Raw genomic sequence first — 55,919 nt, 5'->3', positions numbered from 1 at the left:
CGGCTACACCCGGCTCACCCGGCATCTGCATCCCGACGAGCTGTCCACGCTGCTGGAGGCGTTCGAATCCACCACCAACGACGCCATCGCCGAGAACGGCGGCTGGGTCATCAAGAACGTAGGCGACGAAGTGATGTTCGCGGCCGAATCGCCGCTGGCCGCGGCCCGGATCGCACTGGCCCTCCAGGAATCCACCATGACGGTGGGTACCACGCCGGAGCTGCGGATCGCGCTGGCCTACGGGCCGGTGCTGCAGCGTTTCGGTGACCTGTACGGCTCGGTGGTGAACATCGCCGCCCGGCTCACCGGTGTCGCCCGGCCGGGCACGATCCTGGTGGACGACGGGGCCGCGGCGGCACTGGGCGACGAGCCCGAGTTGAGCATCAAGCATTTGCGCAGTGTGCGCGTGCGAGGGTTCAACCGGCTGCGCCCGCACCTGCTCCGCCGTAACGGCCGGGTCGGATCCTGACCACCCACCCCAGCGGCATTCTCCTTTTCAGCATATGGGATTTCCGACAACGTAAATGGCGCTATGGGTAGGGTCGTCGAGGGAGCCGGTGGCGGCTCACGCGTGAAAAGGAGACCAGGATGGCCAAGGGCTACGTCATCGTGACCGAGCTGATCAAGGACCCGGCGGGGATGGCCGAATACGGTAAGGCGGCCGGTAAGGCGATGGCCGCCGGTGTGAAGGTCCTGGCGGTCGACACCAAGTTCGAGGTCCTCGAAGGGGAATGGCCCGCCACGCAGACCGTGGTGCTGGAATTCGAATCTCCCGAAGCGGCCCGTGCCTGGTACGAGTCCGCGGAATACCAGGCGGCGATTCCGCTGCGACAGGCGGCCGCGGACTGCAACGCGGTGATCGTCAACGGGCTGTAACCGCCCCGGGGGGGCTCGCGTGCGGCCGGCGTAAGGCCCTCGGCCGGGCCGGTTGCCGCCGCTGTGGCCGGGCGCGCGACCCGAGCCGCGCGTTCGGAGCCGCGGCCGGGCCGGGTATCTAGGCTGGCGAGGTGACCATCTCCGAGCGCATCACACCGACCGGCCGCTCGATCGTGCTGGAGCTCTCCGGCGTGCGCGCCGAGATCGGCACCGTGGCCGCCGTCCTGCGTGGGCTGACCGTCGGTGGTATCGCGGTCACCGAACCGGTTCCGGCCGGGGCGACGCCGCCGATGGGCGCCGGAATCGTTCTGGCGCCCTGGCCCAACCGGGTCCGCGACGGTATCTGGATTCTGGACGGACTACCCCAGCAGCTCGATATCACCGAACCGGCGCGTTCGAACGCTATCCACGGGTTGCTCCGCAACACCGGCTACGAGGTGCGGGAACTGTCCGCCGCCGCCGTGATCCTGGGCGCGCTGATACCACCCCAGCACGGCTGGCCGTTCCTGCTGGACACCTGGGTGCGCTACGAACTGCGCTCCGATGGGCTCGCCGTGACCCACGGTGTGGTGAACCACGGAGATCGGCCGGCGCCGTACGCGGTGGGCGCGCACCCGTACCTCCGGGTGGGGGAGACCCCGGTCGAGGACCTGGTGCTGACCGTCTCCGCCGCAACCTATTTCGAAGTCGACGCCCGTATGAATCCGGTGGCCGAGCACCCGGTCGAGGGCACCCGCTACGACCTGCGGGCCGGTATGCCGCTGTCACAGCTGGACCTGGACACCCCGTTCGGCGGGGTGACGCCCGCGGCGGCGGCCCGGCTCACCGCACCCGACGGCGCGACGGTCGAACTCGTGCAGGACACCGGCTGGGAGTACCTGCAGGTCTTCACCCCGCGGGAGTTCCCGCAGCCGCCGGGGCGGGGTCTCGCGGTCGCGCTGGAACCGATGACCGCCCCGCCGAACGCGCTGAACTCGGGTGCCGGATTGCGTCATCTCGCACCCGGTGAACGGTGGGAAGGCGGATGGCGTATCCGGTACACGCCCGGGGCGGACCGGGATCGTTGAAGCGCGGTGCGTGCCGGACGGCCCAGGGGCAGCGCATACCCCGCGGGCTGCCACGGGATCCCGAGCGGGGGATATCCGGTTACGCTGAGGCACATGGCAGCTCGTGATCGTCGTATCGACGCGGGTGCCCACCCTGCGGGCGTCGGGCGGGGACTGTGATGGGTTCGGCGATCGTGGTGACGGGCGCTACGGATCCGGTCGGGCGGCAGGTCGTCGCGGGGCTGAGGGCCGGTGGCGCCGGAGTGCGCGCGGTCACCCGGCAACCGGACGCGTCGCCCCCCGTCGAGGGCGTCGAATTCGTCTCGGCGCGAGCCCCGTTCGCGGACCTGCTGGACGGTGTGCGGGCCGCCCTGGTCGATGTCACCGCGCTGGGTGCCGGCGATCCCACGGGCGACCCCGGGGCCCGGCGACCTGTCCGGACACGAGGACACTCAGCCGCGTGGGGCGACCTCGGTCACCGCCGCGCGCAACCGCTCCGAGCGCGGCGACTGCGCGGTCGTTTCGTTCCAGACCAAGGCGAAGGTGCAGGGCGGCAGGTCGGTGACCGGGACATACGCGAGGTCGGGCCGGGGGTACAGCCGGGCCGCCGCCGCGGGTACGAAGGCGACCGCCCGGGCGAGCGCGACCGTGTTCAACAGGGATTCGAAAGTGCTGCCGTGGCTTTCGGCCGGCCGGGCGCGGGCGCCGTCCGGCCGGGGATTCGCGGTCCAGAACTCGCGGCCCTCGGGGAAGGTGGACGGTGACATCTCCGCGACCGGGTGTTCCGCGAGGTCCGCGAGGCAGAGGGTGTCGCGGGCGGCGAGCGGGTCGGTGGCCGAAAGGCAGGCCAGGCGGGGCTCCACCAGGAGCGGCTGGGCGCGCAGGCCCGGGGGAACCGGTAGATGGACGAAGGCGGCATCGATTTCGCCGCGTTCGAGGGCGGTCAGCTGCGCGGTGAAGGTCTCCAGTACCCGCACCTGCGGTTGCGGGCTCGCGAACGCGTCCAGCACAGCGCGGATCTCCGGTATCGAGCCGAAGCTCTCGCACACCCCGATCCGCAGTGTGTCGTCGCCGACGGCCAGATGATATGCGGCGCGGCGCAGGTCGTCGGCAGCGGTCACCACGCGCCGGGCGTGCGGTAGCAGTTCCCGTCCGGCCTCCGTGAGTTCGACGTGCCGGCTCGTGCGCTGGAACACCCGCACTCGTAACCGGTCCTCCAGGGCACGGATCTGCTGGCTCAGCGCCGGCTGGGTGAGATAGAGGCGGCGCGCGGCGCGGCCGAAATGCAATTCCTCGGCCAGGATCAGCAGCAATCGGAGCTGGTGCGGGGTGGGATCGTCCCCATTGGTCACCGTTGTGTTCGACGAATCGATAACGGACATATTATCAATCTACGCGGATGCGAATTGCCAGGTCGTTGCCGTCGCGCCGATGCGGCGGGCAAGCTGGGAGGCGGATCCACACCGCGCCGAAACCGATCGGCGCGGTGTTCAGCTGAGCAACTCCCTTCCCACTGCAGTCGTTTCCGCGCGTGCGGAAGCGCAAGAACGGATCGATGGGTCGCGTGCAGCCGAATCTGTTTTCCCTCATGCTCTGTGTCTTCGGAATCACCACCGGTGAATTCGTGGTCGCCGGAATCCTGCCCGATATCGCGGACGATCTGGCGGTGTCCGTACCCGCCGCCGGGTTGCTCGTCACCGCCTACGCCGTCGGCATGATCGCCGGCGGCCCGCTGCTCACCGCGCTCACGGCGCGGTTCCGGAGAAAACCGCTGTTGCCGGCGCTACTCGGGGTGGCCGTCGCGGGAAACGTGGCGTCGGCGCTGGCGCCGGTGTACGGACTGCTTTTCGCCGCGCGGGTGGTCACCGCTTTCGTGACCGCCACCTTCTTCGCCACCGCGATCGTGGCCGCGACCTCGGCGCAGCCACCGGAGAAACAGGGCTCGACGGTCGCGAAATTGGTTCTCGGCATGAACCTGGCGATGGTGCTGGGCGCACCGCTGGGTACCGTCGTGGGCACCGCCTACGGCTGGCGGGCGACCTTCGCCGCGATAGCCGCCGTCTGCTTCGCCGGCCTGCTGCTGGTGGCGCGCTGGGTCGCCGATGTGCCCGGTGCACAGGCCCCGGTCGCGACCGAGCTGCGGGTGTTCACCGATCGCAGGGTACAACTGGCCATCGCCGTCACCGCGGTGGGCAACACGGGTGCGCTCATGGTGTTCACCTACTTCGCTCCGCTGCTCACCGAGATCGCCGGGTTCGCGGCGGGAGCCGTACCCGTGTTGCTACTGGTCTACGGGGTCGGCGCCATCGCCGGGAACCTACTCGGCGGCCGGATCGCCGATCGCGCGCTGTTGTCCTCGCAGCCGGGCATGCTCGTGTTGTCGGTGGTGACACTGCTTCTCACCTGGGCGGCCGGCGGGCTCACCGGCGCCGTCGCGGTACTGGTGTTCGTACTGGGTGCCGTGGCCTTCGCCGTGGTGCCCGGTATGCAAGCGCGCATCGTGCAGACCGCCACCGTCGCACCCACGCTCGCGATCGCGGTGAACGCCTCGGCCTACCAGCTCGCGGCGGCCGCGGCGGGTTGGCTCGGCGGCCGCACCATAGACGCCGCCGGGCTGCGGAACATCTATCCGGTCGCCGCGGCGGTGACGGCCGCCGGGGCGGTGCTGAGCGGGCTGATCTGGTATCGAGAGCGCGAGGTGCGTGCCACGCACGGCGAAGTTGGCGTTCGCGGGTGAGATGGTCTGCCCGGACTCGACATCAGCACCCGGCTGCGGCGGGTCCGCCCGCTACCGCCGCGCCCGCCGGAGTGTGTCGGTGACGACGTCGAGAGCGCGGCTGTGGTGACGGCGCGGTGGGCTCACCGGTCGGCCAGTACCAGCGCGAATCGTCCGGCGGGGTCGGTCCAGGCGTGACGCATGCGGAAACCTGCGGTGGCCAGTTCGGCGCGGAACCCGGGCAGCCGGAACTGCGCCGAGATCTCGGTGCGTAACTGCTCTCCGGCGGCGAAATCGACCACGAGATCCAGATCGGGGATCGTCACCCGCATCGCCTCGGCGGCCGCCAGGCGCATTTCGATCCATTCGAGGTCCGGGTCCCACACCGCGAGATGGTCGAATGCGAGCGGATCGAAATCGGCGCCGAGCCGGTCGTTCAGTACGTGCAACATATTGCGGTTGAACTCGGCGGTCACCCCCGCGGCGTCGTCGTAGGCGGAAATCATCACACCGGGGTCGGTGACCAGGCCCACTCCGACGAGCAGCTGTTCGCCCGGGGTGAGCACCTGGTGCAATTCGCCCAGAAAAGCGGTGCGTTCGAACGGTGGCAGATTGCCCAGGGTGCCGCCGAGCAACGCGATCAGACGGCGGCCGCCGTGCGGAAGCGCCGCGAGCATGGTGGTGAAATCGCTGACGATGCCGTGAATGGACAGATGCGGGAATTCGCCGCTGGTCCAATCGGCCGCGGCCCGTAACGCGGTTTCGGAGACATCCTGCGGTATGTAGGAGCACAGCGAGCCGTGCGCGGTGAGCGAGTTCAGCAACAGCCGGGTCTTCTCGGAGGAACCCGAACCCAGCTCGACCAGTTCGGTCGCGCCCGAGGCGTGGCGGGCGATCTCGTCGGCCGCGGTACGCAGCAGTGCGCGTTCGGTGCGGGCGGGGTAGTACTCCGGCAGCCCGGTGATGAGGTCGAACAGTGCGTTTCCGCGGGCGTCGTAGAACCATTTCGGGGGAAGCCATTTCCGGGGACCGGACAAACCCCAGAGCACATCGGTGCGCAGCTGCTCGCGCAGATCGGCCTCCGTGAGCTGAATATCGAAGGTTGGTGCGATAGCCATTGGATCCCTCTCTGTTCCGCGGCCGTCGCCGTGAAAGTTAGGGCAACCGCGGCGGCGGGACATCCGCCATTTCGAGCGGAACATCCGCACTTGTGCGCGGTCGACGGGGCAGCGCCTGTCCGCATCCGCGCGTTCCGGCGGGAACTGCCGGTATCGCGGACCGGGATGTCACCGGTATCTGCTTCCTGATCGATCTCCGCAAAGTGACATGGCATACCTCTGGCAAATCTAAGTTCGTCATTGTTTCGGCCCTTGGCGCAGAGGCTTGTCGTATGCATACACCCATTAAAACGGCCACTTCTGCGATCCGTGGCCGTTCCGAAGCCTCGCCTCCGCTTGACACCCGTGCGCGAGAAAGTGATATTGGCTACTGTTCGGATAATGATTGGATACCGCGCCGCGGACTGCACGCACCGCTCCTGGACAGGAGAGAGGGATGCCGCTTTTCTCGCCGGGATCATCAGGTCTTCGCCGCGATACATCGGCCGGGGCGACATGCCGACGTGCGGCTCACCGCGCCCGAGGGCCGTTACGCCGACCGCGGTCACGCACCGGCCGCTCCCGCCGACGGCGAATCCTCCGGGCCGACCCGCACCGAGCGCCGGGCGGTGAAGTGTCGCGCGTCTTCCCCGGCGGGCGTCTGTCTCGCGATCCGGACCAGTGGTACCACCGCGGTGAACTGGACCTCATCGGCGGCTCGGAGGCCCGGGTGGACTTCGTGTGCACCCGGCGCGCGCCCGCCGACTGCCCGCGACCGGCAGGTCGGCTCACCCGGGCCGACCTGCCGGTCCACCACCGCTCCCGACGTCCACCACCGCTCCCGACGTCCACCACCGCTCCCGACGTCCACCACCGCTCCCGACGTCCACCACCGCTCCCGACGTCCGGAGTCGCCTGCTGAGTCCCTCGGCCCCCATCGGATGCGCCGAGCACACTGCGAGACTGCCGGTGACCGCCGAATATTCCGCGACCACGGTGTATACCGAGTGTTTCGGACCGTGCGGAGGATGAACCGCGCCGATGCCGGGTCCCGGTGGACGCCGCGTAGATGAAACGGGCGGCTGCTCACCTGCGGAATCTCCGGTTAGCCTGGTCGTGTGCAGGTGAGTTCGTCGGACAGCGATCCGGGCGTCGAGTGGGAGATCGGTCCGCCGTCGCGTGTCGTGCCGGGGCGCCGTGCGGCGATGATCGGCTTCCGTGACCACAGCCCGTCCGGCCTGGATCTGCGGGTCGCCGATATCCCGGCGGTCACCGTGGTTGTCGAATTCGGGGGCAGTGGGCTGACCGTCGAGGGGCCGGGCGGCCGGCGGGAACTCACCGCCTTCGTCGCGGGCTGTGCCAGCGGGACCATGCGGATCAGTGGTGACCGGCCCGCGTGTGTCGAGGCGCGGCTGTCTCCGGTACAGGCGTATTCGCTGCTGGGTGTCGCGCCCGCCGAGCTGAGCGGCGCCGTCGTCGACCTCACCGATCTGTGGGGACCGCGGGCGGCGCTGTTACGGGAACGGCTGGCCGCCGCCGCGACCTGGGAACAGCGGTTCGCGCTCACGGAGGACTTCCTGGCCGGACGTGCTGATCCGGCCCGCGCGGTGGACCCCGAGGTGGCCGTCGGCTGGCATCGCATCGTCACCGGTCGCGGGCAGGTCCGGATCGGTGAGCTCGCCGATGCGTGCGGGTGGAGTCGTAAGCGGTTGTGGGCGAGATTCGATGCCCAGATCGGGCTGACCCCCAAACGGGCCGCGATGCTGGTCCGGTTCCGGCACGCGGTCGACGGTCTGGTGGCGGGCGGGTCTGCCGCCGATATCGCCGCGTCCTGCGGTTATACCGATCAATCCCATCTCGGCCGGGATATGTCGAGTTTCGTCGGTGTCACGCCCGCGACGCTGACGCGCAAGGTGCTGAACCCGTTCTCCAAGCGTCGCCACCAGGCCTGGGGAACATTCGTGCTAGACCGCCCCGAGCCGGCCATTCGATAGTGGGCCCGCGTCGGCGGGTCTTCCGGCGCGATGCCACGAATACGCCGGGAGGAAGAGTCGATGGCGGCCGAGATCGTGTTGTGGGCGGCGAATGCCGCGGGCCTGATCGCGCTGGTGGTGCCGTGGCGCGGAGAACTGCGCCGCCTGCGGCATATTGCCGTCCTCGCGCCGCTCGCGGCCGGCGCCCAGCTGCTCGCCGACGGTCACCGCTGGCCGATGGTTCCGGCCTACGCCCTGTCGGTGACCCTGGCGGCGGTATGGGCGCTGGGGACCGCCCGCACCGGCAGTCCTTCCAGATGGTTGCGCGCCCTCGGAATAGGTCTCGGCACAGTCGTTTTCGCTGTCTCGGTGGCTACACCGATCGCGGTTCCGGTGTTCGGATTGCCGCGACCCGGCGGTCCGTACGCGATCGGCACCGTGACCTACCACTGGCGCGACGACGCTCGACGGGAGATCTTCGACCCCGACCCCGCTGCCCGCCGCGAGCTGATGGCGCAGGTCTGGTATCCGGCCGCGGCCGGAACCGATGCCCCCACCGCGCCCTATGTCGCGGACGCGAGAGAACTCTCGGCCGCCGCGGGCCCGCTGCTGGGCGCCCCGGGTTTCGTGTTCGACTTCTGGGACGAGGTCCCCACGCACGCCATCCGGCGCCCGCCGGTGTCGGCGGCCCGCCCCCGCTACCCGGTTCTGGTCTTCGCCTCCGGTCTCAACGCATTCCGGCAGTCCAATATGTTCCAGGTGGAGCGACTGGTCTCGCACGGATTCGTCGTGGTGGGCCTCGACCAGCCCTACACCTCCGCCGCCACCGTGTTCCCCGACGGTCGCACGATCGCCGGGTGGACGAAGGACCGGGTGTATCCGGCGGTCCAGCAGAGCCTCACCCCGGCCACTCCCGCTCCCGCGCTCGGCTTTGCCGAACTACCCGGCGGCCTCATCCCGTACTTGGCGCAGGATGTCGGGTTTGCGCTCGATCGGCTGACCTGGTTGAACGCCGCCGATCCGGAGGGGCTGCTCACCGGCCGTCTCGACCTGGAACGGGCCGGTGCCTTCGGGGTCTCACTCGGCGCGATGACGGTCGGCCAGGCCTGCCACGCCGACCCGCGGCTGCGCGCCTGCTCGATGATGGACGCCGCGATGCCCGCCGATGTCGTCCGCGACGGGCCGCGGCAGCCGAGTATGTGGCTGACCCGGGACGCCCAATCCATGCTGCTCGAACGCGAACGCAGCGGCGGCTGGCCCGACCGTGAGATCACCGAAACGATCACCACCCAGCGCGAGGTGTTCGCCGCGAGTCCGCCGGGGCAGGGCTACCACGTGGAGATCCCGGGAATGTTCCATGTGAACTTCACCGATGCCCCCGCGTGGACGCCGCTGGCAGGGAGACTCGGTCTCTCGGGACCGATCGGGGGCGCCCGCGGCCACGAGATCGTGGCCGGGTACACGCTGGCGTTCTTCGAGCGGTTCCTGTCCGGAGGCGACGCCACGCTGCTGGACGGTCCGGCACCGTAGAACGAGGTCCGCGTCGAGCGCCGATGACCCGCCGGCCGGATCGCCGGTGGGTGCGCCGCCGGACGCCGCCGAGGTGGGCATCGGTACCCTCGGTTGTGCCGTCCTCGATTCGCATCGGCTACGGCGAATACGCGGAGGCCAGGCCTCACGGACCGTAGAATTCACAGGGTGCGCAGGGCTTTCGGGGCGTGCACGGGAATCGGCGATGCGGCACCGTAGTTCACGGCCTAGACTCGTACCCAGAACTTCTCGTGGTTAAACCAGCCTTCCGGCTGGACCGGGCCCGCGGGCAGGTAGGAGAGCGTCAGTGGACCAAGAAGCGCGCCGCTTCGCGGCGGGGGTGTGGGGTAGGGCGGATCTGTCACGCACCGAGCGTTTGTCAGCCGTCAAAGCGGACGCGCACGCCCGCGGTAAGGAGCCGTTCGATCTGGGCCGGCTCGAAGCACTGTGCGACACGAGCCATGAGGGTCGCATGGACCCGACATCCTGGCGGCAGCGCCGGTTCGAACTGATCTATTACAGCCACCCCGAGATGATGTGCATCGAGGATCTCGCCGCCTACGTCACGATGACCCAGGGTTGCAGTCCGGCGATCCGCCCGGTCGATTAGGTCCGGCCGCCGCCGGCGATCATTCACCCGCCACCCGGTCGGAGACCGCCCAGAAGTCGGCATAGCGACCGCCCCGGCGCAGCAGTTCCTCATGGGTTCCCTCCTCCACGATTCGCCCCTTGTCCAGGAATACGATCCGGTCCGCCCGCCGGACCGTGTTCAGCCGATGCGCCACCATCACGACTGTCCGTCCCGCCACGAGCCGCTCGATACCCGCGTGCACGGCTGCCTCGTTCACCGGATCCAACGCGGAGGTCACCTCGTCGAGCAGGACGATCGGCGCGTCCTTCAGCAGGGCTCGCGCGATCGACACCCGCTGCCGTTCGCCACCGGAGAGCAGGCCGCCCCCTTCACCCACAGCGGCCGACCATCCACCGGGTAGCCGTTCGATCACCTCGTCCAACCGGGCCGCCTCGGCAGCCGCCCGGACCTCGGCCGCGGTGGCGTCGGGCCGGCCGAGCCGGACATTGTCCTCGATCGTGCCGTCGAAGAGGTGGACATCCTGGAAGACGATGGCGAACTGCGCCATGGCGACAGCGGTGTCGAGGTCCCGCACGTCGACACCGCCGACCCGCACCGCTCCGGCGTCCACATCGTGGAATCGCGCGATGAGCTGCAATACCGTGGTCTTACCCGCGCCCGAGGGGCCGACGACGGCGAGCCGCTGACCCTCCGGCACCGACAGCGACAGCTCGTCGAGCACGGTCCGCTGCCCGTGCCCGAAAACCACGGACTCGAACTCCAGGCCGTGACCGGCCGGCGGGATCGGTTCGGCGGCTTCCGGCAGTGGTTCGGTGCGCAGTAGCTCGTCGAGTCCCGTCAGCACCGAACGCGCACTGCGCAACTGGCCGCCGATCTCCGAGAGCGAGAGCAGGGGGTCGGCGCAGCGCGCGGTCAGCACGAGGATCGTGAGCAGCTCCGCCGCACCGATATCGCCGCCGAGGGCGAGGTAGGCGCCGAGTGCTAGCAGGGCGGTGAACATCGCCTGGACGGTCAGCGCGGTGCCCACCGCGCCGGACAGGGCCGCCAGGGTGGAACGACGGCTCGCGCGCTCGATATCGCGCAGCGCGTCGTCGAGCAGCCCGAAGCGTTCCCCGCTCCGCCCGCCGGCCCGCAGCACCGGCTGGACCTGCAGATACTCGACGACCCGGGCGGTGGCCTCCTGGTCCCGGCTGTGGCGTTCCTCGTCGGTGGCCGCCGCGGCACGTCCCGCCCGCAGCTGGACCGCCGCCACGACCGGCGCGGCCGCGAGTGCGGCGAGGCCCATCCGCCAGTCGAAGGCGAGCATCACCGCCACGATCGTCAGCGGGGTCACCCAGGCGGAGACGAACGGCGCGAGCAGATGCGCGATCACTCCCATCGCGTCCAGTACACCGCGCCCGGCCAGCATCGAGACCTGCCCGACCCGGCCCGGGCCGTACCAGCCGAGCGGTAACCGGGCCAGATGGTCACCGAGCCGGTGGTACAGGCCCAGCAGCAGGACGGAGCCGACCCGGAAACCGCGGAGATCGCTGAGATAGCGCAGTACACCGTAGAACACGACGGCGACGGCGAACGCGATCAGCCAGGGCCGCGCATCCGCGGGTGTGCTTCCGAACAGGGCGCGGAGCACGGGGACCAGCAGGGCGTAGGACAAACCCTCGGCGACCGCGGTCACCGTCATCAGGGCCACGGTGCGGCGCACCGGCCGGGCGTATTCGGGTCCCAGCACTCGTAACAGCATCCGGATCATCGGGGTCGATCTCCTCGCGGCAGGTCACCGACGGTGACGCTCTCGTCGGACAGGGTGTGCCGGGACCGCTGGTACGCGGCGAACTTCCCGCCCCGGGCCAGTAGTTCGGCGGGACTGCCGTACTCCACGATCGACCCGTTCTCCACAAGGACGACGGTGTCGGCGTCGGCGAGGGTCTCCGGGCGATGAGCGATGACCAGGACCGTACGCTCGCCGGGCCGGGACGCCAGCGCGGCGCGCACGGCCTGTTCGGTTCGCGGGTCGGCGAAGGCGGTCGCCTCGTCGAGCACGAGGACCGGGGTATCCGCGAGCAGCGCACGGGCCAGCGCGATCCGCTGCGCCTCACCGCCGGACAGCCCGGCCTCGGCGCCGAGGATCGTCTCGTATCCGTGCGGCAGTTCGAGAATGCGATCGTGAATGTTCGCCCACTGCGCGGCGCGGACCACGGCGTCGAGGTCGGCGTGCGGCACCGCGAGCGCGATATTGTCCGCGACCGACGCGCGCAGCAGGCGGACATCCTGGAAGACGAACGAGATCGCCCGATAGAGGTCCGCGGCGGCCAGCTCACGCAGGTCGACCCCGCCCAGCGTGATCGTGCCGTGGGTCGGGTCGAAGAAGCGCGGTAGCAGCTGTACCAGTGTGGATTTCCCGCTGCCCGACGGCCCGGCCAGCGCGGTGACCGTACCCGGTTCCAGCACCAGGTCGATGCCGCGCAGAACTTCCCGGCCGGGCTCGTAACCGAAACGGACCCCGCGCAGCTCCACCCGGTGCCCCGCCGGTGGACGCGGCCGCGCGGGCTGCGGCAGCGCCGGCTGTGCGAGCACCTCCTGGATCCGGGTGACCGCGCGCCGGGCCGCCTGCAGATCGTCGAAACCGTGCCCCAGGGCCGCGACCGGGGCGGTCAACCCCAGCCCCAGCAGCAGGAACGGCAGCAGGTCCGCCGGTGCCAGGCCGCCGGAGGTGATCAGCGCGGCGCCGCCGGTCAGGACGACCGCCAGCACGAACGGCGGGGACAGCGCCAGCTGCATCCCCGCCGCGAGCACCGACATCCCGCGCACCCAGCGCAGGAAGACCGCGACGAACGCCTCTGCCGCCGCCAGGAATTCGCGGTGCGCGCGTCCGGTCCCGCCGAACGCCTTCACCACCGCGATACCCTGGACGAATTCGATCACGGAGTCGGAGATCCGGCCCATGGCCGCGTCGAACTCCTCCTGTTCGCGCAGCCGCGGCGGGGTCATCATGAGCGGGACCACCGCCACCGCCAGCAGCACCGGGATCAGGGTGATCAGCGTGAGTCGCCAATCGACGGTGCACAGATAGACCAGCGATACCAGCGGCACCACGAACGCGGTGACGAGTTCACCGGGCGTATGGGCGATGAACGGATGGACGGCGGCCACATCCTCGCCCACCACCTTCGCGAGTTCGCCGGTGCGGCGGCGGGAGAACCAGCCGATCGGCACCCGGCCCAGCCGTAAAGCCAGCTGCCGCCGCAGGGTCAGCTGTACCCGGCCGTCCAGCAGATGCCCGATCCCGGCGGCTGCCGCCGAGCAGAGCAGCCGCACGAGCAGGCCGCCCGCGCCCGCGATCACCACGAACCGCACGTGCTCGTGATCGACCGGGCCGGGCGACAACAGGGCCCGGCCCAGTTCCACGACCGCCAGCAGCGGCGCCAGACCGGCTACCGCGCCCACGATGTGGAGCACCACCACGGTCACAAAACTGCGCAGATAGGGGCGGAGCAGCGGCACCGTGGCGCGCTCCGGGGCCGACACGGGTGCCGGTGCGTGGTCTTCGCCGACCGCCGCGACCGCTGTGGTGGTCATCGTCGCGTACCGATCGGCCGCACCGGCACCGTGCGCGGATGGCAACCGTGCCGGGATCCGGTGCCCGCCGGGCGGACCGCCCTGCTCCGCGGTGGACGAACGCTGCCGCTGACGTCGTACATGGCTCTCCTGCTTGTGCAGTCGGGTGGCGATGGTCGCCACTCGTCCGGTGATCCGGGAACGGGTCGTTTCCGGATACGGATGCCAGCATCGCCGCGGCGGGCGGGGATGTATTGGACGAATGTTCCGGCCGGGCGGGGCCGGATACCACAACGCGGCGGGCCCTCCCTCCGGGAAGGCCCGCCTGTGTTACTCGTTGTGCTCGTGCCGAATGCTCAGACGACGCTCGCGTGCCGGACGATGATGTCGCCGTAGGAATTGTGTGCGTACACCTGCACGATGTCCCCGTGACTGTCGGCCGGGTCGACCGGTTCCATCCGGTTCTGCACCGTGCCGTGCCGGGCGCCCGCCTCCAGCCGGGCCGCGCTGCCCGGGCTGATACCGACCTCGAGTTCGCCCATGGATGTCTCCAACCGCAGTTCCCCACGTACTGCCTCGCCGATGCGGATATCGCCCTGGGCGGTTTTCGCGGTCACCGAATCGGTCGGGCGCTCGACGACGATATCGCCGGCGGCCACCTCCAGATCGCAACGGCCGAGTTCGCCGGTGCCCACCAGCCGGCCCACCGCGGCGGTCCCCTTCCACCGGGAGCCGGTGGGCACCTCGATGGTCACCCTGATCGATGGGTTGCCGCCGAACGGGGTATAGGTTCGCCAATCCCGCGGGGTGATCACGCTCAGGGCGCCGGCTGTGAAATCGACCCGGGTCTGTTCGGCGGCGCGGATATCGCCTTTCTTGGACTCGTCGGCCGGCCGAACCGTGACCACGGTGTCGCTGCGGTCGCTGGCGGCGACCGTGACTTGGCCGGAAAGTACTTCGACGGTGACGGCGATCGGTTCCGGCGTCTGGAAGGTGGGCATGGCTGTGCTCCTCTGTGTGCGAGAGAGATAGGGGTCTGCCGATCGCGCGATCGGCGGGTGGTCTACCGGGCCGTTCAGGACCAGGTGACCGGCAGTTCGTGGACGCCGTAGATGTTCATATCGGTCCGCAGCGGTACTTCCCCGGCCGGCACGGCGAGCCGCAGGGCCGGGAAGCGGCGCAACAGTCCGGCGAAACCGGCGCGCATCTCCACCCGGGCCAACTGCTGGCCCAGGCACTGGTGCACGCCGTGCCCGAAGGACACGTGCCCGCGGGCCTTGCGGTGGATATCGAGGGTGTCCGGGTTGTCGAAACGCCGGGGATCGTGATTGGCGGCCAGCAGCGAGACCACCACGGTGGATCCCGCGGGGATGGTCTCCCCGCCGAGTTCCAGATCCTCGGTGGCGTAGCGGTAGAAGATATCGGCGACCGACAGGTAGCGCATGAGTTCCTCGACCGCGTCCGGCGTCAGGTCCGGGTCCGCGCGCAGCTCGGCCAGCTGCTCCGGGTTCTCCAGCAGCGCGAAGGTGCCCAGCGCCAGCATGTTCGCGGTGGTCTCGTGGCCGGCGAGCAACAGCAGGAAGGAGATGCCGGTGAGTTCCTCGATGGAGAGGTCTTCGTCGCGGGCGAGGTCGGACAGGATGTCCTCGCCGGGCTCGGCGCGTTTGGCCGTGACCAGTTCGGCCAGGTAGCCCATCATCGCGCCGTAGGCGCCCATCTTCTCCTCCAGTGGCTGGTCCCGGAGCAGGAACTTGGCGGAGTTGGTCTGGAAGGTCTCCCGGTCGGCGTAGGGGACGCCGAGCAGTTCGCAGATCACCAGCGAGGGCACCGGCAGCGCGAAGGCCCGTACCAGATCGACCGGCGGGGTCAGGTTCGACATCTCGTCGAGTTGCCGCTCGACGACCTCGGCGATGTGCTCTTCGAGCTGTTTCATGCGCCGGACGGTGAAAGCGCCGATGAGCTTGCGCCGCAGCCGGGTGTGGTCCGGCGGGTCCATGGCGACGAACAGGCCCGGGATCTGCGGGGACGGTTCGGTCTGGGCGGGCATATCGGGAGTCGCGTCCAGTGCGTGCACAATGCCGATGTCCAGGCGGGAGCTGAAGCGGGTATCGGCCAGGAGTGCGCGGGCCTCGTCGTATCCGGTGACCAGCCAGCCGGCGTGTCCGTCGGGGAAGAGCAGCGGGCTCACCGGGCGCACCGCACGCAGCCGGGTGATCTCGCGCGGCGGGTCGAAGGGGCCGGCATCGCGTTCGGTAGGGAGGCCGTGCGGGACGGAAGCGGTGTCGCTCATCGTATTTCCTGTCGTTTCGAGGTCCCGGGCGGTCGGGACACGGGGTGATCGGTGGTGCTTCGGGGCGGGGCGGGGCGGGTCGGGGCTCGGGTGATACGTGACCTCCCGTCTCCGGTCAGTCGCCGCTCCGGCGGTCCGGTTCCGGTGCGGGCGCTCGGCCGAGAAGGGTGATCGCCGCCGCGGGGCAGTTGTGGGCGGCCTCGCGGGCCGCCGGATGGTGCGCGGCCGCGGTCGCGGTGGCCAGCAGCAGCACCCGGCCGTCCGCCTCGTCCTGGTCGAACAACTCCGGAGCCAGCAGTGCACACATACCGGCACCGATGCAGCGTTCCCGGTCGACCACGAGTTCCATGGGTGCTCCCTCCCGCCGGGTGACCGGGCTGTCCGGGCCGGTGGTCGCTCTTGCCGATCTGGTCATGGGAGAACTGTCGCCGGGTCCGCTGACACCGGCCTGATACCGCACTGACACGGCCCCTGACGCGGTGTTCGTGCCGGTAGGAGGCGTGATACTCACTCGCGGAAAGGTCGCGCGGCCCGCTGCGGCAGAATGGTCCGGTGCAGATCGCGTTGCTTGGACCGCTCGACATCCGAGCAGACGACGGGGGATCCATCGAGGTACCGGGCGTCCGGCTACGGGCGCTGCTGATCGCCCTCGCACTGGAACCCGGTCGCGCGGTCCCGCGGTCCACGCTGGTCGACTGGATCTGGGGCGAGCAGCCACCCGCCGACGCCGCGAACGCCCTGCAGGCGCTGGCCTCCCGGCTGCGCCGGCTGCTGCCGGACGGATCACTCGAGGGACAGGCGGGCGGATACCGGCTCACCGTGCGACCCGGCGCGGTCGACGCGGTGCGTTTCGAACAGCTCCTCGAAGCGGCCCGCGGCGGTGACGACGCGCAGCGGACCCGGCTGCTGCGTGAGGCCCTCGACCTGTGGCGCGGTGCGCCGATGCGGGATATCGATGTGCGCGACAGCGAGGCCGTGGACGCGGTGATCACCCGGTTCGAGGGGCTGCGCCTGGCCGCCACCGAGGACCTGTACGAATCGGAGATCCGCCTCGGCCGGGCCGCGGCGCAGGTGAGCGAGCTGACCGAGTTGGTGGCCCGGTATCCGGTGCGGGAACGGCTCGTCGCCGCGCTGATGCGGGCGCTCGGTGCCGCGGGCCGTGGTTCCGAGGCGCTGGTGGTGTACCAGGACGCGCGGGAGGCGCTCGCCGACACGCTGGGCGTGGATCCCTCCCCGGAACTGTCCGCCCTGCACGTCGCGCTGTTGCGCGGCGAAGTGGGTGCGGAGAATGCCGAGCGCCGGACGAACCTGCGGGCCGAACTCACCGGTTATATCGGCAAATACGCCGATATCGCCGCTGTGCGCGATCTCCTCACGAATCATCGGCTCACCACCCTGACCGGGCCCGGGGGTTCGGGGAAGACCAGGCTGGCGCTGGAAACCGCGCAGACCCTGCTCGACGACCTACCCGACGGTGCCTGGCTGGTCGAACTGGCGTCCGTCGACGCGAACGGGGATGTGGCGCAATCGGCGATCGCCGCGCTCGGTCTGCGCGACGCGCTGCTCGGCGGAGCGCCGAACGCCGAACCGATCGAGCGGTTCGTGGCAGCGATCCGCGACCGCGAAACACTGGTGATCCTGGACAACTGCGAGCACCTCATCGACGCGGTGGCGGTGTTCGCCCACCGGGTCCTCGGCGAGTGCCGGCGGCTGCGGATCCTGGCCACCAGCCGGGAACCGCTCGGCATCACCGGCGAGGCGCTGTGGCAGGTCGAGCCGCTGGCGTTACCCGCCGAGCACGCGGACCCCGGCGAGATCGAAGCGTCTCCGGCGGTGCAACTGCTGCGGGACCGTGCCGGCGCGGTGCGCAAGGATCTCGCCGCCGACGCTCGCGCGCTGGCGACCATGGGGCGTGTCTGCCGTGCGCTCGACGGGATACCGCTGGCGATCGAATTGGCCGCGGCCAGGCTGCGCACCATGTCCCTCGAACAGCTCGCCGACCGGCTCGACGACCGGTTCCGCCTGCTCACCGGCGGCAGCCGCACCGCGATCCCACAGCACCGGACGTTGCGCGCGGTGGTCGACTGGAGCTGGGAGTTGCTCACCGACGCGGAACGGACGGTGTTGCGCAGGATCGCGGTATTCGCCGGCGGCGCGAGTCTGGCGGCGGCGGAACAGGTGTGCGTGGATACCGGGGACGGCCGGACCGCGGGGGTCGAGCAGTGGGAGGTGCTCGAACTACTGACCGCGCTGACCGAGAAATCGCTGCTGCTCACCGTGGCGGAGACCGAACCGCGCTATCGGATGCTCGATACGATCCGGCAGTACGCCCGCGACCGGCTGGAGGAGTCGGGGGAGGTGGACGCGGCGCGCCGCGCGCATCTCGCGTATTTCACCGGACTCGCCGCCACCGCGGAACCGCACCTGCGCCGCGGCGAACAACTGGAGTGGCTGGCCGTGCTGGGGGCCGAGCACGACAATATCGCGGTCGCGATGCGCGGCGCGCTCGCGGCCGGTGACGCCGCGGGGGCACTGCGGCTCGCCGCGGCCGCCGGGTGGTACTGGTGGCTCGGCGGGTACAAGGCCGAGGGCCTGGAATTCGTCTCCGCGGTCGCGGACGCGCCCGCCGAGGTGGACGACGGGACCCGGGCCCTGGTGTACGCGCTGGTCGTGCATTTCCTGAGTTCCGGACGCAATGACGCGAATCAGCTGGGGGAATGGATCCGTAAGGCCTACGCGGTGAGCCGGAATATCCGTGCCGGTCATCCTGCCTTGGCGTTCATTCCCGCGCTGGAACGGATGCTGCACGGCCCGGAGGGACTGCCCACCGCCTTCGAACCCCTGCTCACCGATGACGATCCCTGGGTGCGCGCCCTGGCCCGGCTGCAGATGGGCAAGATGCGGATTGTGCTCGGGCAGGACGGGCCGGAAGCCGACGCATACCTCGCGGGGGCGCTGACCGAGTTCCGCGCCTTGGGCGAGCGCTGGGGGATGTCGTTCGCGCTGACCGAGCGGGCCAATCGATTCGCCACCCGCGGTGAGTTCACCGCCGCCTGCGAGCTCTTCGACCAGGCGGTCGCGGTGGTGACCGAGATCGGCGCGACCGAGGACATCGTCGGCCTGCTGTCGCGGCAGGCCCAGTTGTACTGGCTCGCGGGTGATACCGAGGCGAGCGCGGCCGCGATGGCCGCGGCTCAGCGGTGCGCGGATCGGGTCGCCTGGCCGGTGGCGTTGGCCGAACTGGCCCTGGCGAAAGCGGAGCTGGCCCGGTGGGCCGGCGATACCGGGCAGGCGCTCGAGCAGATACGCTCTGCCACAACGGTATTGGGTAGTGAAGCGGAGATGCCCCAGCTCGCTGCCGTGATCCACACTCTGCTCGGCTACCTCACCACCGATCTCGACGAGGCCCGGGCGCATCACGCCGCGGCTTTCCGGGCCGCCACCGAGGCGGGGCACGCGATCCTGGTCGCCCAGGTGATCGTCGGGATCGCGGATCTGGCATTGCGCGCGGACCGCGATGTCGAGGCCGCGCGGCTGCTCGCCGTGAGCACCGCGGTCCACGGCGTGCCCGATCGTTCGCAGCCGGACACGGCCCGGATCGAGCGGACGATACGGGATCGCCTCGGCGAAGCGGACTTCACCGAGGCGATGCGCGAGGGCGCGGAAGCGGACTGGCGGGAACTCGCCGCTGTCACGCTCGCTTGGTGAACGTGGTCCGGGACCACACGTACCCGAGGACGGCGAACCCGGCGCACCAGGCGAGTGCCGCGGCCGTGTAGCCGCCGGACGGGTTACCGGCCAGGAATCCGCGCAGGGATTCGATGATCGGCGTGAACGGCTGATACTGGGCGAACTGCCGGACCCCCTGCCCCATCTTCTCGGCCGGCACGATCGCGGTGCTCACGAAGGGCAGCATGATCAGCGGCACCACACCCATCCCGGCGGACTCCGGCGTCTTCGCCGCCATACCCAGCGCCACCGTGAGCCAGGACGCGGCGAACGAGGTCGCCGCCAGGATGCCGAGTGCGCCGAGCCAGTCGAGCCCGGTGGCCGGCGGCCGGAATCCCAGGGCGAACGCCACCGCGAGGATCGCCACGACGGCCACCGCGTTGGTCAGGATGGTGGCCACGACATGGCCGGTCAGTACGGCGCCGCGGGATACATCCATGACCTTGAACCGGTTGATGATGCCCTTCGACATATCCGAGCTCACCGCCACCGCGGTGCCCGACAACCCGTAACTGATGGCCAGCAGCAACATGCCCGGCGTCGCGTAGTCGATGTAGTCGCCGCCGACGTCGAAGGCGCTGCCGAATACGTACACGAAGATCAACATCATCACGACCGGCATGAAGGCCGCGTTGAAGATGGTGACCGGGTTCCGGGTGGAATGTTTGAAATTACGGCGCAGCATGATCGACGAATCGGTCAGCGGTGCGGTGATTGTGCTCATGGTGCGGTGACCTCCGTGGTCGCGTGGCCGGTGAGGGAAAGGAATACATCGTCGAGATCGGGAGTGTGGACCGAGACCTCGGCGGCCTCGAGCGCGGACTCGTCGAGCCGGTCCAGCACGTGCCGCAGTGATTTCGAGCCGCCGTCGCCCGGCACCCGTAGCGTCAGCACTTCGTCGTCCCGGGTGGCGCCCGGCAGTACCCGCGCCGCCGCGTCCAACTCGCTCAGCTGGGTGAACCGCAGCCGGATATAACTGCCGGGAACCTGACGTTTGAGTTCGCCGGGTGTGCCCTCCGCGACGATCCGGCCCTGATCGAGCACCGCGATCCGATCGGCCAGCTGATCGGCTTCCTCCAGATACTGGGTGGTGAGGAAGATCGTGACGCCCTGATCCGTCAGACCCCGCACGATCTCCCACATGGTCCGCCGGCTCCGCGGATCCAGTCCCGTGGTCGGCTCGTCCAGGAATACGATCTCCGGCCTGGTGACCAGCGTCATAGCCAGATCCAGCTTCCGCCGCATACCCCCGGAATAGGTCGCCGCCCGTTTCCGCGCCGACTCCGTCAGCTCGAACCGCTCCAGCAGTTCGGTCACCACCCGCTTCCGCTCGTCGCCGCGGAGCCGATGGATATCCGCCATCAGCTCCAGGTTCTCCGCCCCGGTCAGCAGATCGTCCACCGCCGCGAACTGCCCGGTGACCCCGATCGCCGCCCGCACCGCCTTCGTCTCGGCCGCGATATCGTGCCCGGCGACCCGGGCGGTGCCACCGTCGGCCTTCAACAACGTGGTCAGCACGTTCACCGTGGTCGTCTTGCCGGCGCCGTTGGGGCCGAGCAGGGAGAAGATCGTGCCGCCACCGATATTCAGATCGATGCCGTCGAGGACGGTCCTGTCCCCGTACGCCTTCCGCAGCCCCGAGGCCGCGATTGCCGAATTGCTCATGGGAAGTACTGTCGGCGGGGCAGCTGATATGGCCCTGACGCGAGGCTGACACGGGCACTGACATGGTGTTCGGCCGTCGCACGAGTCGGGTCGATGCCGCTCGGCTGCTGGGCGCTTCGTCCGGCCCTCGTGCACTCGAACGGCACGAACGAGTCGCGGTGATCTGCGATGCTCTGAAGATGACGCGACGGGTTCCCCGACCGCGGACAAGGGGAATCCGATGACCGGTCTCTGCCCGTTCTGCACGATAATCGCCAGCGGCGATCCCGGCGCCCGCGAGATCTACCGCGACGACCACACCGTCGCCTTCTTTCCCCGCGAGCCCGCCACCCACGGGCACACCCTGATCGTGCCGACGAGGCATGTGCCGGACATCTGGGGGTTGCTGGAGTCGGAACTGATGCCGTTGGCGCAGACAACGCTGAAAGTCGCCCGCGCTCTCCGCGCCGCGCTGAAACCCGAGGGGCTCAACATCGTCCAGTCGAATGGACGAGCCGCTACCCAAACAGTGGACCATCTGCACATTCACCTCGTGCCGCGCCGGCACAACGACCGGATGCCGCGGATCTGGCCCGCCGGCACCGAGGAGACCGGCCGGACTCAGGACCGGGCTGCCGCGGCGATCGCGGCAATATTGCTCTCAGCCGACTGAAGGTCTTCCGGAAGCCGCCGCAGGCACCTGGTCGTCACCCGAGCAGAATCACCAGGAAGGCGCACGGCACCCCGGCACGCCGGTGACTCGGCCAGGGGCGAAGGCCGACACGGAAAGTGCCCGCAGGCGAGCGAGGCTTGGGCAGCTCGGCCGTTACCGGCAACTCGCGGGGCACGGCGCGTCGGCGGGATGACCGCGCCGAGCAGCGGGGTCGTTCAGCGCGCCGCCGCGATAACGGCGGCGAGGCCGTTCGGACTCATGAGGGCGGCCGCGTCGGTGACCCGCTCGCCGTTCACGGTCACGGTCGGCGTGGAGTTCACCCCGCTGTTCAGCACCTCGTCGGTCTTCGTGCGCAGATAGGTGTCGTATGTGCGGTCGGTGATGCACTGGGCCACCGCGGGATCGGTGTACCCGGCGGACTCCGCGATATCGATCAACGCGCTGTCGGGCAGGCCGGCACCGCCCTCGGCGGGCTGTTCGGTGAACATATCGGCGAGCCATGCCTGGTAGTCGTCCACGCCGGAATTCGCGACACAGAACGCCGCATTGCCCGCGCGGGAGGAGTATTCGGTCGTACTGGCACGGTCCAGGAAGGTGATGACGCTGTACTCGACCGCCGCGGTGCCGTCGCGTACGGCATCCTCGAGCACCTTGCCGTTGGCCTCCTCGAATGCCTTGCAGGCGGGACACTGCAGGTCCATGACGACGCGGACGGTCACCTTCGCGTCGGATCCGCCGACCCGCACCGCGCCGTCGGCCAGCGCGTTCGCGGGAGCCGAGTCGCCGGCCGCCGCTGTCGCTGTGCCGGGAACCTCCTCCGCCGCCGCACTCCGGACCAGCAGCCCGATACCGATCGCGGCAGCGGCAACCAGCAACACCACGAAGGGGGCCAGTACGACGAGAAGCCGGCGGTTCGATCCCTGATTCTGCGGGGGCGGCCAACCGCCGGAGTAGGTGCTCAATTCGTGTGCTCCCGATCGCCGGACATTGCTCCGTCAGCCTAGTCGGCGGCGCCGGGGGCAGGTGAGATGCTTCGGGTGGGCGGCTCGGTTCCCGAGTGGATCCGGGGCGAATCTGTTGGCCACCGAGAAGGAGGTACGGATGACGAATCGGATACTGGTCACCGGCGGTACCGGCCGGCTCGGGCGCGTATTCGTGCCCCAGCTGCTCGCCGCGGGCCATGAGGTGCGGGTTCTGACCCGTTCCGAACGCGCACCGGAGGCCCATCGGTGGGCGGTCGGGGACCTGAGCACCGGAGCCGGACTGGGCGAGGCGCTCACCGGTATCGAGGTGATAGTCCACCTGGCCACGACCAACGGCCGCGGCGATATCACCGCGACCCGGGCGCTGGTCGAGGCCGCACCGGGATCCGGCCGTCCGCATCTGGTGTATCTGTCGATCGTCGGTATCGACCACCACGCACTCGGCTACTACCGCGCGAAAGTGGCGTGCGAGGCCCTGATCGAGCGGTCCGAGCTGCCGTGGACCATTCTGCGGGCCACCCAGTTCCACGACCTGATCGCCGAGATATGTGACGCCCAGCGCCTGCTGCCGTTCCTCGCGATGCCGTCGAAGGTGAGTTTCCAGCCGGTCGATGTCACCGAGGTGGCCGGTCGCCTCGTCGCGCTCGCGGCGGGTCCCGCGAGCCGGCGGGTACCCGACCTGGGCGGTCCGCAGATTCGCGCCGCCACCGACCTGGCCCGTGCCTATCTGCGTGCCGTCGGACGTCGCCGCCCGGTGCTGGCGGTTCCGTTGCGGGGCAGGACTATGCGCGACTTCCGCGCCGGGCTCCAGCTCGCTCCGGACCACAAGGACGGACGGATCACCTTCGAAGAGTTCCTCGCCGCGCGTGACGAACGGGATCGGGGCCGCTGATGTCCGGGTGGCTTCGCGCAGGTCGGTGCTTTCCTGACCGCGACACAACTCGTGGTCGGAGTGTGGGCGCTGTTCTTCCCGGCCGCATCACTGCTCGTTCTGCTCGGTCTCGCGGTTGTCCTGGCGGCGGGATTGTTCCTGCTCACCCTGTGAACGGCGTCGACGTCGCGAGCCGGACCGCAGTGCGTCACGTTCCGCAACGGTCGTGTCGGTTTCGTCCAAGACAACGGCGGTGGCTGTTCCTAGTCTGACCGCGGGCCGAATCAGAGGCCCATGATCAGGAGGAACTCATGACACGCGAACTCGTCTACACGGGCTTCATGTCGCTGGACGGCGTCGTGGACTCGCCGGGCGGCACGGTCGAGGGGCACCGCGGCGGCGGCTGGGTGATGGACACCGAGTTCGTGCCCGAGGCATTCGCGCTCAAAGGCGAGGAACTCGCCGATACGACCGCGCTGATGTTCGGCCGTCGCAGCTACGAGGCCTTCGCTCCGACCTGGCGCGATTCCGACGATCACGCCGCATACAAGGATCTGCCCAAGTACGTCGTCTCGTCCGGCCTGCGCGAGGACACCCTGATCGACGGGTGGGGCCCGATCACGGTCCTGCGTACGGCCGACGACGTCGCGAAGCTGAAGCAGACCGACGGCGGCGCGATCTACCTCCACGGCAGCGCCGAACTGGCCCGGACCTTGTCGGACGCCGATCTGATCGACCGGTACAACCTGCTGGTGTTCCCGGTGCTGCTGGGTGCGGGCAAAAGCCTGTTCAGCCGCGCCGACCGCGATAAGCGGGCCCTCCGGGTGCGGGACTCGGCCACCTACTCCAACGGCGTGACCAAGCTCGTCTACGACGTCGTGCGCTGACCGGGATCGAGCGCGATCGCGCCGCCGTCTCCCGCGCGCAGCTGCTGCGCCGTCCGCCCGACATACCGGCGCAGTGCCCGGGCGAGGTGGGGTTCGTCGTAGTACCCGAGCTTGTCGACGATATCCCCGGGCGTCCCACCCGAGGTCAGCAGCAGCGCGGCAGTACGGGCGCGCCCGATCTGCCGGACAGCGCCCTGGGTGAGCCCGGTCGCCGCCCGGAAACGCCGCTCGAGCGTCCGCTCGGTCACCTCCGGCGGCGACCCACGCAGCGTCGCCGCGACCAGCGGATCGCGGACCACGACTCCCTCACGCACGAGCCGATCGACGAGCGCCTCGGCATCGTCGGATCGTGGTGTCTCCCGCTGGGCACCATCGAGCCAGAAGGTCCGGCCGGTCACATCGGGCAGGGCGATACCGCCGTCCACCAGCACCGATGTCGCCGTCGAGCCCAACGACGTCCCGACCGCGAACTGGATACCGACGAACCCCGCCCCTTCGGGCACCGGCGCGGTCCCGGTGCGGCTCTCCGGGCCGGTGATCGCCGCATACGGCCGCCCCTGCTGCTCCCAGAACACCAGCCCCCAGGTCTCGGACGCGACCGAGGTCATCTCCGAGACATCCTCGCTGCGGCAGGTCCATACGGACTCGACCCACGGCGAATCCGACGCCCGCGTCCCGAACAGCAGTCCCACGGTCGGATACTAGGCCGGACCGAGCGGCTGGAGCACGGTGCTCGCGACATCGGGCTTCGCCATAGCGCTCCTTTGGCGAGTTGCGCATCGAAGGTGACCGGGGGTGCGCTGTGCAGCGCGGGAGCCGGCTCGAGCATTGCCACCCGCGTCGCCGCCGGAGGACACTGGGGGAATGGTTGACAGGGAGCAACGCACACCCTTCTACGGGATAGTGCTGATACTCGCTGCGCTCGGTGCGTCGTTGGCGGTGAGTTACTACGGGCCGATGTGGTTCCGCGTCACCGTCTATATCCTCACGGTGCTGCTCGTCTTGGTCGGTGGTGTCATGACGTTCCGGGACTACCCGTACTGACGTAGCGAATGCGCGAGCACGTCTCCCCGTTCGTCCGGGGCGGCGAGCAAATACTTGTCGATACGGCCGGCCAGACGGACTGTCTCGAACCACGGATCCACGGAGTCGAGGTCGTGGGTTCGTCCGGCTGACAGCCGATCGCACCGATGGGGCGAATTCGGTGACGCTCGGTCCGTGCGTACACGCTGTTCACCTGCGCAGACGAACTCGCCGATCGGTGCGCCTTCATTCGTCGCGCAAGATCGGTCTGCATTCGCGTAACCAGGCCGCCGCAACGTGTTCGTCGAGCACGCCGTTCTTCAGCACGTCGGCGACGAACATCGTCGGACCGGGTGGGCGGGAAGCTCGTGTCACCGTAGACGTCGCCGATGCAGAACGCGTCGATCTCGCCGTCCGGTTCCGGGAAGTACAGGGAATAGACCAGTACCTGGGCACGGATCGCCGCGGCCCCCAGGAGGAAAACGTCGCGCCGCGCGTCGTAACTCAGGCGTTCGAGGTCGAGAGCGGAAGCATCGCACGGTTCGGGTGACCGGCCGGGTGCGGCGAGATAGAGCCGGCCCGCGTCGCCGGCCACCTGCGCCAGCCCTCGGCGTCGAACCGTGACAGTGCGCTCTCGCCGCGACCGCCCCCGGCCGCCCAGATCACGCCGTCGCGGCCGGCGAGCGCCGGCGGCACCGGCAGGTTCCCGAGCAGCGGGTGCCCATCCCTCGAGAACGCATCCACGAACGATCAACCTACCGGCACTCGAATTCGTCCGGCCCACAGAAGAAGCCGTCGCTGCGCCTCATCCGGGCGCGCAGTGGGCGCAGGTCTGCCGAGTCGTCCGGCACAGCGGGCCGGTAGCGCACCGGTACGACCTGGTGGATTACCTGGAGGTGAGCAACCAGCGGGGAAAGTGCGTACTTGTCGGCCGGCGCGCCGCGCGCCGACACTCGGAGCACCCCGGCGATCGCTGGATCGCCGCGCAGTGATCGGAGCCGCAGATGAACTCAGCGAAACGGACGTCGGTGACCGTACTCGGCGCCGGGTCCATGGGCAGCGCGCTCGCCCGCGCCTTCCTCGCCGCCGGATACCGGACGCACGTGTGGAACCGCAGCCCGGGGCGGGCCACCACCCTGGCCGCCGCGGGCGCCGTCGCACACCGCGATATCACCGATGCCGTGGAGGCGAGTCCGGTGATCATCGCGTGCCTGAGCACCTTCGCCGCCACTCGTGCGAGTCTGTCGCGGGCCCCCGAGATCGTTGCGGGCCGCGATATCGTCACCCTCAACAGCGGAACACCGGCACAGGCCAGGGAATTCGGGCAGTGGGTGCGCTGCGCCGGTGCCCGTTTCCTCGGCGGCGCGATCAAGAATGTGCCTGCGGCCGTCGGTAACCGGGATACGCTGCTGTACTTCGGCGGCGACCGGGCGGTCTTCGACGCGCATACCGACACCTTGCGCGTCCTCGGTGGCGATCTCGATTTCCTCGGCGTGGAGACGGACCTCGCCGCACTCTACGAATCCGCGGTCGGCGCGACGCTGCTACCCGCGCTGCTCGGCTTCCTGGAGGGCGCCGCGGTGCTGGCCTCCCGCGGGCTGCCCGCGCACACGATGGTCCAGTATTCGACGAAGTGGCTGCGGATGATCGAGTCTCTACTACCGGTGCTGGCCGAGGAGATCGACACCGAGAACTACACCCTCCTCGGCTCCAGTGTCGGCCTGTTCCACACCGCACTTGTCGACGACGAGCAACTTGCCGCCGAATCGGGCGTCGACCTGTCCTGGCACGCTCCCATGCACGACCTGCTTCGCCGCGCCGTCGCCGAGGGCCGTGGCGAGCAGAGCATCACCGCTCTGATCGAACTACTCACCGCGCGAGAGTGATCCGCTGCCGCGTATCCGGGCCGGGCCGGAAATCCAGCTCCGGCGGCAACCGGAGTGGTGCGAACCGCGAAACACCGGATACCAGATGCGCGCGAGCTTTCGCGTCCGTGCCCAGGAGCGGACATCCGGCGCCGTGGAGCGGGTCGTAGCCGTGGAGTCCGTCAGCACGGCGGCGGTGCAGGTGCCGGCCCTGGCGTCGGGTGCGATCGGAACAGTGTGGTGAACGCCGAGCGATACGACATGAACAACCTCCGTCGATCTTCCAGATCCACGTATTTCGGGCCGCTCGGACGTGCCCTCATCCGACATGATGTGAGGGCGCGTCGGCTTCGGTCTCCTCGCCGTAAACGGATCCGAACCGTTCGCGGATCCTGCGAGATCGGAGAACTGTGCAGCAGCGTAGGACGGCAGCCGGGGTGCCCGGGCAGACCGAGTTCACCCTGGAATACGTCCCCGACCCGGTCTACGGGCCGGGCGTCGAGTGGCTCATAGCGGGTCTGGAGGAGTCCATTCGGGAAGGTAGTCGTTTCCCGGTCGGCGAGACCGTCGGTATCGGCTGGTTGGACTGCTATGTAACCGACCGCGGAGATGGCACCCTGGGGTTGTGCGAACCCGATTTCGCGCAGGTCCCTCCCGCCTTCGTAGCGGGTACGGCGCTGGCCCTGGAGCAACTGTGGTTTCAGATCGAAGTCGCAAAAAGCGTCGGACTGGACCCGGAACTGGACTTTCCGAACCATCCACAGCGCGCCGTGACCTGCGACGCGTTCACTGCCGCCGGTTCCGTTCTGATGCAACGCCACCCCCACGGTGACTCCGAATCGGGCTGGTTCATCGGCTGCCCCGGCGACATCCATCAGCACACCGGCGACGTACTGCGCTCGGCGCCCCTCTACGAGCTCGCGATAGTGAAACCCGCGATAGTCGGCTATCTCGCGCTGCCACCCGGCTGCTCGATCGTCCTCGCCGACGGCGCTCCCGAAATCACGCGCGGCAATGAACGCCTGGTTCCGCAGCCGGGCTCACTTCTCGCGGAGATGTTTCCCTGACAGTCGAGGCCGTTCAGAGGGATTCGATCCCGCATTTCGAACAGCAGCGCGTGCGCAGCCACTCCGTGGGGAAGCTGGTGCTCGCACTCGGCCGACACTGCGTCCGGTCTCGCCGAGTCCGAGACTCTGTCGGGCCCGCTCGCCGGCTGAATGGGTCGGAACCACACGATCGTCAGAACGAGAAGTGCGACTATCAGCAGCGCCATGACGAGATCGGCCCCGCTCACAGTTCGACCACCGGCCACCGGTACCCGCGCGGATAGTGACACATCGGGGTGACCAACGCGGCCAGGTCGGTGACGATATGACGGACCGAATCGGCGTGCTCGAACGTCGGTACGACGACCGCGCTCACATTGTGCTCGGTGATTGCCGAGGCGACGATGAGCCCGGAAGCCAACGGCGCGGTATCGAGCCGTACCGTCCACACCACCCGATACCCGTGTCGCTCGGCGAGCCGATGCAGATCGACCCCACCGCCGTAGGTGTCTCGCCGGACCAATCCCAGCGCCCTGTCCACACGCACCCCTTCCCGTCCCTTGGTATGCACTCGCGGTCGGGGTGGTTTCACCCGACGGCAAGACGTGCCAGCAACTTTCGTGCGCGGCGGGACCGCAGAGGGACAGGCAGGGGACAGGAGACAGCTCGGAGAAATCGATCTACCCTCGCTGCATGGAGGGCCATATCGGGAAGAGCGTTGCCGTCGAGCGCAAGCTCGCCGGATTGAGCCAGGTGGGTTTGGCAAACCGGGCCGGATATTCGCTGTCGATGGTGAAGGCGGTCGAACAGGGCAGGGAGCCGGCGTCGGCCGGTTTCGTGGCGGCGGTCGCGAAGGCGATGAGTATTGATCCGGACCGGTTGCAGGGCACTCCGTACTTCGAGACTCTGGCCGAAGACGGTCCGCTGACCGGCCTTGAAGAGCTACGCTCGTTGTTCGCCGAGGGCAGCCATATCCGCCCTGCGCAACCGCCGAATCGGCAGGCACTGGCCGCCGGGCTCGCCGAGGTCGAGAAAGCCATGCGCACCGACCGCACACGTCACGCGCTGTCCCTCTTGCCTTCACTGATCAGGCAGCTGCACGGCGCAATCGAACTCTCCGGTGGGGAACAGGACAGGGCAGAGGCGTACTCCCTGCTCTGCTCGGCTTACGTCGCGGCAGAAGGCGCCTGTGTCCGTCTGGGTTATGCCACCCTGACCGCCCTCGTCCTCGACCGGCTCGACCAGGCAGCCCAGCGCACCGATAACCCGGCATTCACCGTGCGCGCTTTGATGAAACGATCACGGCTGCTGATGTCGTACGACTCGACCGATGCCGCGATAGGACTTGTCGGGCGTGGGCTCGACCTCGTGCCGGGTGATACGGAATCCGAACGAGTTCTGCGTGGATACAGCCATCTGCGTGGTGCGATCGTGGCGGCGCGCGGCCGTCGGCTGGGCGTCGCGCGTGAGCACATCGAACAGGCGAGGGCCATAGCCGCACCGATGCGCCATGAGAGCCACCTGTACACAGCCGACTTCGGACCGGGAAACGTCGCCGTGCACGCGTGTGCGATCGAACTCGAGGCAGGCGATCCGGGCAAGGCAGCTCACGACGGCGCCGCTCTCCACCTGCCTCCGGATATGGCCGCGCCCCGAGCGGGGCATCACTGGCAGGACAATGCCCGGGCCTGGTTGATGGCCGGGAAACCGGACAGGGCGCTGGCCGCCCTGAACAAGGCCCGGGCAGTCGCACCGCAGCAGACGAGACTGCACCCGGCGGTACGGGAGACGGTCCACGGGATAGCCGCTGCCCAGCGTCGCCAGAGTGAGAGCCTTGTCGGATTCGCTTCATGGCTGGGTGCCTCACTCTGAAGAAACAGAACAGGGACAGCATCTCCAGTCCTCTACCCTCGGTTCTTATGCTCGAGTGCCTTCGCGGTGCGGGAATCGGCGGGCAGGAACGTTTCCAGCCGCAGCTCGGAGATCGTGACGTGCACGGCGGTGGCGAAAGTGGTGATCGCGGTGATCAGGCTCAGCTCGCCGAGGCTGGATCGGAGCCGTAGCGGGACGGCGAAACCGAAATGATCCGTACCGACCGGAGGCGGGTGCGGTAGATAACCCTCCAGTTCGGCCAGCATCGCCATGTGCCGCTCGTGCGGTGCGCGGGCATTGTCCTGCCTCGGCCGTTCGAGCACATGCTGCGCCCAGTCGTCGAAGTTCAGGATTCGCGGCGCCATACCGCGCGGATGTAACGCCAGGCGTAGCACGTTCACCGGTGGCTCCAGCAGTTCCGGCGCGACGCCCTCGGTCAGTATGTCGAGTCCGTCGTTGGCCGCCACCAGCTCGCCGAACCGGTTCACCACGATGGCCGGGTACGGACTGTGCCCGTCGAGCAGCCGCCGCAGGCTGTCCATCACCGGTTGCAGCGCCGGATCGTCCAGGTCGGTTTCGGGGTAGCTCGGTGCGTAGCCGGCCGACAGCAGCAGTGCGTTCCGTTCCCGCAGCGGCAGTTGCAGCGATTCCGCCACCCGCACCACCATGCCCCGCCCCGGCATGGACCGGCCGCTTTCCATGAAGCTCACGTGCCGTTGCGTGGTGCCGGCCCGCAGCGCCAGTTCGAGCTGCGACAGCCGCCGCCGCTTCCGCCAGTCCTTCAGTGCCGTACCGAAACCGCTCATGAGGCCAGCGAAGCATATTCCCTCCAGGGAATTGAGTGCATACCCTCGTTCGGCGACGGTTGACCACATGAAATATGGACTTCTCCTTCCGGCGGGTCAGGCCCAGCTCGCCGCGGGCGGCTCGGCGCAGAGCCTGGTCGAGATCGCTGTGGAAGCCGAGCGGCTCGGATTCGACTCCGTCTGGGCCGGCGACTCCCTCGTCCGCGCCAGGATCGAGCCGCTCACCCTGCTGGCCGCCGTCGCGCGGGCGACCGAACGCGTCACGCTCGGTACGGCGGTGCTGATGCCCGCCTACCGGCATCCGGTGCACGCCGCGGTGACGATCGGCTCGCTCGATCTGCTGTCGGAAGGTCGACTCGTGGTCGGCGTCGGGGCCGGTTTCCCCGGCTTCAGCGAAAAGGAACTGGAGCTGGTCGGGGTGGATTTCCGTACGCGCTTCTCCCGGCTCGACGACACGGTCGCGCTGTGGCGTGAGCTGTGGACCGGCAACCCGCAGTCGTTCCATGGCAAGGTCCTGCACTACGACTGGTTGCCCGAGGTGCCCGCGCCCGCACGTCCGGGCGGCCCGCCGATCTGGCTCGGTGGAATCACCCCGGCCGCGCTGGGCCGCACCGCGCGACTGTACGACGGTTGGCTGCCCTACCCGCCCGACCCGGCGGTCTACGCGACCGCGCTGGGCACGATCCGTGACACCGCGACGCGGCCGGTCACCCCGGCCCTGTTCGCGACCGTGTTCGTGGACGACGACGCGCAGCGAGGCGCGAAGGCGCTGGACGATTACTGTCAGGCCACCTATCGCATGCCGTTGGAGTCCGTCGCGCAGATCCAGGTGATGATGACCGGTCCGGATATCGCCGCCCAGCTCGGACGGTTCGTCGAGGCCGGTGCGCGGCACATTCTGTTACGCATCGCTGCGGTCGACTCCGCTACGTTCACCGAGCAGTTGGCCAGGGTCGCGGAAATTCTCTCGGCGCTCCCACGGGGGTCGATCCTCGAAGCAGTTGCGGATTGAACCAAGCAAGATGGCACAGCAAATTTCGCCACTAATTCGATCGCCCACGGTGTCGAGCAACTGCATCGGCTGAGCGCGTGCGGTGGTGTGATTGTTGACCGTGGGCAAGGCTGGGCGCCGGTTCGTATGCGGTTTCGTCCGGTGCTGATCGAAAAGTTGCTCAGTCGCGGATTTCGTTGAGTATGTTCTCGACTTCGTGCACCCGATGTTCGAGCCGTGCCGACCCAAGGTCAGCGGCGTCGGTGCGCACATCGTCCAAAGTCTCCCGTGCGGCGGCGACCTGCCCATTCCGCGCGTACGCTTCGGCCAACCACGACCGGTAAAGTGCAGCCTCTCGCTGCCGCTCGGCCGGAAACCGCGCCATGACAGGCGACAACAGAGCCTCGGCGGTGGCCGCGTCCCCCAGTTCGACCGCACTGCGGGCTCGCATCACGTCGATCTCGTCGCGGTTCAGCCAGTACGTCCAGTCGGGTTCGTCGTCGCCCGATCGGCGGCTGTCGTAATCGTCATCCACCAGATCTAGCGCACGCCGCGCTGCTTCACCGTCGCCGGCCTTCGCCGCAGCCCATGCGACCCGCTCACCCAGTAGCGCACGAACAACAGGTGGCGCATCGGTGGCTGCGCCGCGCAGCGCAGTCCGCGCCAGCAGCGCGGCGTTCCGTGGGTCTCCGACATTGGCGAGCTGGTAGCTCAGAGTCGACAGCAACTGCCCGGCGAGCGGTCTGTCGCCGGCCTCGGTCGCGGCCGTCACACCGTCCAGGTAGACCCGCTGCGCCTGCCGGTAGCGTCCGGCATCGGCGTAGACCCATCCGCCGAGCTGCGAGAGTTCGCCAACTACCCGGAGCAGTCGCCGCCGGACTTGCGGCGAATGCGAGCCGTCACGCACCACCGCTCGCGCCGCATCCAGATCACACCGGACGACCGGGTGCAGTGTGCGCCCTCCCACTGAATCGTCCAGGCGACGCAGTTCCACCACCCGTCGCTCCATTTCCTCTGCCAGGCTCGACCCGACGCGCCGCCCCACCGCCATGTGCTCAACCGGGTGCGGATCGGACAACAGCCACTCGTGTGCGATGCGCAGTGGGTCACCGATCGGCGTTGTCGGCACGTCCAGGTCGGTACCCAGCGCCTCCGCATACGCCTGGCGGATCTCATTGTTGACCGGTCGCTGTCCGCGCTCCACCTGAGAGAGATAAGCCGCGCTCCAATGGGTTCTCCGGGCGAACTCACGCAGCCCGATTCCCGCTTCGACGCGCGCTGCGCGCAGCGCCGATCCCGTGGTCTTCTCCGACAAGGCGGCACCCCTTCCGCACTGGCGATTACGCACTGCAAACGCTGTCTGCTACCTGCAACCACCGTAAGCGTTCCGATGCCGAAACCGCACGCATAGCGTCGTTTTCAGCCCCGCCGCCGGGTAGATCGCCGACACCCGCAGTCCCCGGCGGCGGGCGCACTCCACTTCGGGACACAACGGCAGGGGGATCGAGATGTTTCAGCAGAGCCGGCCGATCGCGCTCGGATGGGTCGACGACGACATGAGTCCTGCGCCCGAATGGGACCGGGCGCAGGTGTCGAGGTTTGCGCGGTATCTCGGCTATCGGATCATCTGGCCCGACGAGCGTTCGATGCTTTCAATCGCGGAACAGACGCGCAACTCTGGGGCAGAGGTGGTAATCCTGCCATCCCCGCAGCACCTCGGCCCGGTGGAGTTGAACAGGGTCATGGACGTTGCCGATGTGGAAACGGTGTTACCTCGGTTGTCCTTCGCCCGATGGTCAGCCGCAGGGACTGGTCGTTGATCACGCTCGGATGGACGGCAGTGGTCGGCCTCCCGATAGCCGTCCTTATCTGGGCAGTGCGGTGGCCGAGTGACAAGGGCTGAGCCCGACGAGTTCAAAGCTGGGGCTGCTGCATGGGTAGTTAGTACCGTGACGGTTCAAGGCCCGCGTCCCGACTATGGAGATCCGGCCCCGCCCTGGGTGAGCATTAGTTGGGTACGGGAATGCTTGGGCTGGGTGATCAAGGTCACGTACCGCTGGCGGAAGTTCGGCTGGCGTTGACCCGAGGGCAGGGGTCCACCCTAGGTGCATGACCAAGATGAACCACGAGCCTCAGACTGATTCACCCTGGACCGGCATGGTGCCGGTCGAGGACACGGCGCTGGCCGTGACCGACACCGGCGGAACCGGCATTCCGGTGATCTACCTCAATGGTTCGTATGCCAATCAGAAGCATTGGCGGCGCGTCATCGCCGACCTGGGTCCGGGCTGGCGGCACATCACTTACGACGAGCGGGCCCGCGGCCGATCGCGGCGTTCGGTGGACTATTCCTTTGACGCATGCGTTCGCGATGTCGATGCCGTTCTCGCGGCGCGGGGGGTGGACCGGCCGATACTGGTGGGTTGGTCTTACGGTGCGGTGGTGGGGGTGCACTGGGCCGCCCGGAACCCGGACCGCGCCTTGGGCGTGGTCCCGGCGGACGGTGCGTACCCGTACGACTTGTTCAACGGCGGCCGCATGACCCGGGATGATGTCCGTCGCCTGTTCCGCCGAATGCGCTGGGTGTTTCCGGTGGCCCGCCGGCTGGGCTTGGCCGCCCGGATGTCCGGCGACCAGCACGCCGAGGTCAATATCGAGCTGAACGAGGTTGTCGCCGAGATCGAGCCTGTGCTGAACAACCTCGCCGTGCCGGTGCGCTGGGTGGTCGCTTCGGGTGGGAACCTCGGTGGTGACGCCGATGAGATGGCAGAACAGCGGGCCAACCTCGCCCCGGTGCTCTCCCGCAATCCGAACATCAAGGTAAGCGCGACCGTCGCCAGCAACCACTCGAAGCTTCTGAGCAAAGACTTCCGCGCCGTCGCCAACGCCGTGCGCGAAATCGCCGCCCTCGGCAGCGGGCGTCGTTGAGGCCGTGACGAGCGGTCTGACGATCGGTCAAGCGGCGGCCTACGCCGGCGTCACGGTGAAGACCGTGCGGCACTACCACCGGCTCGGCCTGGTCGAGGAACCCCTTCGCGACAGTCTCGGTTATCGACGCTACGGCTCGGCCGACATGCTGCGGCTGGTTCAGGTCCGGATACTGGCCGAAGCAGGCGTGCCGCTGGCCGAAATCGACGCCATGCTCGGCGCCGATTCGCAACAGTTCGCCGCACACGTGGCCGGCGTCAAACAACGGCTGGCCGATCGGATCCAGGAGCTGGTCGCGCGCCATGACATGGTGGACCGGCTCGCCGCCGGGAACCGGCTCCTGTTGCCCGATCGCGCGTGCGCGTTGTTGGACCGTGCCGCCGACCTGGGTTTCCCTCCGGACTACCTTGCGCAGTCCCGAGAGAGCCTTGTGCTGGCCAAGGCGCTGGTCCCGTGGGATTTCGACGACTTCCTCACCCAAATCGAGCACTCCCTCGACGACGCCCAGTACGTGACCCTGCTCAAGCGCACCTGGGAGGCCAGTGGGTGGGAACCGGACGATCCGCGGGTCGCCGAACTCGCCACGGCCATCGCCGACCACCTTCTCGCCAACCCCGAACTGCTAGCGATACCCAGCAGTCTCCAAGGCAAGACCGACTCGGCGGCCCGGTTCGGATTGATCGATGATTATCAGGCGCAGATCGCACCCGCCTGGAGCCGTTTGATGGCACTGGTCGAAGCCCGATTGCGCTCTGCCGACATCAATGTCAGGGGCACACAACCATGAGCGTTGCCGATAAACCTGGTCAACACCGAACCGGCCAAATCAATGGGCGCACCCGGCTGGACATCCCTCGACATCACCTGAACGTGGACCGTTCCCGGTTCGGTGGACACGGAGTTGGAAGTCGCCCGATAGTTGCCCATGTTTCTGGGTGTCCTCGGCAGGACGCACCAAACATGGGCAACCAGAGAATACCTGGTCATCGTCGGTTTATATCGGATCTGAGGAGCGGGGGCATATGGTGCGCTCGCCGCAATGTTATGGTGCGGGTACCATAACCTTATGGGTCTGAAGAAGACGACGGTCATGGTCGACGAGGCCGACCTCGAGTTGGTGAAGATGGCCGCGGCACGTGAAGGGCGGCCGGAGTCCGAGTATTTTCGTGAAGCTTTTCATCTGGCCGCGATACGCACTCGCCGATGGGATGAGGAGTGGGATATCCCCGTACTCGACTACGGGCATGCGGTGTCGGCGGATGAAATCGATAGCACTGTGCGAGAAGCGATCACCAACACCGATTCCGATGCTGGATGATCGTGATCGGCGACACCTCAGGTCTGGTCGCCGCTTTCAACTCCGCGGATCCCGAGCACGTCTGCGCGCGCGCAGCGCTGCAGCAGGCGGCGCTGACCATCGTCTCTCCGCTCGTGTTGCTCGAAGTCGAACACATCACCACCCGAAATCTCGATCGTCGAGCCGCATATGCGGTGAATGATTGGTTGTTGGCGCAAGAGCTCACCGGACGCATCGAAGTGCCCACGGTCTCGGCGGACTTGTTGCGGGTCGCACGCAGGGTGCAGAACAGATACCTGGCGTTGCGCCTGGATCTCACAGACGCCATCAATGTTTCATTGGCGGAACGATACGAAACCGTGGCGGTATTGACACTCGACCGACGTGATTTCCGCGCAATCAGCCCGCTCACCGGTGATGCCGCGTTCCGCCTGTTGCCCGATGATCTTTAGTCCCGACGAACAGGCGAGTCACCCGCTGGATTCCGAGCATCGCGTCCACCCCGAGCCGGCGACGACGGCGTGTCCGAGGCCATCGCGGGCGGTCACGCCACACCACCGTGGATGTGTAGCAGCGGTGCCGGGCCGGCTGCCGAGGCGGTCAGCGCGGTGAGGGCCTCGGCGAGCAGCCGCTCGATGCCGGTGGTGATCGCCGTGCAGGACTGCTCGATCTTGGCCGCGTTCCGCTGGATCGAACCGGCGGCCTTCTTGACATCGCCGACCTTCTCCAGCCGCTGAATCGCTTCCTGGATCAAAACAGCGGCATGCCGGACGGCGATGCCTTCGTCGGTCCAGGCCACATCGAACTGGCGAATAAGGACCACACCTTTGGTGAGGTCTGCGTCGTCCTCGTCGGTCCCGCATCCGGCTCAGTGGTCGGCGGGCCAGGCTCTATAGGCGAATAATGTTGCGGCCGAGCTGGATTCCGCGCGGACAGGATCTGCTACTGCGTACTCGCTGCGTACCCGAGAGAGGTCGGCCGTTGTCGGCCTTGAGGCGGAACTTGCGTGATTTGTGGTAGTGGAAGTGCCCTCGGCAGGATTCGAACCTGCGACACCCGCTTTAGGAGAGCGGGAAATATCCGTTTTGCGAGGAATGGTCGGTGTTGGCATCGTTGGATGCGATGGCGTGAACTGGGCATTGTTCGTTGGGTTCGTTGGTGGCTGTCGGTCGTAGGCGGCGGCTCTGCGGACCAATTGCGGACTGACGGTGATGGAGCGGCGGAGGTTGATACCCCGCCGTTTCGTTGTGTCTGGACCACGGGTTCGGCCCTGCTGAGTGGTGGCATGTCCCCGGTGACTTCCCTTCCCCTGCTTCCTCATACTGGCCATCCTGAGCTGAGGGAGGTCGTGTCAAGGGCGCTCTTTCCCTTGACTCGGCCGAGTGAGGTCAGACAATCGGGCCATGAGGAGGCAGGGATTACGCAACCAGCCCAGTCCCCACGGACGGAAGTCGACCATGAGATTCGTTCGGCAATTCATTCGCGCAGGTCAGATCGGTGTCGAACTTCCTGCGACAGGACCACAGCCAGGCCCCACGAGCGATTGCCGGCCGATTCGTGCTCGGGCTGCGGGAGAGCAAGTCGGGTACGGCTCTCGTCGTGCCCACACTTCTCGGTTATCGAAAATCAGCCATCTCGGGTCTGTTAGCGACGAAGCAGCGTGTCGCCGACGCACCGCCGCGCGGTCGGCGAGCGCAGCGAGTCGGCCGGGCTGGCGTAGTGCGGCGGCGGCGCGCAGCGCCGTCGCTCTTGAACCTATATGGCGAAATTCGGCAACAACCCGCGCGGTGGTGACGCCCGTCGAAAAACCACCCGAGTGGACTCAGTTGCAGACTGTTGACCGAATGAGGCTCGCTGCCGCGTCCGGGGAAGTGAGGGTGGTGTCGATCGTGAGTGCCGGAGATGTAAGCGACGGGGTTTCATCCCATGCGGCAATGCGTTCGGCAAAGTCGCCGGTTGCCCGTGCCGTAATCCGAGAGATGGCCTCATCTCGGTCCACTTGGAGCTCGATCACTGTCCAACTCACGGGAGGCGTAGCAGCGACTACAGCGCCGATCACCTCCGGCTGACCGGCGTGTACGACTGGGATGCAGCCGGTTTCCAGAAGCTGAAGCAGGCCGGGGCGATCGATGGCGTAGCGCGCTCGATAGCGAGTGTTTGTCCAGATGAGATCGCCGGAGTCGCGTAGTTGGTCGAATCGCTCCGGGCTGATCTTCCGATAGCCAGCAGTTCGCCCCGGGCCATCTTTGAGGCGCTCGAACAGCTGGAATTGAGGGTCGAGTCGCGAGAGTGCGGCCGTTACGGTGTCCTTGCCGCTGGCTGGGGGGCCGTAGAGCAGCACACCGATATTCATTGGGCGGCAGACTCGCGACGGAAACTCTCAATCAGTAGCTGAGCCTGCTTCCGCAGTGGAGGGCTGTCGGGGTCGTTGTCGATGACGACATGCGCTACCTCTGGCCGAAAGTTGAGGTCCAGCCTGGCGCTGTACTCCTCCCAGTGCGTCAACTTCCACGCATCTCGCGCGGCACCTCGGCGACGGAGGTACATGAGCATGGTTTCAAGTGAGCACCGTACCCATACGAACGTGACGTCTGCGCCCTCGGTCTCGGCGCGAGCGATCATGTTCTCAAGCCAGGATTGGTCGGCGAATTCGCGAAGGTACGGGGCAGCAGCTATCGCCGAGTTCCCGACCTCAAGGTTGTCCTGGATGACGGCGGCCAGTGCCTCGTATTCGCGAGGCCGTATCCGATTCAGGTAGATGTCTGACTCTCGATCGTCGATCGTCGATCCAAGGTCCTCAAGGGCGGGTTCGATGATTGGACGGGCGATGGTGTCCTTATCGAGGATCGCCCAACTCGTCTCTCGCGCAAGGGTTCTCGCGAACTCGCTCTTGCCGCTGCCTGCGTAACCGCCGACGCAGACAACCCTCGGCCGCACAGGCCGAACCGGCGGGGCGATCGACAGGCTTACAGATGTCGGCGTGGTCACGATTCGGCCTGACCGATCGTGGCTTGCGATATACCCATCGGCCGCAAGCTGTTCCATTGCCTTGGTGATCGTGAGTTGACTGGCCTTCCATTCATCGGCAAGCGCCCGGGTGCTCGGAAGGCGTTGGCCATCTCGCAAGCGGCCCGATTCGATGTCGTTCCGGATGGCCTGAGCGATCCGCAAGTGCGCGGGTAATGAGCGCTGGCTTTTCGGTTCCGGCACGGTCCATCTCCTTGGGGTAGCAGTTGCGCCCTAGAGGGTAGCAGTTGGTTCCGACGCTACTACCTGGGGATTCTCGGTGAATATAACGGTTAGGTCTCGACATGAGAGTAGCAATTGCTACTGTACGAAAGCAGTTGCTACTCTTTAATCACCGGGAATCGCCGGACTTGCCCAGACTGAGGAGATTTAGAGATGGCATTGAAAGACATGTGGATCCCGACCGACTTCCGTTCCGTGTTCCCGAAGGGCGTGCTGCTGCTCGGTGATGTCGAGGCGCAGACCGAGTTCAGTGAGGACCGCAACGCGCCGAAGCGTCAGGCGCAGGACTACGACCGGGAGGGCAACGGCTCGGGTAAGCGCCTGTGGAAGGCAACGATCATGGACCGGGCGGGCGGCAAGGCCAACCAGGCCAGTTACGACATCACGTTCGTTGCCGACCAGATGCCGGTTCCTTCGGAGCCGGAAGTCCTGGAGGGCCTGCGTCCGATCGAGCTGGAGGGGCTGCTGCTCAAGCCTCGCGTGGTCGGTAACGGCCAGTTCAAGTCGATCGGCTTCATGATCCGTGCGACCGGGATCAAGGGCGACAACTCCGGTTCCAAGCAGGCTCCGGCTGATCAGGGTGCGGCTCGTCCGTCCGGAAAGGCCGCGTGATGGCTTCCCTGGGTTTGCATGTCGCGACCGATGAGCCGATCACGGTGCGGTACGTCCCGACTATCCCCCTCGTCGGGGCTGCCGATTACCCGGCGCACATGGTGATGCGGTTCTCGGAGGGGTCGGGTACCGCCTGGTTGACCCCGGATGAGGCTCGCGACCTGGTGTCCGAGTTGTCGAACGCACTGGCTGAACACGACGCGGCCACCACCTCGCCTGCTGGTTCTGTTCAGGCTGGGGTGTCATGATGCGGGCGGCGGATCAGTCGGCGGGGATGATGCGCCTGGCGCGCTGGTCCGCCGCACTCATCATCGTCGGTGTGGGAGCGGCAGCGTTTCGGCTGTCGTTCTCCACCCTGCAAGACCTCGCCCGGATCTCGGGTATGCCCGCCGCCGATGCGTGGCTGTTCCCGCTGATCGTGGACGGCACCATCCTGCTTGCCACGTTCGGGGTGTTGGTGTGCGCCAACCACAAGGCCGAACGCCGTTTCTTCCTCGGCGTGCTGATCGTCGGCTCCCTGGTCTCGGTCGCCGGTAACTCCGTGCATGCGGTCGTGGCCACCGATTCACCCTTGGGTCTGTTCGCGGCGTTGGTGGCGGCGGTCGCTCCGATATCGCTGCTGGTCGATACCCACGGCCTCGCGCTGCTGTTCCGCGTCTCCACCACGGAGCCTGAACCCGAGCCCGGGCCTGCTCCGGCTGCTTTGCCGGCCGAATCTTCTCCCGATCCGGTGACCGATTCGGTTCCCGAGCCCGAGCCCGAACCGGTTGCGCCACCTGCTCCTGTTCCCGCCCCGGCCCCGGCCCCGGCTCCACCGGCCCCGGTCGCTCCGCTTCCTCCTGTTCGTTCCTCGCGTCCGGTGCAGACGATGCTGCCGCTCGCTGTCCCTGTTGGGGGTGCCTGATGTTCTCGAAATCTACTGTCCTGGCTGTCGCGGTCCTCGCGCCGTTGCTGGCCGTCGTTCCTGCCGCTGATGCGGTCGCGGCTCCTGCTCCGTGCGCGATGTTCTGTGAGGACCGCCCGCTCTCGGCCAAGGACTGCACCATGTTCTGCGCTGAGCCTCCGGTGCCGCCCGCCGACGCTCACGGTTGCCGCCTGATGTGCGACCTGGGCAAGCCGCAGGGTCAGGGGGTGGCGTGATGATTTCGCCTGACCTGCTGATCGTCGGTGGCTCGGCTGCGGTGACCGCGTTCACCATGTGGCGGTGGCGTCGCCTCGACGGTGTCACCGATCCCGCCTCGGCCGACCAGGGCTCCGGTGTTCCGGTGGAGCTCGGCCCGGCAGCTTCTATCGTCACCGATTCCGCGCAGTTGGCCCTGATGTGGCCTGCCCTCAAGCTGGGCTCCTGGGAGACCGGGTACCCGAACATCACCACCGCCACGCTGACCGATGCCGGGATGCTGGTCGAAGTCCAGATGTTGGGTGGTCAGTCGTTGCAGCATTGGGCCAACGACGCCACCCGCGCAGCCCTGGCCGCCTACTTCGCCGTCCCCGAAGTCCGCGTGACCAGCCCGCACCCGGGATTCGTGCACCTGGAACTGCGCACCGTGGACACCCTCGCCGACGCGGCACCGGTTACCGGCCTGTTGTCCTACGGGGTGGATCTGGAAGCCGTCCCGGTCGGGGTGACCGAAGAGCATGACGTGTGGCGGCTTCGGGTCATGTACTCCCACCTCCTGATCGCCGGTGCGATGGGCTCGGGTAAGGGCTCGGTGTTGTGGTCGATCGTGAACGGCCTCGGCCCTGCGATCAAAGCCGGACTCGTCGACATCCTGCTCGGTGACCCCAAGGGCGGCATGGAATTCGGGCGCGGTGAGGGCCGGTTGTGGACCGATTTCCAGTGGACCGCTGACGGCATCATCGCCATGCTGAAAACCGCTGAGGCGGAGATGCAGGAGCGTGCGGCCCGGTTCAAAGCCGCTGGTATCCGCAAGTTCACGCCGAGTACCGACGAACCGCTGAAGGTCATCATCATCGACGAATACGCGGCACTGTCGGCGTTCGCCACCCGAGAGCAGGTCAACGAAGGGCTGCGGCTGCTCGGCCTGATCCTGACCCAGGGTCGCGCGGTCGGCTACAGCGTGATCGTCGCGCTACAGGACCCGTCCAAAGAGAACATGCCCAACCGGCAACTGTTCTCGGTCCGGATCGGCCTGCGCTTCGACGAACCGACCCAAACGACCATGGTCCACGGCCAGAGCGCCAAGGATCGCGGTGCCCGCTGCCACGAGATCCCCTCCACCACACCCGGTGTCGCCTACGTCGGCCAGGACGGCTCGAACGAGTTCCGGCGGGTCCGTGCCTTCTGGGTCTCCGACGACGACATCGACCGAATCGTCGACGCCTACTCCCCGGCCCAGCCGGACCTGTCCCCGAAAGCCGACTACTCCGGGTTCGACCCTGAGGACCTCGGCGACGAATCCGGCCCACTCGCGGCATAACCCGCGACCAGTCCACCACCGTGAACGGAGAAAAACCCATGGCCCGCAACACGATCCCCGCCGAAGTGATCGACCTGTCCGCCCGCCGCCGCTGCGCCCTCGAACGCGCCGGACACGACCCCGTCTCGGTCGCGGTGGGCATGCTCGCCGACACCGGACAGCTGCCCGGCTGGGACTTCACCACCTACCACGACGACGACGGTTCCGGGTGGGCCGCATGACAAGCACACCGGCCCCCGACCAGCCCAGCGAACGCCCCCGCCTCGTCGTGCAGGCCACCGACCACACACCCCGCACACGCTCCCGCCGGGCCCGCAACAACCTGCACGAACCCTGCCCCGGCCAACTCGACCTCTTCGACCCGGAGAACCCGACATGAACACCACCACCCTGACCACCGGCACCACTACAGCCACGGTCACCACCGGCTCCCAGCGTCGGCGGGACCCGTTCGACCTGCTCGGCCTCGCGGTCCTCAATACCGGCTGGTACCTGGTAGTTGGTGCCGGGGTCGCGGTCCACTGGGCGATCCTGTTTCCCCCGATCTCCCTGCCTCTGGCCCTCGCGGTTACTGCCAGCGTGTTCCTTGGCTGGCCCTCCGGTGTCGCGGTCGCGGTGGCGTTCACGTCCGTACTGCTGCTGTGGCGCAAGGCCCGCCCGGAGATGTTCGACCGGTGGGTCACCGAACGGGCCCGGTCCCGGTTCCTGACCTGGTGGCGCTACCGCCGCAACTGGGCCCGGCTGATGAAAGCCTGCCGCCTCGTCGTCACCACCGAAACCGGTTCTGCAACACCGAAACTCCTCGCGGTCGGTATCGGCCACGGCACGGACCGGGTGCAGCTGCGGATGCTGGAAGGCCAATCCCCGGCCGACTACGAGATGCGTGTCGAGAACATCGCCCACGCCTTCAAAGCCGACCAGTGCCGCGCCTTGATCGTCGGCCCCGCCACCGTCGAGCTGCGGTTCCGCTTCGGTGACGCCCTCGCCGACACGGTGGTGCTGCCCCGGGTCGATCACTGGACCAAACCGGAAGGACACACCGCCTGATGGATATCACTACGGCCCCCACCGATGACGGGGTCGTCCCGGTCCGGCAGACAGCGGCCCAGCGTCGTAGCCTGCCGGACTTCCGGGATGTCGCCGAAGAACTCGCCACCCAGGAACACATCTGTGTCCGCCCGATACCGATGCTGGCCTACAACCCGAAAACCCTCACCGAGGAATACATAGCGGCCCCGTGCAAGTCCACCGTCGCCTCGGTGTGCCCGGCCTGCGCCGACAAGGCACGGTTCCTGCGGATCACCCAATGCCGCGAGGGCTGGCACCTCGACCACGAACCCGAGAACGACAAGACCGACCCCACCGAACACCAAACCGCGCTGCTGGCCGCCCGCGCCGACTTGTTCGACACCTACCAGCAGGCCAAAGCCGACGATGACGCCGACATGATGTCCGGGATTCAGGAAGTCGTCGCCGACCTCGACACCGAGATGAAAGAGTCCGGGTTCCGGGGACGGCTCCCCGCCCTGGATATCGAGCCCAAGGCCCGGCGTGCCCGCTCCACCCGCCGCCGCCAGGACGTCCCGAACCTGCCTCGGCTCAAGGTCGAGAAAACCACGGTCGGCCGCACCTACGCCGGGCATCAGCCGTCGATGTTCATCACGCTGACCATGCCTTCCTACGGCGGGATCAACAAGGATGGCGCGGTCAACGATAAGGGCGAAACAGTCGGGGATGGTTCCCCGGTCAACCCGGACAACTACGACTACCAGCGCGCCGCCCGCGATGTCGTGCACTTCTCGGCGCTGTTCGACCGGTGGATGCAGAACCTCCGGCGGGCGGTCGGCTGGAACATCCAGTACTACGGCACCGTCGAACCCCAGAAACGCGGCGCCCCGCACCTGCACATCCTCATCCGGGGAACGGTGTCCCGCGACCTCATCCGCCAGGTCACCGCGGCTACCTATCACAACGTGTGGTGGCCCCCGCACGACCGCGACAGCGAGGTCTACCCCGGCGACATCGTCCCCGTCTGGGACCCGACCCGGCTGACCTTCGTCGACCCCGACACCAGCTCACCGCTGCTCGCCTTCGATGATGTGCAAGACCTCCTCGACGACGTCGACGACCTGGAACCCGCCCATGTGGTCCGGTTCGGGGAACAGATGGACCGCGCAGACATCCGTGGCCACGTCCCCGGCCGCAAAGCCGACCGCGCCATCGGTTACGTCACCAAGTACCTGACCAAGTCCATCGCCGAAGTCCTGGACACCGACTCCGACCGCACCCGCGCCCACTACGGCCGGTTGCATCAGGAGTTGCAGCACACCCCGTGCTCGAAACGGTGCCCGGTCTGGCTGCGCTACGGCATCGTCCCCCAGGGCGCGACCGAGAAGACCATCCCCGGTCGCTGTAAGGGCAAAGCACACCGGCGGGACACTCTCGGCCTGCCCGGTCGCCGGGTCCTGGTCTCCCGCCAGTGGTCGAACAAAACCCTCCCGGATCACAAGGCCGACCGCGCCGAATTCGTTCGGCAACTGCTGGCCTCGGTGGGGATCGTCAAACCCGATACCTCGCATCTGAAGCTCTCGATCGTCCGGCCCGGCGACCGTTCGGTACCGCCCCGCGATCACCTGATCCTGTCGGCCATCGCCAAACGCAAGATCTGGCGTGCCGAGTACACCCGCGCACTTCTTGAGGCCGGTCCACCAGCACAGCAAGACACTTCGGCAATACCGGTAGCGGCATAGGAAGGGGAACACGGTGAACGAGGAAGAAGGCTACCTGCGCGCCAAGGATTGCGAGGTGCTGACCGGAATCCCGGAAGCTACCTGGCGGTGGTGGGCGCACGTCGGACAGGGCCCGGCGAGTTTCAAGCTCGGACCCCGCCGCCGGGTGTGGCGTAAGTCGGTGGTCCTTGCCTGGATCGTTGAGCAGGAGAAGCTGACCGGAACTGGTGAGGCTGCCTGATGGCTACCCGCCGTAATCGTCGCTCGGGGGTCGAAGACCGCTGGACCAGGGACGAACACCAAGAGGACGGCACGGTTCGGCGAGTTCCCTCGACTCGCTACGGAACGGGTAAGCGCTGGATGGCTCGGTACGTCGACGGTTCAGGCAAGGAGCACGCGAAGAGCTTTGCGCGAAAGACGGATGCCCAGACCTGGCTTGACGGCCAGACTTCAGCAGTGGTCGTGGGGCTGCATGCTCCGCCATCCGCCGGGCGGGTGACCGTCGACGTGGTTGCGCAAGCGTGGTTGGCGGGGCATCCCTCGTGGGAACGAGGCACCCGGTCGCGGTACGAGTCGATCGTCAAGCGGCATATTCTCCCGAAGTGGGGAAGCGTGAGGCTCGCTGATCTGGTGGATATGCATGACGAGCTTCAGGCATGGGTCACTGCTCAGGTGGACGCAGGTGCGGCTGGTGGCACCGTCCGGAAGAACCTCGGTGTGCTGTCCCAGATCTGTGATCACGCTGTCAAGACTCGCAAGATCGCGGTCAACCCGTGCCGGACTCTGGACCGGCCAAAACAGCGGCTTGCCAAACGGCGCTACCTGTCCGGCGTCGAGGTGGAGCGGCTGGCCGAGCGTTCGGGTTCCAACTGGCTCACGGTGATGGTGCTGGCCTACTGCGGCCTGCGATTCGCCGAGCTTGCGGGTATGCAGGTTTCCGCAATCAACCTCGGGCGCAGACGGATCCAGGTCGAGCGGACGATTACCGAGGTGGATGGGCAACTGGTGACCAAGGCCCCGAAGGATCACCAGCGGCGAAGTGTCGCGTTCCCGGCCTTCCTGATCGAACCGATGAAAGAGCGCGTGGCGGGCCGACTTGATGAAGCGGAGGTCTTCACCTCGTCACAGGGCGCGGTTCTGCGGGTGCGGAACATGCGGCGGGATTGGTTCGATGGTGCCGCGAAAGCTGCCGGGTTGGCGGGACTCACCCCGCACGAGCTCCGGCACACGGCCGCTTCGCTTGCTGTGTCGCAGGGAGCCTCGGTGCTTGCCCTCCAGCGGATGCTGGGTCACGACAAGCCGAGTACCACGCTGGACTTCTACGCGGACCTGTTCGATGACGATCTGGACGATGTGGCGACGAGGCTCGATTCGGCCCGTACGGGATTCGCTGCGGACTGGCTGCGGACTGGGGGAGCGGCTGAGTCGGAAGGCTTCGAGAAGAAGCCCGCCTGACCTGCATAAATAACTGTGCCCTCGGCAGGATTCGAACCTGCGACACCCGCTTTAGGAGAGCGGTGCTCTATCCCCTGAGCTACGAGGGCCGGGCCGTGGCCGGTGGGCAGAGTCTACCGGGTCACCCGCTTCGGGGCCGCATCGTGGGGAGCGGCCCCGATGGGGGTCAGGCCGCGCGGCTGGTTTCGTAGTCGGCGGGGTCGAAGCGGCGGGTCTTCCAGCGGTAGAGGATCGTGGCGCCCGGCCAGTTGTTGGTGATGCGGCCGGAGGCGTTGCGGTACCAGCTGGAGCAGAAGTTCCAGGGGGTGTCCTTCAGGCGTTTCTGTAGCCAATCGTCCCAGCGCTGTTCGGTTTCCGGGCGGGCGGCGAGACCGCGGCCGGGGTTCTCGCGCAGGTATTCGATGGCCTGGCGGATGTAGCGGGCCTGCGCTTCCAGCATGTAAACGATGGAGCCGGAGCCGACATTGGTGTTCGGGCCGTACATCATGAACAGGTTCGGGAAGTTCGGGACCGAGACGCCGAGGTAGGCGCGGGCGCCTTCGGCGGCCCAGGTGTCGGCGAGTTTGCGGCCACCCGCGCCGTAGATGTTCATGGGGGCGAGGAATTCGGTGCCCTTGAAGCCGGTGCCGTAGATGATGACGTCGACTTCGTGGTGGATACCGTCGGCGGTGCGCACGCCCGTGGGGGTGATCTCGGTGATGGGGTTGGTCTCCACGGTGACGTTCGGCCGGCTCAGGGCGGGGAAGTAGTCGTTGGAGAAGAGGGCGCGTTTGCAGCCGGGGGCGTAGTCGGGGGTGAGTTTTTCGCGCAGGATCGGGTCGGGGACCTGGCGGGTGCGGTGGGCGTCGGCGACCTTCACCACGGGGGCCTGGATGCCCTGGAGGTCGGTGAGGGCCAGGGCCATGACCTCGAAGAACATCCACCAGCCGAAGCGTTCGGCCCAGCGGACCGGCGGAAGGTACTTGAACACGGCGTGGTGGCGGGGGGCGTAGGCGGCGTCGGCCTTGGGCAGGACCCAGGCGGCGGAACGCTGGAAGAGGGTGAGGTGTTCGCTGAGCGGCTGGATACGGGGGATGTACTGGATGGCGCTGGCGCCGGTGCCGATACAGGCGACGCGTTTACCGGTGAGGTCGACGGAGTGGTCCCATTCGGCGGAGTGGAAGGCGGGGCCGGCGAAGGTGTCGATCCCGGGGATGTTCGGCATGGCGGGGCGGGAGAGCTGGCCGACGGCGGAGATCAGGACGTCGGCGGTGAGCTGTTCGCCGTCGGTGGTGCGGATCTGCCACTTCGCGGTGGTCTCGTCGTATTCGGCGTCGCTGATCTCGGTGCCGAAGCGGATATGGCGTTCGAGATCGTATTTACCGACCACGCGGCGCATATAGGCGTGGATATCGGCCTGCTCGGAGAAGCGGCGAGGCCAATCGGAGCGCGGTTCGAAGGACCAGGAGTACAGCGGGGACGGCACATCGCAGGCCGCGCCGGGGTAGGTGTTCTCGCGCCAGACGCCGCCGAAGTCCCGGGCGCGTTCGAGGATGGCGAAATCTTTCACGCCGGAACGCAGGAGCTCCAGTCCCATACCGAGCCCACCGAACCCGGCCCCGATGATGATGATCGACGGCGATGTCATGGTCTCAGAGTAGGTCGGGCGACGGTGCCGTCGAAGAGAACGACGGTCAGCGAATCGAGATTTTCGGCCATAAAATCGGGACCGCGGGGGCGATGCGCGTGCATATGTAAGCGAGCGCTCGCCAGGTCCGGCGTTATCGGCCCGAGGGGGTGAAACTGGTGGTCCACGGGCTTTAGAGCCGCGAATATTCGTCCTATCAATGGGTCATGAACCGGGTGCGTGTCTCGTTTGGATGTCATTTCGTTATCTGACTTGGCAGCGGGCCGGAATCCCCGTTATCACAGTGGAGTGCTCGGCGGCGATGGCGCAGTGCCGGTGGCCCGCAGGGGGCGTCGCGGGCATTGCGTTCCATCCCGCCGTCCGGCGCCGATCATCGGTTCGCGCCTTTGTCGCGCTGACCAGCGCGCCCGGTGAATGCACCCGGATTCCGTCTACCCCCACCACGCCCGGCTACTCCACGGTAGTGTTCGGCGGTGTGATGTGAGTCATTCCCGTTCCTGTGTCTCACAGGGGTGTGGTCCGGACTCACCGCGCGACCGTTCGCCGCCCAGATGAGTTAGGGGTATTTCCGATGTTGAGCACCATGATGGACGACCAGCTGTCCTTGGCCACGCTGCTGCGCTACGCGTCCACCTTCGTCGGCGATTCCACGGTGTCCACCTGGACCGGGGACGGAGTGCGCACCATGACCTACCGCGAGGTCGGGGCCGACTCGGCCAGACTGGCCAACGCGCTCACCGATCTGGGTATCGGCGAGGGCGACCGGGTCGGCACCTTCATGTGGAACAACAACGAGCATTTCCTGGCCTATATCGCGATCCCGGCCATGGGAGCGGTGTTGCACGCGCTGAACATCCGGCTCTCGGCCGAACAGCTGATCTTCGTGGCGAACCATGCCGAGGATCAGGTGGTACTCGTCGACGCCAGTCTGGTGCCGCTGTTCGCCCAGTACCTGCCGCATCTGAAAACGGTCCGGCAGGTGATCGTGGTGAACGGCGACGCCGCGTCGCTGTCCGCACCCGAGGGCGTGACCGTGCACGATTACACCGAGCTGCTGGCGAAATACCCGGCCGAGTTCGACTTTCCGGTGCTGGACGAGCGCTCGCCGTCGTCGATGTGCTACACCTCCGGCACCACCGGCGACCCGAAAGGGGTCGTCTATTCCCATCGGTCCAACTGGCTGCACGCCATGCAGGCGACCACGCCCTCGTCGATGGGGACGCGCAACGACGACACCATGCTCGCGATCGTGCCGCTGTTCCATGCCAATGCCTGGGGGCTGCCCTACACGGCACTGCTGACCGGGGCGAATCTGCTGATGCCGGACCGGTTCCTGCAGCCGGCGCCGCTGCTGGAGATGATGGCCGCGGTGAAACCGACCTTCGCGGCGGCGGTGCCGACCATCTGGGGCGGGGTGCTGGCCGCGCTGGACGCGCAGCCACAGGACATCACGCATCTGCGTTCGGTGGTGGTGGGTGGTGCGGCCGCGCCGCCGTCGATGATGAAGGCGTTCGAGCAGAAGCACGGGGTGCCGGTTATTCACGCCTGGGGGATGACCGAGACCTCGCCGCTGGGCAGTGTGGCGCAGCCGCCGCAGGGTGTGACCGAGGAGGAGGCCTGGGCCTACCGCGTCACTCAGGGGCGCTTTCCGGCCGGGGTGCAGGCCCGGCTGGTCGGCGACGACGGGAAGGTCGTGCCCAACGACGGCAATTCCCTGGGTGAGGTCGAGGTTCGCGGGCCGTGGATCACCGGCTCCTACTATTCGCCCGACGGGGTGGAAGTGGACCCCGGCAAATTCGACGACGGGTGGCTGCGCACCGGAGATGTGGGCAAGATCAGCCCGGACGGCTACCTGACGCTGGTCGACCGGTCCAAGGATGTGATCAAGTCCGGCGGTGAGTGGATCTCCTCGGTGGACCTGGAGAACGCCGTGATGGGGCATCCCGCGGTGGCCGAGGCGGCGGTGATCGGTATCCCCGACGAGAAGTGGGACGAGCGCCCGCTGGTGGCGATCGTGCCGGCCGCGGGTGTGTCGGTGGAACCGGCGGAACTACGCGAATTCCTCGCGGATCGTTTCGCGAAATGGCAGCTGCCGGAGTACTGGGCCTTCATCACCGAGGTGCCCAAGACCAGTGTCGGCAAGTTCGACAAGAAACGGCTGCGGGCCCAGCACGCGGACGGAGAGCTGACCGTCACGACCGTGCGCTGAGGTCTCATGGCCGGGGTTTCCGGCCGGATGCGCGGTCCCCGGCGCGAATTCGCGCCGGGGACCTGTCGGGTCAGCAGTTACGCAGTTCCGGGCTCTGGTTGAGCAACTGGTTGCGGGGGCTGATGAAGCGGCTGTAGGTCTCACCGCCGACCGCCGACAGCGGGAACGCCGCCACCCGGTGGCAGTTCTGGAATGCCAGTTTGACGCCGAAGTGCCGTTCCAGTCCGCCTCGGATGGCATCCGAGGCCAGGGCGCGCAACAGCTGACCGCGTGCCGTCTCGTCCGGCGGGGCCACTTCGTTGTCGGCGAATTCCGCGGTGCCGGAGCCGAGTTCGCCGGCCACGCGACTGACGACCTCCCACGCGTAGGGCAGCGAGTTGCGGACGCATTCGACGAATTCGGCGTCGGTGACATCACCGCGCTCGGCACGTTCCAATAGAGCGGTGGGGACATCTAGGGACACGGCGACCTCCTGGGTCAACTGGTCTTGCAACTGATGGTGCGGAAACCCGCGTGCAGATCTGCCGGGTCGAGTCTAATCGAAATTGGTTGTCAATTGCAGTGGATTGGTCGTGAAAGTCGTTCGCGGGGCGCGGCTTTGACGGTAGCGGATCCATTGCTGTCCCGGCGGTCCGCCGCATGGGGCGTGCGGGCAGCCGCTGTCGGGGGTCGGTGGGCGGGGTTTGCCGGGGGGTGACCAGACCGTGCGGGGATGGGTTATGAGAAGCTCGCAAATATTACGAAAAAGACAGTGTTCACAACTGGGTGCGCAGACTGTATTACCCGCCTGAACTGGACCTTTTCTGAAAAGGTTGCGATTCGGTCACGGGCCGGTAGAGTTACCGTCACAACGGATGCCGAAACGTTACGTTTACCCCGGCTCGAGTAGCTGGATCCGTGCACGGCGTTCCACCCTGATGACCGGATAGCGAGGACGGACCTTTGGCGCACCATCGATTAGGCCCCAGCTCCATCACCGTTATGAGCCTTGTCGGTGACGATGTGCAGGTCCGCCCCCGCCGCCACCGCGCCGCCGCCACCGCGGCCGAAAAAGTCCGCGCCGCAGCCGGAGCCGCTGTCGCGGCCGGCGCGCTGATCGGTACCGCTTCCCAGATCGCCCCAGCGATCGCCTACGCCACGCCGCTGCTGCCCGGCGGTGGCGACGACGAGGCCGTGAAGGCCGAACCGGTCACGCCCGCCGCGGACGCCGCGCCCGCCTCCGCCGAGCGGATGGCGCAGGCCGCGCCGGTCGCCGATCCGCAGCCCGCACCGGTCCAGGCCGCCCCGATCGCCGCACCCGCGCCGGTGGCCGCACCATTCGGCCTGCAGAATCTGCCACCCGAGGTCGCCGCCCCGCTGACCCAGGCCGAGCAGACCCTGAAGCAGTTGCATCAGCAGCTCGCCCCCGCCGCCGCGGTCCGGCCGGTCGCCGGCGTCGTCAGCTCCACCTATGGCAGCCGGTGGGGCGCCATGCACTACGGTATCGACTTCGCCGATACACTCGGCGCGCCGATCAAATCGGTTGCCTCCGGCACGGTGGTCGAAGCCGGTCCGGCCTCCGGATTCGGAATGTGGGTCCGGGTCCTGCACGACGACGGCACCACCGGCGTCTACGGGCACGTCAACGATATCTACGTCAGCGAAGGGCAGCGGGTGAACGCGGGTGAGGTAATCGCCACCGTGGGCAACCGCGGGCAATCCACCGGTCCCCATCTGCATCTGGAGATCTGGGACCAAGGTGGTAGCAAAATCGATCCGATGACCTGGATGATGTCCAAGGGGGTGCCGCTGGAGTGGGGACCCTCGCACTGAGATCGACAGAATCGATCGACCGCCCGATCCTCGCCACCCCCGCGGGGTTGCAGGGAGAACTGCGGACGTCCGGCGTGACCGAACTGGCCGATATCTTCGAACCCGACTCGATCCACGGTCGGGTGTACGCGGCGCTGGTACAGCGGCCGCGATCAGGGCTCGCCGATATCGCCCGGCACACCGCCCTCTCCGAGACCGTGGTCGAGAACGCGCTCGACGACCTGTGCGGGCTGCGTGCCGTGATCCGGCTCACCGAGCCCGACGGCACCCCGCGCTGGGATGCCCAGGCGCCGGAATCGCTGTCCGAAGCCGAGGCTCGGCGGCGGCGCCAGGAGATCAGCACCATGCACGCGGCCGCGGCCCGGCTCAGCGAGACCTTCCGTTCGGTACGGCGCTCGCAGGGCTGGAACGGCGTGATCTCGCCGGTCTTCGAACGGGCCGAACTGCTCGCCGACTTCGAGTCGCTGCACGCCAACGCCGACAGCTCGGTGAAAATGGTCGAGCGCAGCCCGCATATCAGCGACCCCGAACGCGACAGCCGGATCGCCGAACTCAAACAGACCCGGATGGCCGAGGGCGTGCGGTACCGGATCCTCTACCAGGACACGATCTACCAGGACGCGGACCGGCTACGGCACACCCTGGCCACCAATGCGCGTGGCGCGCAGGCCCGTACCCTGCCCGATCCGCCGTTCAAGCTGATCATCGCCGACGACGAACGCGCCAGCCTGGTGCTGCACACCGACGAACGCCGTCCCGACCCGATGGCGCTGCGGATCAACGGGTCACCACTGCTGGATATGTTGATCCGCAGTTTCGATGTGCTGTGGACGCTGTCCGCGCCGATCTCGGTGCAGCCGGAAGCCGACGAACTCGACGAACGCGACCGCGCGATCCTCACCATGATGGGAATGGGGGCGACCGACGATACGATCGCCCGCCGGCTCGGTATGTCGCGGCGCACCGTGGTCCGGCGCACCGCCCGGCTGCTGGAGCGGCTCGGCGCCAGCACCCGTTTCCAGGCCGGCGTACAGGCGATCCGGCGCGGCTGGTTGTGAACCCGTGCATCGGCCGGGTGCGGGCGGCGATGCCCGGGCCTGTGCTTCCGGTGTAGCCACGGAACCCGGACAACGGAAACCTCCCGGCGGGCGAGACGGCCCGCCGGTGGTGGCTCGTTCCCCGGGCGGCGACCCGGGGCGCTCCCGAATATGATGGCCACACCGCGCCGGCCCCGGTCCATATGCCCTTCCACCCCCGCAGGGTATGTAGGGGGCCGGGACCTGGCTCGATGCGAGAGGTGAACGCACCCGAATGCACACTGCCCGCCGTCCTTTTCTCGGTAGTCGACGGCGTCGTTCGGGAAGCCCGCTGTTCGCCCAGCTGCTGACCGCCGCCGTCGAATCCGCCGCCACCGAGGTGGCGATCCGCTTCAACCCGACGGGCGACCCCGCCCACCAGCGCGAGATCACCTACCAGGAGCTGGACGAAGGGTCCTCACGACTGGCCCGGGAACTGATCGAACGCGGAATCGGACCGGGCGACTCGGTGGCGATCGGGCTCGCGCGCAGCCCCGAATCGGTGCTCGCGATATGGGCGATCGCGAAAACCGGCGCCGCCCATGTGCCGATCGACCCGGGACTACCCGGCGACCGGATCGACCGGATGGCCGCCGGTTCCGGAGCCGTTCTCGGTCTCACGACCTCACGCTATCGATCCGCGCTCGGCCGGTCCCTGTACTGGATGGAACTGGACGATCCGGTGCAGGCCGAACGGATCACGCGCCGGGCGCGGCACCCGATCTCCTACGCCGACCGGGTCCGGATGCTCGACGCGAGCCATCCCGCCTATATCGCCTACACATCCGCTCCGGGCGGGGAACACACCGGTGTGGTGGTCCCGCACAGCGGACTGGCCCCGGTGGTCGCGGCGGCCACCGACCACTACGGCATCACCAGCGATTCCCGGGTGGCCCATATGTGCTCCCCGGACGTCGACGTCTCGGTGCTGGAACTATTGCTGACCTTCAGCTCCGGCGCCACGCTGGTGCTCGTCCCCGCGGGAAAGACCGACGGCCGGCACCTCACCGACCTGCTGGTGCGGGAACAGGTGACCCATGTGTTCACCACCCCGGCGGCACTGGCCTCCGTGGACCCGGCGAAGCTCACCGGCCTCCATGTGGTCGCCGCCATCGGTGGCGCATGCGACTTCGAGCCGATCGGCCGCTGGGCGCATGAGCGGAACTTCTTCACCGGCTACGGCCGCACCGAGGCCGGTGTCATCGCGACCGGACCCGGTACGACGGCGCCGGGGGCACCTATCACGGTCGGTGCCGCCCTGAACGGTGCCGGTGTCTTCGTTCTCGACTCCCGGTTGCGGCCGGTACCCACCGGTGTGGTGGGTGAGCTCTACCTTTCCGGGCCGGCGCTGGCGCACGGGTACCTCGGGCGGCGCGGACTCACCGCGCAGCATTTCGTCGCGGCGCCCTTCGGCGCCGAACTCGGCCGGCCCGGTGCCCGGATGTACCGCACCGGCGATCTGGTGCGGCGGATCGTCACACCGCGCGGCGAAGAGCTCGAGTACCTGGGCCGCAGCGGTTCCCGGGTGGCGGGGCGCGGGGCCGGGCGGGGTGAGGTTCCGCAGACTCCGAGAGATGAGTTCGACCGGGGTGCGCTGCCGCAACGTTTACGCGAGTTCGCGGGGGGAACGGTCGCGCCGAATCCGGCGGAGCCCGAAGCGCTGCCCGTGAGTATTCGCGAGCCGGCGCCGCCGCCCATCCACGAGTCCGGTCACGGTGGTCCGCGTGCAGGCAGGCCCGTGGCCGGGCCGGCGGGGAACTTTCCGGCTTCGGGTCGCGAGGGCGAGCGCAGGGCGCTGCCGGAACGTGGGCGCGGGATCGGACACGAAGAGTCTTCGGCGGGCGAGTTCGATCGGGCTGTACTGCCGGGATCTTCGCATGGGCTCGGGAGCGGTGCGGTGCCGGCGGGTTCGGCCGACGACTTCGACCGTGTCGCGCCGCCGGCGCGTTCGCATGGGCGCGGAGGAGAGGTACTGCCGAGATCTTCGCGCGGGCGCGAGGGCGACGAGGCGCCGGTGGGTTCGGCCGGCGAGAGCGAACGAGTGGCGCTGCCGCAACGTTCGCGTGGGCTGAGGGGTGAGGTGCCGCCGGCCTCGGGCAGTGAGTTCGATCGGGCCGTGCTGCCGGGATCTTCGCGTGAGCGTGAGGGCGGCGCGGTGCCGGTGGGTTCGGGCCGTGAGTTCGATCGCGCTGTACTGCCGGGGCCTTCGCGTGGGCGTGAGGGTGGTGCGGTGCCGGGCGGTGAGGTCGGTCGAGGCGTGCGGCCGGAATCCGCGCCTGAGCTCGGGGGTGGTGCGGTGCCGGTGGGTTCGGCCGGCGAGAGCGAACGAGTGGTGCTGCCGCAACGTTCGCGGGGGCCGGGGGGTGAGGTGCCGCCGGTGCCGGGCGGTGAGGTCGGTCGAGGCGTGCGGCCGGGATCC

The 55,919-nt window shown here is 67.9% G+C and carries 57 protein-coding genes and 2 tRNA genes (1 of these 59 cut by a window edge); 37 read left to right on the top strand and 22 right to left on the bottom strand.

The features are described 5' to 3' along the window. The 3 genes from AB0H42_RS05350 to AB0H42_RS05340 all read left to right on the top strand — a co-directional run. A protein-coding gene (locus AB0H42_RS05350) for an adenylate/guanylate cyclase domain-containing protein (RefSeq protein ID WP_357050133.1) crosses the window boundary here: on the top strand, nt 1-469 show its 3' end. The gene continues 542 nt to the left of window position 1, outside the view; the window shows 469 of its 1,011 coding nt (coding positions 543-1,011); its start codon lies beyond the left edge, outside the window; it ends in the stop codon at nt 467-469. Between the two features lie 119 nt (nt 470-588). After that, a complete protein-coding gene (locus AB0H42_RS05345; protein ID WP_357050130.1) occupies nt 589-876 on the top strand; it encodes a DUF1330 domain-containing protein in 288 nt (95 codons plus the stop codon). A 131-nt stretch (nt 877-1,007) separates the two neighbouring features. After that, entirely contained in the window at nt 1,008-1,943 is a 936-nt protein-coding gene (locus AB0H42_RS05340) for an aldose 1-epimerase family protein (protein ID WP_357050127.1), read from the top strand. Between the two features lie 431 nt (nt 1,944-2,374). Here AB0H42_RS05340 and AB0H42_RS05335 read toward each other — a convergent pair whose 3' ends face one another. Then, on the bottom strand, nt 2,375-3,304 hold the full coding sequence (locus AB0H42_RS05335; protein ID WP_357050125.1) for a LysR family transcriptional regulator: 930 nt from the start codon (nt 3,302-3,304) through the stop codon (nt 2,375-2,377). Nucleotides 3,305-3,486: 182 nt separating this feature from the next. Here AB0H42_RS05335 and AB0H42_RS05330 point away from each other — a divergent pair, with 182 nt between their 5' ends. Further along, on the top strand, nt 3,487-4,659 hold the full coding sequence (locus AB0H42_RS05330) for an MFS transporter (RefSeq protein WP_357050122.1): 1,173 nt from the start codon (nt 3,487-3,489) through the stop codon (nt 4,657-4,659). Between the two features lie 122 nt (nt 4,660-4,781). Here AB0H42_RS05330 and egtD read toward each other — a convergent pair whose 3' ends face one another. Together egtD and AB0H42_RS05320 are read right to left on the bottom strand one after the other, a co-directional pair. Next, the gene (gene egtD / locus AB0H42_RS05325; protein WP_357050119.1) at nt 4,782-5,756 is read right to left on the bottom strand and encodes an L-histidine N(alpha)-methyltransferase; all 975 of its coding nucleotides are present in this window, start codon (nt 5,754-5,756) and stop codon (nt 4,782-4,784) included. Nucleotides 5,757-6,300: 544 nt separating this feature from the next. Next, nucleotides 6,301-6,606 (bottom strand): hypothetical protein, encoded by a 306-nt coding sequence (locus AB0H42_RS05320; protein WP_357050117.1) that lies wholly within the window; start codon nt 6,604-6,606, stop codon nt 6,301-6,303. Between the two features lie 247 nt (nt 6,607-6,853). Between AB0H42_RS05320 and AB0H42_RS05315 the strand changes: the two genes are divergently transcribed. The 3 genes from AB0H42_RS05315 to AB0H42_RS05305 all read left to right on the top strand — a co-directional run bounded on the left by AB0H42_RS05315 (nt 6,854) and on the right by AB0H42_RS05305 (nt 9,848). Beyond that, nucleotides 6,854-7,729 carry an AraC family transcriptional regulator gene (locus AB0H42_RS05315; protein ID WP_357050114.1) on the top strand — a complete coding sequence of 292 codons (876 nt, stop codon included), beginning with the start codon at nt 6,854-6,856 and terminating at the stop codon, nt 7,727-7,729. Between the two features lie 60 nt (nt 7,730-7,789). After that, nucleotides 7,790-9,238 (top strand): carboxylic ester hydrolase, encoded by a 1,449-nt coding sequence (locus AB0H42_RS05310; protein ID WP_357050111.1) that lies wholly within the window; start codon nt 7,790-7,792, stop codon nt 9,236-9,238. Nucleotides 9,239-9,545: 307 nt separating this feature from the next. Further along, nucleotides 9,546-9,848 (top strand): hypothetical protein, encoded by a 303-nt coding sequence (locus tag AB0H42_RS05305; protein ID WP_357050109.1) that lies wholly within the window; start codon nt 9,546-9,548, stop codon nt 9,846-9,848. A gap of 19 nt (nt 9,849-9,867) precedes the next feature. Here AB0H42_RS05305 and AB0H42_RS05300 read toward each other — a convergent pair whose 3' ends face one another. The 5 genes from AB0H42_RS05300 to AB0H42_RS05280 form a co-directional block, all read right to left on the bottom strand. Beyond that, nucleotides 9,868-11,580 (bottom strand): ABC transporter ATP-binding protein, encoded by a 1,713-nt coding sequence (locus AB0H42_RS05300; protein WP_357050106.1) that lies wholly within the window; start codon nt 11,578-11,580, stop codon nt 9,868-9,870. Beyond that, a complete protein-coding gene (locus AB0H42_RS05295) occupies nt 11,577-13,568 on the bottom strand; it encodes an ABC transporter ATP-binding protein (RefSeq protein WP_357050103.1) in 1,992 nt (663 codons plus the stop codon). Before AB0H42_RS05295 ends, AB0H42_RS05300 begins: the two co-directional genes overlap by 4 nt. Before the next feature lie 173 nt (nt 13,569-13,741). Next, on the bottom strand, nt 13,742-14,386 hold the full coding sequence (locus AB0H42_RS05290) for a hypothetical protein (protein WP_357050100.1): 645 nt from the start codon (nt 14,384-14,386) through the stop codon (nt 13,742-13,744). 74 nt (nt 14,387-14,460) lie between these two features. Continuing rightward, complete coding sequence (locus AB0H42_RS05285; protein WP_357050098.1) at nt 14,461-15,675, bottom strand: cytochrome P450; 1,215 nt, start codon at nt 15,673-15,675, stop codon at nt 14,461-14,463. A 115-nt stretch (nt 15,676-15,790) separates the two neighbouring features. Next, nucleotides 15,791-16,090, bottom strand: coding sequence for a ferredoxin (locus AB0H42_RS05280; RefSeq protein ID WP_357050095.1), 300 nt, complete (start codon nt 16,088-16,090; stop codon nt 15,791-15,793). A 137-nt stretch (nt 16,091-16,227) separates the two neighbouring features. Between AB0H42_RS05280 and AB0H42_RS05275 the strand changes: the two genes are divergently transcribed. Continuing rightward, nucleotides 16,228-19,383: a BTAD domain-containing putative transcriptional regulator gene (locus tag AB0H42_RS05275; RefSeq protein WP_357050092.1), complete on the top strand. Its 3,156-nt coding sequence runs from the start codon at nt 16,228-16,230 to the stop codon at nt 19,381-19,383. Here the strand turns inward: AB0H42_RS05275 and AB0H42_RS05270 are convergent. Then, nucleotides 19,367-20,128 (bottom strand): ABC transporter permease, encoded by a 762-nt coding sequence (locus AB0H42_RS05270; RefSeq protein WP_357050089.1) that lies wholly within the window; start codon nt 20,126-20,128, stop codon nt 19,367-19,369. The two genes, AB0H42_RS05275 and AB0H42_RS05270, sit on opposite strands and share 17 nt — an antisense overlap. Further along, complete coding sequence (locus tag AB0H42_RS05265; protein ID WP_357050086.1) at nt 20,125-21,069, bottom strand: ATP-binding cassette domain-containing protein; 945 nt, start codon at nt 21,067-21,069, stop codon at nt 20,125-20,127. The genes AB0H42_RS05270 and AB0H42_RS05265 overlap by 4 nt, the downstream gene beginning before the upstream one ends. A gap of 220 nt (nt 21,070-21,289) precedes the next feature. On the opposite strand from AB0H42_RS05265, the gene AB0H42_RS05260 reads away from it, so the two are divergent. Further along, on the top strand, nt 21,290-21,721 hold the full coding sequence (locus AB0H42_RS05260; protein ID WP_357050084.1) for an HIT domain-containing protein: 432 nt from the start codon (nt 21,290-21,292) through the stop codon (nt 21,719-21,721). Nucleotides 21,722-21,936: 215 nt separating this feature from the next. Here AB0H42_RS05260 and AB0H42_RS05255 read toward each other — a convergent pair whose 3' ends face one another. Beyond that, on the bottom strand, nt 21,937-22,683 hold the full coding sequence (locus AB0H42_RS05255) for a thioredoxin domain-containing protein (RefSeq protein WP_357050081.1): 747 nt from the start codon (nt 22,681-22,683) through the stop codon (nt 21,937-21,939). A 139-nt stretch (nt 22,684-22,822) separates the two neighbouring features. On the opposite strand from AB0H42_RS05255, the gene AB0H42_RS05250 reads away from it, so the two are divergent. After that, nucleotides 22,823-23,596, top strand: a complete 774-nt coding sequence (locus AB0H42_RS05250) for an SDR family oxidoreductase (protein WP_357050078.1) — start codon at nt 22,823-22,825, stop codon at nt 23,594-23,596. Nucleotides 23,597-23,886: 290 nt separating this feature from the next. After that, the gene (locus tag AB0H42_RS05245) at nt 23,887-24,462 is read left to right on the top strand and encodes a dihydrofolate reductase family protein (protein ID WP_357050076.1); all 576 of its coding nucleotides are present in this window, start codon (nt 23,887-23,889) and stop codon (nt 24,460-24,462) included. Here AB0H42_RS05245 and AB0H42_RS05240 read toward each other — a convergent pair. Continuing rightward, a complete protein-coding gene (locus AB0H42_RS05240) occupies nt 24,444-25,154 on the bottom strand; it encodes a helix-turn-helix domain-containing protein (RefSeq protein ID WP_357050073.1) in 711 nt (236 codons plus the stop codon). The two genes, AB0H42_RS05245 and AB0H42_RS05240, sit on opposite strands and share 19 nt — an antisense overlap. Nucleotides 25,155-25,326: 172 nt before the next feature. Between AB0H42_RS05240 and AB0H42_RS05235 the strand changes: the two genes are divergently transcribed. From AB0H42_RS05235 to AB0H42_RS05220, 4 genes are all read left to right on the top strand, one after another. Beyond that, complete coding sequence (locus tag AB0H42_RS05235) at nt 25,327-25,506, top strand: hypothetical protein (RefSeq protein WP_357050070.1); 180 nt, start codon at nt 25,327-25,329, stop codon at nt 25,504-25,506. A gap of 160 nt (nt 25,507-25,666) precedes the next feature. After that, nucleotides 25,667-26,035 carry a hypothetical protein gene (locus AB0H42_RS05230; protein WP_357050067.1) on the top strand — a complete coding sequence of 123 codons (369 nt, stop codon included), beginning with the start codon at nt 25,667-25,669 and terminating at the stop codon, nt 26,033-26,035. 454 nt (nt 26,036-26,489) lie between these two features. Then, a complete protein-coding gene (locus AB0H42_RS05225; RefSeq protein WP_357050064.1) occupies nt 26,490-27,371 on the top strand; it encodes an NAD(P)-binding domain-containing protein in 882 nt (293 codons plus the stop codon). A 389-nt stretch (nt 27,372-27,760) separates the two neighbouring features. Further along, nucleotides 27,761-28,417, top strand: coding sequence for a hypothetical protein (locus AB0H42_RS05220; RefSeq protein WP_357050061.1), 657 nt, complete (start codon nt 27,761-27,763; stop codon nt 28,415-28,417). Nucleotides 28,418-28,640: 223 nt separating this feature from the next. Here AB0H42_RS05220 and AB0H42_RS05215 read toward each other — a convergent pair whose 3' ends face one another. Then, complete coding sequence (locus tag AB0H42_RS05215; protein ID WP_357050058.1) at nt 28,641-28,937, bottom strand: hypothetical protein; 297 nt, start codon at nt 28,935-28,937, stop codon at nt 28,641-28,643. 152 nt (nt 28,938-29,089) lie between these two features. Here AB0H42_RS05215 and AB0H42_RS05210 point away from each other — a divergent pair, with 152 nt between their 5' ends. Then, complete coding sequence (locus AB0H42_RS05210) at nt 29,090-30,268, top strand: helix-turn-helix transcriptional regulator (protein WP_357050056.1); 1,179 nt, start codon at nt 29,090-29,092, stop codon at nt 30,266-30,268. 32 nt (nt 30,269-30,300) lie between these two features. Here the strand turns inward: AB0H42_RS05210 and AB0H42_RS05205 are convergent, their stop codons facing one another. Next, nucleotides 30,301-31,074 (bottom strand): helix-turn-helix transcriptional regulator, encoded by a 774-nt coding sequence (locus AB0H42_RS05205; protein ID WP_357050053.1) that lies wholly within the window; start codon nt 31,072-31,074, stop codon nt 30,301-30,303. A gap of 67 nt (nt 31,075-31,141) precedes the next feature. Here AB0H42_RS05205 and AB0H42_RS05200 point away from each other — a divergent pair, with 67 nt between their 5' ends. Beyond that, the gene (locus tag AB0H42_RS05200) at nt 31,142-32,086 is read left to right on the top strand and encodes an LLM class flavin-dependent oxidoreductase (RefSeq protein ID WP_357050050.1); all 945 of its coding nucleotides are present in this window, start codon (nt 31,142-31,144) and stop codon (nt 32,084-32,086) included. A 160-nt stretch (nt 32,087-32,246) separates the two neighbouring features. Here AB0H42_RS05200 and AB0H42_RS05195 read toward each other — a convergent pair whose 3' ends face one another. Continuing rightward, the gene (locus AB0H42_RS05195; protein WP_357050047.1) at nt 32,247-33,380 is read right to left on the bottom strand and encodes a helix-turn-helix transcriptional regulator; all 1,134 of its coding nucleotides are present in this window, start codon (nt 33,378-33,380) and stop codon (nt 32,247-32,249) included. A 193-nt stretch (nt 33,381-33,573) separates the two neighbouring features. On the opposite strand from AB0H42_RS05195, the gene AB0H42_RS05190 reads away from it, so the two are divergent. From AB0H42_RS05190 to AB0H42_RS05170, 5 genes are all read left to right on the top strand, one after another. Beyond that, entirely contained in the window at nt 33,574-33,885 is a 312-nt protein-coding gene (locus AB0H42_RS05190; RefSeq protein WP_357050045.1) for a hypothetical protein, read from the top strand. Between the two features lie 289 nt (nt 33,886-34,174). Next, entirely contained in the window at nt 34,175-34,993 is an 819-nt protein-coding gene (locus AB0H42_RS05185; protein WP_357050042.1) for an alpha/beta hydrolase, read from the top strand. 4 nt (nt 34,994-34,997) lie between these two features. Then, on the top strand, nt 34,998-35,780 hold the full coding sequence (locus AB0H42_RS05180) for a MerR family transcriptional regulator (RefSeq protein ID WP_357050039.1): 783 nt from the start codon (nt 34,998-35,000) through the stop codon (nt 35,778-35,780). Between the two features lie 279 nt (nt 35,781-36,059). Beyond that, the gene (locus AB0H42_RS05175) at nt 36,060-36,311 is read left to right on the top strand and encodes a CopG family transcriptional regulator (protein ID WP_357050036.1); all 252 of its coding nucleotides are present in this window, start codon (nt 36,060-36,062) and stop codon (nt 36,309-36,311) included. Next, the gene (locus AB0H42_RS05170) at nt 36,308-36,742 is read left to right on the top strand and encodes a PIN domain-containing protein (protein WP_357050033.1); all 435 of its coding nucleotides are present in this window, start codon (nt 36,308-36,310) and stop codon (nt 36,740-36,742) included. The genes AB0H42_RS05175 and AB0H42_RS05170 overlap by 4 nt, the downstream gene beginning before the upstream one ends. Nucleotides 36,743-36,834: 92 nt before the next feature. On the opposite strand, the gene AB0H42_RS05165 is transcribed toward AB0H42_RS05170, so the two are convergent. The 4 genes from AB0H42_RS05165 to AB0H42_RS05150 form a co-directional block, all read right to left on the bottom strand. Then, nucleotides 36,835-37,113 carry a hypothetical protein gene (locus AB0H42_RS05165; protein ID WP_357050030.1) on the bottom strand — a complete coding sequence of 93 codons (279 nt, stop codon included), beginning with the start codon at nt 37,111-37,113 and terminating at the stop codon, nt 36,835-36,837. A 203-nt stretch (nt 37,114-37,316) separates the two neighbouring features. Then, nucleotides 37,317-37,383: transfer RNA gene (locus tag AB0H42_RS05160), tRNA-OTHER, on the bottom strand. A gap of 729 nt (nt 37,384-38,112) precedes the next feature. Then, complete coding sequence (locus AB0H42_RS05155) at nt 38,113-38,643, bottom strand: kinase (RefSeq protein WP_357050028.1); 531 nt, start codon at nt 38,641-38,643, stop codon at nt 38,113-38,115. Next, nucleotides 38,640-39,500: an AAA family ATPase gene (locus AB0H42_RS05150; RefSeq protein WP_356959055.1), complete on the bottom strand. Its 861-nt coding sequence runs from the start codon at nt 39,498-39,500 to the stop codon at nt 38,640-38,642. The genes AB0H42_RS05155 and AB0H42_RS05150 overlap by 4 nt, the downstream gene beginning before the upstream one ends. Nucleotides 39,501-39,692: 192 nt before the next feature. On the opposite strand from AB0H42_RS05150, the gene AB0H42_RS05145 reads away from it, so the two are divergent. The 11 genes from AB0H42_RS05145 (at nt 39,693) to AB0H42_RS05095 (ending at nt 46,776) form a co-directional block, all read left to right on the top strand. After that, on the top strand, nt 39,693-40,151 hold the full coding sequence (locus tag AB0H42_RS05145; RefSeq protein WP_280507491.1) for a hypothetical protein: 459 nt from the start codon (nt 39,693-39,695) through the stop codon (nt 40,149-40,151). Next, nucleotides 40,151-40,399, top strand: coding sequence for a hypothetical protein (locus AB0H42_RS05140; protein ID WP_357050024.1), 249 nt, complete (start codon nt 40,151-40,153; stop codon nt 40,397-40,399). Before AB0H42_RS05145 ends, AB0H42_RS05140 begins: the two co-directional genes overlap by 1 nt. Continuing rightward, nucleotides 40,396-41,055 carry a DUF2637 domain-containing protein gene (locus AB0H42_RS05135; RefSeq protein WP_357050021.1) on the top strand — a complete coding sequence of 220 codons (660 nt, stop codon included), beginning with the start codon at nt 40,396-40,398 and terminating at the stop codon, nt 41,053-41,055. Before AB0H42_RS05140 ends, AB0H42_RS05135 begins: the two co-directional genes overlap by 4 nt. After that, nucleotides 41,055-41,291 carry a hypothetical protein gene (locus AB0H42_RS05130; protein ID WP_357050018.1) on the top strand — a complete coding sequence of 79 codons (237 nt, stop codon included), beginning with the start codon at nt 41,055-41,057 and terminating at the stop codon, nt 41,289-41,291. Before AB0H42_RS05135 ends, AB0H42_RS05130 begins: the two co-directional genes overlap by 1 nt. After that, nucleotides 41,291-42,592 (top strand): FtsK/SpoIIIE domain-containing protein, encoded by a 1,302-nt coding sequence (locus AB0H42_RS05125; protein ID WP_357050016.1) that lies wholly within the window; start codon nt 41,291-41,293, stop codon nt 42,590-42,592. Before AB0H42_RS05130 ends, AB0H42_RS05125 begins: the two co-directional genes overlap by 1 nt. Nucleotides 42,593-42,630: 38 nt before the next feature. After that, a complete protein-coding gene (locus tag AB0H42_RS05120; protein WP_357050013.1) occupies nt 42,631-42,813 on the top strand; it encodes a hypothetical protein in 183 nt (60 codons plus the stop codon). Beyond that, complete coding sequence (locus tag AB0H42_RS05115; RefSeq protein WP_357050010.1) at nt 42,810-42,971, top strand: hypothetical protein; 162 nt, start codon at nt 42,810-42,812, stop codon at nt 42,969-42,971. Before AB0H42_RS05120 ends, AB0H42_RS05115 begins: the two co-directional genes overlap by 4 nt. Further along, nucleotides 42,968-43,639 (top strand): hypothetical protein, encoded by a 672-nt coding sequence (locus tag AB0H42_RS05110; RefSeq protein WP_357050007.1) that lies wholly within the window; start codon nt 42,968-42,970, stop codon nt 43,637-43,639. Before AB0H42_RS05115 ends, AB0H42_RS05110 begins: the two co-directional genes overlap by 4 nt. After that, nucleotides 43,639-45,342: a replication initiator gene (locus tag AB0H42_RS05105; protein ID WP_357050004.1), complete on the top strand. Its 1,704-nt coding sequence runs from the start codon at nt 43,639-43,641 to the stop codon at nt 45,340-45,342. Before AB0H42_RS05110 ends, AB0H42_RS05105 begins: the two co-directional genes overlap by 1 nt. 13 nt (nt 45,343-45,355) lie before the next feature. Next, nucleotides 45,356-45,562: a DNA-binding protein gene (locus AB0H42_RS05100; protein WP_357050002.1), complete on the top strand. Its 207-nt coding sequence runs from the start codon at nt 45,356-45,358 to the stop codon at nt 45,560-45,562. Nucleotides 45,563-45,681: 119 nt separating this feature from the next. Beyond that, nucleotides 45,682-46,776, top strand: a complete 1,095-nt coding sequence (locus AB0H42_RS05095; RefSeq protein ID WP_357049999.1) for a site-specific integrase — start codon at nt 45,682-45,684, stop codon at nt 46,774-46,776. A gap of 16 nt (nt 46,777-46,792) precedes the next feature. Here AB0H42_RS05095 and AB0H42_RS05090 read toward each other — a convergent pair. Both AB0H42_RS05090 and AB0H42_RS05085 read right to left on the bottom strand, forming a co-directional pair. Beyond that, nucleotides 46,793-46,865: transfer RNA gene (locus AB0H42_RS05090), tRNA-Arg, on the bottom strand. Nucleotides 46,866-46,942: 77 nt separating this feature from the next. Continuing rightward, on the bottom strand, nt 46,943-48,403 hold the full coding sequence (locus AB0H42_RS05085) for an NAD(P)/FAD-dependent oxidoreductase (protein ID WP_357049996.1): 1,461 nt from the start codon (nt 48,401-48,403) through the stop codon (nt 46,943-46,945). 571 nt (nt 48,404-48,974) lie between these two features. Between AB0H42_RS05085 and AB0H42_RS05080 the strand changes: the two genes are divergently transcribed. Beyond that, complete coding sequence (locus AB0H42_RS05080) at nt 48,975-50,612, top strand: long-chain fatty acid--CoA ligase (RefSeq protein WP_357049993.1); 1,638 nt, start codon at nt 48,975-48,977, stop codon at nt 50,610-50,612. 70 nt (nt 50,613-50,682) lie between these two features. Here AB0H42_RS05080 and AB0H42_RS05075 read toward each other — a convergent pair whose 3' ends face one another. After that, complete coding sequence (locus AB0H42_RS05075) at nt 50,683-51,075, bottom strand: SCO5389 family protein (RefSeq protein WP_039828431.1); 393 nt, start codon at nt 51,073-51,075, stop codon at nt 50,683-50,685. A gap of 518 nt (nt 51,076-51,593) precedes the next feature. Between AB0H42_RS05075 and AB0H42_RS05070 the strand changes: the two genes are divergently transcribed. From AB0H42_RS05070 to AB0H42_RS05060, 3 genes are all read left to right on the top strand, one after another. Next, the gene (locus AB0H42_RS05070; RefSeq protein ID WP_357049990.1) at nt 51,594-52,424 is read left to right on the top strand and encodes a M23 family metallopeptidase; all 831 of its coding nucleotides are present in this window, start codon (nt 51,594-51,596) and stop codon (nt 52,422-52,424) included. Continuing rightward, the gene (locus AB0H42_RS05065) at nt 52,406-53,482 is read left to right on the top strand and encodes a LuxR C-terminal-related transcriptional regulator (RefSeq protein ID WP_357049987.1); all 1,077 of its coding nucleotides are present in this window, start codon (nt 52,406-52,408) and stop codon (nt 53,480-53,482) included. Before AB0H42_RS05070 ends, AB0H42_RS05065 begins: the two co-directional genes overlap by 19 nt. A gap of 253 nt (nt 53,483-53,735) precedes the next feature. Beyond that, the coding region (locus tag AB0H42_RS05060) for an AMP-binding protein (protein ID WP_357049984.1) at nt 53,736-55,919 on the top strand (2,184 nt) is incomplete at its 3' end.

Source organism: Nocardia sp. NPDC050799, from assembly GCF_040654015.1.
In the GTDB taxonomy this organism is placed as follows: Bacteria; Actinomycetota; Actinomycetes; order Mycobacteriales; family Mycobacteriaceae; genus Nocardia.
Note: the sequence above shows the minus strand (reverse complement) of the source record. Positions and strands in the feature narration are given on the sequence as shown.

What these genes read in the sequence shown, in the direction of transcription:
- AB0H42_RS05345 (WP_357050130.1), top strand. Translation starts at nt 589, where the DNA reads ATGGCCAAGGGCTACGTCATCGTGACCGAGCTGATCAAGGACCCGGCG.
- AB0H42_RS05335 (WP_357050125.1), bottom strand. Translation starts at nt 3,304, where the DNA reads ATGTCCGTTATCGATTCGTCGAACACAACGGTGACCAATGGGGACGAT.
- egtD (WP_357050119.1), bottom strand. Translation starts at nt 5,756, where the DNA reads ATGGCTATCGCACCAACCTTCGATATTCAGCTCACGGAGGCCGATCTG.
- AB0H42_RS05310 (WP_357050111.1), top strand. Translation starts at nt 7,790, where the DNA reads ATGGCGGCCGAGATCGTGTTGTGGGCGGCGAATGCCGCGGGCCTGATC.
- AB0H42_RS05300 (WP_357050106.1), bottom strand. Translation starts at nt 11,580, where the DNA reads ATGATCCGGATGCTGTTACGAGTGCTGGGACCCGAATACGCCCGGCCG.
- AB0H42_RS05290 (WP_357050100.1), bottom strand. Translation starts at nt 14,386, where the DNA reads ATGCCCACCTTCCAGACGCCGGAACCGATCGCCGTCACCGTCGAAGTA.
- AB0H42_RS05285 (WP_357050098.1), bottom strand. Translation starts at nt 15,675, where the DNA reads ATGAGCGACACCGCTTCCGTCCCGCACGGCCTCCCTACCGAACGCGAT.
- AB0H42_RS05280 (WP_357050095.1), bottom strand. Translation starts at nt 16,090, where the DNA reads ATGACCAGATCGGCAAGAGCGACCACCGGCCCGGACAGCCCGGTCACC.
- AB0H42_RS05270 (WP_357050089.1), bottom strand. Translation starts at nt 20,128, where the DNA reads ATGAGCACAATCACCGCACCGCTGACCGATTCGTCGATCATGCTGCGC.
- AB0H42_RS05265 (WP_357050086.1), bottom strand. Translation starts at nt 21,069, where the DNA reads ATGAGCAATTCGGCAATCGCGGCCTCGGGGCTGCGGAAGGCGTACGGG.
- AB0H42_RS05260 (WP_357050084.1), top strand. Translation starts at nt 21,290, where the DNA reads ATGACCGGTCTCTGCCCGTTCTGCACGATAATCGCCAGCGGCGATCCC.
- AB0H42_RS05250 (WP_357050078.1), top strand. Translation starts at nt 22,823, where the DNA reads ATGACGAATCGGATACTGGTCACCGGCGGTACCGGCCGGCTCGGGCGC.
- AB0H42_RS05245 (WP_357050076.1), top strand. Translation starts at nt 23,887, where the DNA reads ATGACACGCGAACTCGTCTACACGGGCTTCATGTCGCTGGACGGCGTC.
- AB0H42_RS05235 (WP_357050070.1), top strand. Translation starts at nt 25,327, where the DNA reads ATGGTTGACAGGGAGCAACGCACACCCTTCTACGGGATAGTGCTGATA.
- AB0H42_RS05225 (WP_357050064.1), top strand. Translation starts at nt 26,490, where the DNA reads ATGAACTCAGCGAAACGGACGTCGGTGACCGTACTCGGCGCCGGGTCC.
- AB0H42_RS05210 (WP_357050056.1), top strand. Translation starts at nt 29,090, where the DNA reads ATGGAGGGCCATATCGGGAAGAGCGTTGCCGTCGAGCGCAAGCTCGCC.
- AB0H42_RS05205 (WP_357050053.1), bottom strand. Translation starts at nt 31,074, where the DNA reads ATGAGCGGTTTCGGTACGGCACTGAAGGACTGGCGGAAGCGGCGGCGG.
- AB0H42_RS05200 (WP_357050050.1), top strand. Translation starts at nt 31,142, where the DNA reads ATGAAATATGGACTTCTCCTTCCGGCGGGTCAGGCCCAGCTCGCCGCG.
- AB0H42_RS05190 (WP_357050045.1), top strand. Translation starts at nt 33,574, where the DNA reads ATGTTTCAGCAGAGCCGGCCGATCGCGCTCGGATGGGTCGACGACGAC.
- AB0H42_RS05185 (WP_357050042.1), top strand. Translation starts at nt 34,175, where the DNA reads ATGACCAAGATGAACCACGAGCCTCAGACTGATTCACCCTGGACCGGC.
- AB0H42_RS05175 (WP_357050036.1), top strand. Translation starts at nt 36,060, where the DNA reads ATGGGTCTGAAGAAGACGACGGTCATGGTCGACGAGGCCGACCTCGAG.
- AB0H42_RS05170 (WP_357050033.1), top strand. Translation starts at nt 36,308, where the DNA reads ATGATCGTGATCGGCGACACCTCAGGTCTGGTCGCCGCTTTCAACTCC.
- AB0H42_RS05155 (WP_357050028.1), bottom strand. Translation starts at nt 38,643, where the DNA reads ATGAATATCGGTGTGCTGCTCTACGGCCCCCCAGCCAGCGGCAAGGAC.
- AB0H42_RS05145 (WP_280507491.1), top strand. Translation starts at nt 39,693, where the DNA reads ATGGCATTGAAAGACATGTGGATCCCGACCGACTTCCGTTCCGTGTTC.
- AB0H42_RS05140 (WP_357050024.1), top strand. Translation starts at nt 40,151, where the DNA reads ATGGCTTCCCTGGGTTTGCATGTCGCGACCGATGAGCCGATCACGGTG.
- AB0H42_RS05135 (WP_357050021.1), top strand. Translation starts at nt 40,396, where the DNA reads ATGATGCGGGCGGCGGATCAGTCGGCGGGGATGATGCGCCTGGCGCGC.
- AB0H42_RS05130 (WP_357050018.1), top strand. Translation starts at nt 41,055, where the DNA reads ATGTTCTCGAAATCTACTGTCCTGGCTGTCGCGGTCCTCGCGCCGTTG.
- AB0H42_RS05125 (WP_357050016.1), top strand. Translation starts at nt 41,291, where the DNA reads ATGATTTCGCCTGACCTGCTGATCGTCGGTGGCTCGGCTGCGGTGACC.
- AB0H42_RS05120 (WP_357050013.1), top strand. Translation starts at nt 42,631, where the DNA reads ATGGCCCGCAACACGATCCCCGCCGAAGTGATCGACCTGTCCGCCCGC.
- AB0H42_RS05115 (WP_357050010.1), top strand. Translation starts at nt 42,810, where the DNA reads ATGACAAGCACACCGGCCCCCGACCAGCCCAGCGAACGCCCCCGCCTC.
- AB0H42_RS05110 (WP_357050007.1), top strand. Translation starts at nt 42,968, where the DNA reads ATGAACACCACCACCCTGACCACCGGCACCACTACAGCCACGGTCACC.
- AB0H42_RS05105 (WP_357050004.1), top strand. Translation starts at nt 43,639, where the DNA reads ATGGATATCACTACGGCCCCCACCGATGACGGGGTCGTCCCGGTCCGG.
- AB0H42_RS05095 (WP_357049999.1), top strand. Translation starts at nt 45,682, where the DNA reads ATGGCTCGGTACGTCGACGGTTCAGGCAAGGAGCACGCGAAGAGCTTT.
- AB0H42_RS05085 (WP_357049996.1), bottom strand. Translation starts at nt 48,403, where the DNA reads ATGACATCGCCGTCGATCATCATCATCGGGGCCGGGTTCGGTGGGCTC.
- AB0H42_RS05080 (WP_357049993.1), top strand. Translation starts at nt 48,975, where the DNA reads ATGTTGAGCACCATGATGGACGACCAGCTGTCCTTGGCCACGCTGCTG.
- AB0H42_RS05070 (WP_357049990.1), top strand. Translation starts at nt 51,594, where the DNA reads ATGAGCCTTGTCGGTGACGATGTGCAGGTCCGCCCCCGCCGCCACCGC.